Source organism: Stenotrophomonas maltophilia, from assembly GCF_039555535.1.
Lineage (GTDB): Bacteria > Pseudomonadota > Gammaproteobacteria > Xanthomonadales > Xanthomonadaceae > Stenotrophomonas > Stenotrophomonas maltophilia_Q.
Map to the genome: position 1 here is coordinate 171,625 of NZ_CP154630.1, position 56,759 is coordinate 228,383.

Sequence of the window (56,759 nt, forward strand, 5' to 3'; positions counted from 1 at the left end):
TGCTCGTGAAGGAAAGCGAGCGACACCCAAGATGAGGAAGTTGGAGGAGCGGGTGAGACTAGCGCGCGCAGAGGGTCGCAATCCTCTAGATGATCTCATCACCAACTACGCAAAGTGCGGGAACCGATCCAGTCGTCTCACTCACGCGCAATCAGAACTTGTACGCGGAGTCATTGGCTCACATTGGCTAAAGGGTAAGGTTGCGACGCTAGCCGATCTGTATCGTGAGCTAGCCCTGCAGTGCGAGTGCGCTGGCGTTCCTGTGCCTGGCCGGAAGGCGCTCGTCAGAAGAGTTCGATCCGTTTCAAGGGGGCAACGTGATCTTGCTGTCGGCGGTAAGCGAAACTATCAAGCAAATAGGCCGCGTTCCGACGCTCGGGTTAGATCAGGCCAAGCGCTTGCTGTGCACTCTGTCCTGCACATCGATGCAACCAAGGTTGACAACCGAGTCTTTACACAAGAAGACGAAGGGCAGCAAGACCACTGCCCGGTACTGTACTGCGGCCGTGACGAAGCGTCGTCTAAGGTTATGGCCCATGCCTTTGTCTTCGGTCCCGCTCGGCGCGAAGGGCCACTAATTTTGCTGAGGAACTATGTGCGCGAGCACGCGAAGCTTCCACACGCAATCGTGATCGATCGAGGCACTGATCTTAAGTCAGCCTTAGGTGATCTCTGTCGAACCTATGGCATCTCCATACTCACAGTGCCGACAGGCGCGAGTCGCTTCAACTCACAGTGTGAGACGGTTCAAGGGCTTATCAATTCCATGGTCAGCCACAAATTGATTGGGAGCACAAAGCCAGATAAAGCCGGTAGAAGTGTCGATGGAAAATTCAAAAGCAGATCGACCGCGCGCCTAGATTTCTCGACCGTAGAATCCGAAATTCACCACCTTCTGTACAGCCTGATGCCCGAGATGCCCGTGGATGGCTTCGCAGGTGCGCGAGAGCGATTTGAGAACAGTCAGTTGACTGCTCCAAACTCTGGAATACCAACGGTTGTAGACGATGACTTCCTATTTCAAACTTCAGTGAAATTGAAATCATGCTCTTATGAAAGAACAAGGGGGATCAGACACTGGAGGAGAAGCTACACGAACGCGGATCTCGCGTCGCGCGCGCATGAAGAGAAGATCCTCAGTGCTCGGCGTGATCCTGAGGATATTTCATTCGTTTGGATTCAGACCACGAAGAGACGCTACAAGGCATGGTGCTCGAAGGTCTCGGAGATTGGTCACTACTCCGAGCAGGATCGTCACTTCGAGGCAATGTGGGAGCAGTTCATCACGCCGGATGTTGAGAGCAAGAAGGAGGAGCTGCAGCGTAAGAACTATGAGAGGACGAGCATGGCCAACGCCAGGCAGCGAGCCAATGATATGGGGCTAGCAAGTGGAAAGGAAACGCAAGCCCCGCCAAATGCGAGTCGATCGAAGGTTCAAGCGAGATTGGTCGTCAACTTTGATGAGCTCCCCGATCTCATTGTGGAAGGGGATTCGCATGGACGCTAGCATCCTGCCCCATTTTCCAGCTGATGAGATGAGCTTCCCTTTCATACCACATCAGCGCTTTCTAACTACCCAGCACAGCCTACTGAAATCAGTTTCGAGAGCTCGGCCAGGAGACTTTGTTTGGTTGATAGCGCCCTCCTGGTCAGGAAAGAGCGAGTTGCGTCGGCAGCTGTTGCCTGAGCTCGGAGGAAATCCCCAACTTTGGCCAACAGGCCACTTGCCGCTGATCTCCGTAAGGGCAATCCTGAATCAGGGCGACAAGTTCAATCCGAAAGACTTCGCTTTGCGCCTACATCAGGAAATAACTGAGCCCGACACTAGCTGGACTAATGCTATGGAAACCGGTGGCGATCCTGACCAAACGCACGTGGCCGCAGAGCGGCGAGCCTCTTCAGTGTTCTGGCGTGAAGTGCGCGCGAGAACAGCGGAGAGAGACCTTCGTCTTTCGTTTGAGCGCATGTCTAGAATTCGCGGATTGAGGTACATCGTCATAGAGGAGGCTGCGAACATCTGCAGGGTTCCGAAGAGTCAGAGTTCACGCAACTACATGCTTGGCATCATGGCGCTTGTTGAAGAAATTGGTTGTGTGGCGATCATGATAGGAACCCATGAAGCGTCCACGCTCTATGAGGATTCCCAAGAGGTGTTCAATAGATCTGACGTTCTCTATATGCGTCCGTACGGTCTGAATGACAATGACGACCTGCGATCCTACGCCTCTCTGATCAAGGCGATCGGCAAGGGATTTCCACTTTCAAAAGGTAGCCTTCTCCAGGAAAACCTAGAGCTCATTGCTCTCAATGGAGGAGGAATTTTTGGCCCAACTCTGCGGTACTTGATGCGGGCGAATGAAGAGCGTTGTCGCAATGGTTCCAATACCATCGAGCTCGGGCATCTGCGAGCAGCGTCTGGAACCGAAAGGAACCACAGGCTGCTCTGGGGAGAGATAGACGCGTTCAATAGACTTGCCGATGGCAAGCGTTCTCTACGCCTAGCGGACTTCTTGACCATCAAGGGCTCATTGCCTAGCGAAGGCGATCTGTGAGGATGGAACCACCAAGATGGACGGTACTTCCACCTCTTGAGCTTCGTGATGCAGGTACTCCCTGGACAGAGTCGCTCAATGGATACGCAAATCGCTTGGCTAAGCTCAGCGGAATTTCGTGGTGCAAGCTGCTTCAGCTTATCGACACCCACTCGTCGGAGGTGCCGTCTAGATACATTGATCAGCGCAGACTCGATGGGCTCGGGCCTGTGTCAGTACGGCGTGCGCGTTCACTAGAGAAGCTGACTGGGCAGTCACTTGTCGGTGCTACTTTGTATGGACTCTCAGAGATCGTCTCCTCAAGGGCAGCGAGCTGGAGTCGACACGCCGCTTGGTGTCCGATTTGCATCGGAGCTAGCGATATGGACGAGAGCGCCACAGAGAGGCTGATTTGGAGCTTCGATGCTTATTCTCACTGCTCGCTGCACGACGCCAGGATTGAGAACAGCTGTTCCAATTGTGGACTCGGGAAGTTGAAGAGCATTGCATTGAGAAAGTGCCCATCCTGCGGAGATCGCCTAGACAGGCGCACACGCTTTGACTCGGCGAACCCGACTCAGCGCTGGATCAATCAGTGCATAGAGGAACTGATCTCTTGGTGCTCAAATCATCCAAATCAGAGGCTTGAACTCTCGAACTTGGAGGTGTTTATAGAGGCAGTCGGGGCTAGAGGCGAGCGGCGAAAGTTGGATTACCGACCTCCTGCACGCTTGCCTGCAAGCTATTCTGACTACAAGAGCTGGACTAGAGTGAATTGCTTCAGACTCTTTAGAAGGAATGATCCGAGTCGATTAGAGTTCAATGAGCTACTCAATCTATCGGCAAATCAGTGCGTTTCTGTCTTGGACATTCTTCTCCAGCCTATCGAATCTGCGTCCGAACTTCTGCCTGGAATTGGATCGAATCCGGAGCTCCCACTAGGACGCGGTCGAGTGGCAGATGAGCGAAGAGAGTTTGCTCGATTGATTGACGCTCTGCTTGGTGATGACCAGTGCGTCCTTCCATCCTTCCAGGTGCTTGCGCAGCTGAGCGGAAGACGAGGGTCGTTCAAGTCTGGCCTACCGCACCACCACGCTCACTATGCGGTCCGGCTAAGGCGGCAACAGATGATGATTCGCGGTGTTTCGCGAAGAACGATAAACAGAGCATTTCGTCTTGCATGTCAGTTGAAACTTTCGCTACAAGGACAGCTGCTGATATCCGAAGCCGTGGCAAAACGAATCCACATCGAGATGGATGTCGCATCGAACATCGTGCGATCCGCGGAACTTGCCTGTAGCCTTCTTCTCCCAGTCGGAGGGATGAAGGGCGTAGCTCGTATACCCAATCTATGAGCTGAAGCCTTCCTGGTGGTCTTAGAAGTCTCTTGGTCTTAGATGCCCCGTCTGCCTGACGAACACGAGTGCATTCCACGGTTGCGAGGTGTCAGCAATAGTGCCGAAGGGTGGCATAAGTGCTGTTTGCTACGTCGACGGATGCGCAGAGCATCAGAGCTGTCCAAGATCTTGGACGACCGATCGCCCTTGGCGCAGGTCGATTGCCAGCAGGCGACCACCTGCGACCTGCCGGCCAGCGGCGCTGTTTAACCATGCCGCTTGAATCCTGCCCGCCTCAATTACCGCATCCGCCGCAAAGCTGTCAGGCATGGCCCGCAAGGGCTCGCCGGGTGACGCCAGACCTCCGACCAAGGGTTGCACCACCGTTGCTGCGGTGCTGTTGGACTTGGCGTAGGCGGTGGCTATCATTCGTCCGGCGCGTGGGCACCACCCTCCAAGTACCAGTTCGGTGCCTAGGGTTTGCCTCGACAGGCCTGCTTCAAGGGCTGCCTTCTCGTACTCAGGCCAAAGCTGGTCGATCACCAATGTCAGTTCCTTGGCTAGCTGCTCCATTGTGAAGTCCGCCCGAAAGCTGGCCTGCAGCATAAGTGCGTAGATCCGAAGGAAAAATTGAGTGCTACCGCGGCAGGCAAGCACCACGTTGTGTTGTGGAATCAATAAGAACTTCGCGCCGGACGATTTGGCGCCGGTGAGTGCATCCTCGGCGAGAGTGTCAACTGCAACCAGCATCCGTTCAGGGCTAAGCAGGACGTTCAGGATACTCAAGTGCGCGCGCTCCACTGGCTTGCGGCAATATCATGCGGATTGTGACGATTGTCCATCTAGAAGCACATTGGAATGAATTTTGAGATTTCTGACTTAAAGGCTCGCTTAGAGGCGTGCGAGACAGATCTTGCGGCGCACCGTGGCTACTTGAAGGCCCTGGAGTACGGGGTGCGGACGCTAATCATCACGCATCCGGATCCAGACTTGTTATCGAGAGCCTGGGAGTCGATTCTTCCTGGGATCACTGAGGCTCACGGGCCGGAGGGCGGGTGGATTTTCAACGCGGCCTTCCAGCAGCTGCTCTCGGTGTTGACTCAGCAAATTGAGGCGCGGGGCGGCAAGGTCGGTGATTAGGGGAACAGGACCTCGATCTGAGGTGGCATTGCCTCCAAGCCCAGAGCAGGGCTTTCTGGACGATTCAGGGCGGGACTTGGGGAACTCAAGCACGAATGCTGGAGGGAACTGATGTGCAGCTTTGAGGGGAAGGGGGATTGGCGTGCGTATAAAGAAGGGCAGATGAGGAGAACTTCAAATGAGTGACGTAGATGAATGGCTGACAAGGGCCTCGGCTGCCACTCGGCCCTGCGGCAATGAGCAGGCCACTGATGTGCTAGTTCAGCGCTTGTCCCAAGAAGCTTCCCCTTCGCAATGGGCCGGTAAGCGAGAGTTCCGCCGGGCACTCGCATGCGCCGCGCTCGCGGCGGTGCTTACCTGCGGAGGAGTAGGCTCCGCCTTCTTTGTCACCCAGGCACCCTCGCGCCCGACATGGGTCGCGGCCCCAGCTTCCATGTCCCCATACGCTCTACTGGTGGAACGCTGATGGCAATCGGACCCCTCATGAGGCTGCCGCTGGCAACAATCGCTGGCGCCATCATTGGCGTCGTGTGCGCGCTGGCTATCGGCTGGACCTGGCACTCGCTCAATCCTGGGCACAGCGATCTCCATGAACGCCTTCACGCCGTGGTGCCTCTGGACGACTCGGAGAAGCAGATCCTCCAGGCCAAGGAACAGCTGTTCGCAACAAGGCGAGGTGAGATCGAAGCGCGCCTGCGGATTGCCAACCGCCAGCTGGCGGACGCCATCGCGGCTGACCCCAAATGGAACCCCCAGGTGGAACGTGCAAGTCGTGAGGTGGAGCGGGCTGCGGGCGATCTCCAGCGCATCACGCTCGAGCATGTGTTCGAGATGCGCGAGGGCTTGAAACCCGAGCACCGGCCGGCCTACGACAAGGCACTCCTTGAAGCACTTCGCACCGACTCTCCCTGAGCCACACAAACGTTGTGACCATCGAGGACGACAACAACTGGGCAGTTGAAGCTGCGGCAGGTAATGCTGAGGCCTTCGCTCGCCTGGTCCGCCGTCACTCGCCAGCAATCAAGCAGATGGTTCGAGGCATGGGCCTGCCCGAAACCGACGTCGATGATGTCGTGCAGGAGACATTCGTTGCCGCTTGGCGAGGCCTGTCAGAGTACGATCCGACGCGCTCGGTACTTCCCTGGCTGATGCGTATTGGAATCAACAAGGTTCGTGATACGCAACGGTTTCGACGCGTCCGCCATTTCCTGTTCCGGGCCAAGCCTTTGGATGACGAGGAAGGACGCGCCCTGCATTCCGAGCAGGCCGGGCCAGAGCAGGTTGCCGGCTCTCAGCTTGAGCTCGCAGAAGTAAGAAGGGTTCTCAACACGATCGACCCGAGCCTGCGTGAAGCCCTGGTTCTGACTGCCTTCGTCGGCCTTTCCCAGGTTGAAGCAGCTTCCGCCCTGGGTATCAGTCTCAAAACAATAGAGGGTCGCGTACTGAGAGCACGGGCCAAGCTGACAGATGCACTGAGCCGCGGGAAATAAATTTTCGCCGGATTCGAGGGGAAGGCCGCGCAGGCCGCGTAGTGCAGAAAGACGGCCGAGATTGCGGCCCCACTGCACCGGATCCTCATGAAACCATCATTGCTTGCCCTGACGGTGATGCTGGCCCTGACCAGTATCTCTGCGGCCTATGCCTCGGACGCCCCGAACTTCAGCGCGTTGCTCGAGCAGAGCAGGGCCCAATCCCCCTTCCTTCAGGAAAAGGGGTTCGACACAGCTGCCGCTGCGGGCGAAGCCCGCCAAGCGCGAGCGCTACGTAACCCCACCATTGATGCCCTCGCAGAGAATCTCAACGCTCCCCCCAGCAATGGCGCGAGCCAGCGGCAGACGACCTACACCATCAGCCAGCCACTCGAGATCTTTGGCCAACGTGGGGCTCGAATCCAGGCGGGAGAGAAAGGGCTGCAGGCGGCCGAAGCTCGCCAGCACCAGGCACAAGTCGAATTCGCCGCAGCCTTGGCTGTTGCCTACGCGTCTTCCGAGGCTGGGCTGATACGGCGCAACATTGCTGCCGAAGATGTTGATCGCGCCAGAGGCGACCTGAAGGCAGCTCAGGCGCTGGTTGACGCAGGAAAGGAGGCCAGCCTGCGCGTAGCACAAGCCCAGGCCGGCTTGAGCTCAGCAGAAGCGATTGCCGCCTCAAGAGAGGCAGAGGCGGCTGCAGCTCTCGAGCAACTGTCAGTACTGGCGGGAAGAGCTGAACCCTACTCAGGCACGTCCGAGTCACTCCTGGTGCGCGAGTGGGTTGCGCCCGCAATTGCGAACGTCGATTCGGCATCTGTCCTGTCTGCGAAGGCAGACGTCGATGCGAGCGATGCGGTTCTGCGCACTGAACGCTTCAAGCGGGCACCGGACCTTAACCTCACCGCAGGCCGTCGCAACTTCGCCGCCGGTGGGGACGCATTGGTCGTCGGCGTGTCTCTGAGCATCCCATTGTTTGACCGGAACAGCGGCGGGATCAGCGCGGCTCGAGCACGGAGCGACGCCGCCCGTGCTCGATTGGATGCAGCACGCCTCCAGAGCCAGGCGGACCGTGCGACTGCGCTTGCGCGTGTTGACGCCGCCAAGCGAGGACTGATCGCTGCCTCCAAGGGAGAGGAAGCAGCCACGGAAGCCTACCGAATGGCGCGCTTGGGATACGAGGCCGGTAGAACCCCACTGGTTGAGCTGCTGCTTAGCCGTCGCACGCTGACGGACGCGAGGCTGAGCGTGGTGGATGCACGACTCGCACGCGTTGCCGCCTACGCATCGCTCGCCGTGGCCAGCGGTCAGATTGCCTTTGGAGACATGTAGATGAAGAGAAGTATTCCGGCTGTTAACACCCTGACGATGATCGGCGTGGCTACCTTGGCGCTTGGCGCGGGATTTGGCATTGCACGCTTATCCGCCCCTTCAGAGACGGTGGTCGACCCCGCGAAAGACGAAGCCAGCGCCAGTGCGCCGGCGGAGGCGGAGGCAGCTCAGGAAGTCGCGATTCCCAAGGAGTATCTTGCCGCTGCGGGGATCTCGGTGGAGCCCGTCACTTCCGCTCAGGTAGCGGCGAATATCACCGCATCGGGTTCGGTCGTGGCAATCCCCGGTGGTGAGGCCGTCGTGGTGGCACGTGCGGCCGGTAACGTCACCGATGTCATCCGGCAGGTGGGCGACAAGGTGAAGAAGGGCGAAGTGCTGGCACGCGTAGCCAGCCCTGATGGGGCCCGTATTGCGGCTGACCTTCGTGTGGCCAGCGCCAGCCTCTCCCTCGCCGAAAAGAACGTCAAGCGCGATGAGTCGTTGCTCGCACAGGGCGTGCTGGCACGACAAGAGGCTGAGGCGAGTCGCGCCGCCTATCTCACAGCGCAAGCAGAAGCACAACGCGCTGCCCTGGTGGCACGCACCGCCAATGTGGATGGAGGAGGTAGCGTCAACGTCATCAGCCCTATCGATGGAACCATCAGCAGCTCGCAAGTGACTCTGGGCGCTTTCGTCGAGCCGCAGGCCTCCCTTTATAGGGTCACAGGTTCCAATGGCGTGGAGATTCAGGCCTCCGTTCGTGCGGGTGACACCGGTCGGATCAAGGCCGGCGACAGCGCGTCCATTACCCGCTCCGACGGAAGCGTCACCTCAGGAAAGGTCCGTTCAGTTGCTGCCGCCGTAGGTGGGCTGACAAGGGCTGCCACAGTCGTAATCACCCCGAGCGCAGAGGCGAACGGATTGGTTGTGGGTGACGGTGTGCAGGTCCGGCTGGTCACCGCTTCCGGATCGGGTGAGGGGCTGTCTGTCTCGGAAGAGGCGGTCCAGAACATCGACGGAAAAGACGTCCTCTTCGTCAGAACCAGTAAGGGGTTCACTGCACAGCCGGTCTTCATTGGCCTCCGTAGCGGTGGTATGGCGCAGATCCTTTCTGGCGTCACTGCGGGAACCCCGGTTGCTACCCGTAATGCGTTTCTGGTGAAAGCCGAGATGAAAAAGTCGGGCGGAGACGAGTAATGATCGAGCAAGTACTCACGGGTGCCGTACGGCACCGCTGGCTGGTTCTGTTCATCACACTGGTGATTGCGGTGATCGGCGGGTGGCAACTGAACCTGCTACCGATCGACGTGACTCCGGATATCACGAACAAGCAGGTCCAGATCAACACCGTCATCCCGACGCTGAGTCCAGTGGAGGTCGAGAAGCGCGTTACCTACCCGATCGAGACCGCGATGGCAGGACTTCGGGGCGTCGCGAACACCCGGTCGTTCTCGCGCAACGGCTTCAGCCAGGTCACGGTGATCTTCGATGAGAGCGCAGACCTCTACTTCATGCGCCAACAGGTCACCGAGCGTCTGACTCAGGCTCGGCCCCAGTTGCCGGAGGGTGCCGAACCACTGATGGGCCCGGTTTCGACCGGGTTGGGCGAAGTATTCCACTACAGCGTTGAATTCACCCACCCAGATGGCAAAGATGCCCCGCGAAATGATGGTAAGCCTGGCTGGCAAAGCGACGGTTCGTTCCTGACTGATCAAGGGGAACGGCTGACGGACAACATGGCACGTCTGGCCTACTTGCGCACAGTCCAGGACTGGATTGTGCGGCCTCAGCTGCGCACGACGCCAGGCGTAGCAGACGTCGACAGCCTCGGCGGCTACGTCAAGGAGTATGTCGTTGAGCCCAATGCGAGCAAGCTCGCGGAGTACGGGTTCTCCTATACCGACCTGGCCGACGCGTTGCAGGATGCCAATCTGTCGGTCGGAGCAGACTACATCCAGAGGTCGGGCGAGTCCTATCTGGTGCGCGCAGACGCCCGCATCCGCTCCGTGGACGAGATTGCCCGTGCCGTTGTGGGCAATCGCAACGGAGTTCCCGTAACGGTGGGTGACGTCGCACGTGTGGTCGTTGACGGTGAGCTCCGCCGCGGTGCTGCCAGCCGCAATGGATACGAGACTGTCGTCGGCAGTGCACTCATGCTGGTTGGCGCCAACAGCCGAACTGTGGCGGCGGCGGTGGGTGACAAGCTGCAGGAGATCGGCAAGACCATGCCGCCGGGCGTGACGATTGTTCCCACCTTGGACCGATCCCAGCTGGTTGTCGCAACGATCAAGACCGTCGCCAAGAACCTGGCCGAAGGCGCTCTTCTAGTCGTGGTCATCCTGTTTGCATTGCTCGGAAACTGGCGAGCTGCTGTCATTGCTGCATTGGTGATTCCGTTGTCCCTGCTGATCACCGCGATCGGCATGAACAAGCTCGGGATCTCTGGCAACCTGATGAGCCTGGGTGCGCTCGACTTTGGCCTGATCATCGACGGCGCGGTCATCATCGTCGAGAACGCACTGCGCCGCCTGGCAGAGCGACAGCATGCACTTGGGCGCCCGCTCAATCTATCGGAGCGCCTGCATGAAACGATCGCCTCGTCCAAGGAGATGGTCCGCCCGACCGTATATGGGCAGGCGGTCATCTTCCTGGTCTTCGTGCCCTGCCTGACCTTCCAGGGCGTCGAGGGGAAGATGTTCTCTCCGATGGTCATTACCCTGATGCTGGCGCTGGCCTCTGCATTCGTGCTCTCCCTCACTTTCGTTCCGGCGATGGTGGCGGTCATGCTCAAGGGCCACATTTCCGAGAAGGAAGTACGGGTGGTAGCTGCCACCAAGAGCCGCTATCAGCCGATGCTTCGCAGCGCAATCCGCCAACCCATGCCCTACCTGGCCGGTGGTCTTGGCGTCCTGGTGGCCGGCGTTGTGGCCTTTGGCTTTGTGGGTCGGGAGTTCATGCCCACATTGGATGAGCAGAATCTCAACCTGTCCTCCGTTCGCATCCCGTCCACATCGATCGAGCAGTCCGTCGCCATCGACCTTCCTCTTGAGAAGGCACTGATGACGTTGCCGGAGGTACAGACGGTGTACTCCAAGGCCGGTACCGCAAGCCTGGCCGCAGATCCCATGCCGCCCAATGCGTCCGACAACTACGTGATCCTCAAGCCCAAGGACCAATGGCCGGATGGAGTGAAGACCAAAGAGCAGGTGATCGAGAGGATTCGAGAGAAGACAGCCTTTCTTGTTGGTAACAACTATGACGCCACCCAGCCCATCGAGATGCGCTTCAATGAGCTGATCGGCGGCGTTCGTAGCGACGTTGCAGTCAAGATCTATGGCGAAGACCTGACGGCGCTTGCCGGCAGCGCTGACAAGATTGCGGCCGTCCTCAAGAAGATTCCGGGCGCATCGGATGTCCGTGTGGCGCAGACGGGAGGCTTCCCGACCTTTGACATGGCGTTCGACCGGGCCGCGATCGCCCGTTACGGACTCACCGTCAAGGAAGTGGCCGACACAGTGTCTGCTGCTCTGGCAGGTCGCATGGCGGGCCAGATCTTCGAAGGTGATCGGCGCTTCGACGTGGTGATTCGTCTGCCCCGTGTGGACCGCAGCGATCTCGATGTACTGGGAGCCGTTCCGGTTATGCTGCCGCCAGGCAGTCAGGAAGGCCGTCAGTCTGTTCCGCTTCGTGAATTGGTCAGTTTCCGCTTCACACAGGGTCTGAACGAAGTGAGCCGCGACAATGGCAAACGTCGAATCTATGTGGAAGCGAATGTGGTCGGGCGTGACCTGGGTAGCTTCGTTGACGACGCCAAGGCGGCTATTGCCCAGCAGGTGCAGTTGCCCACGGGTTCCTGGATCGAATGGGGCGGGCAGTTCCAGAATCTGCAGGCAGCAACGAAGCGACTGGCGATTATTGTGCCTCTCTGCTTCATTCTCATTGCAGCCGTCCTCTACATGGCGATTGGCAACGGTTTGCTGACAGGTACGGTACTGACTGCGGTGCCACTTGCTCTGGCCGGTGGATTCTTCGCATTGGCGTTGAGAGGAATCCCCTTCTCGATCTCAGCTGCTGTGGGCTTCATCGCGGTATCTGGTGTCGCGGTGCTCAACGGCCTGGTTCTGATCTCCGCGATCAAGAAACGCCTGCACGAGGGGCTTCCGCCAGATGAGGCGGTCGAACTGGGTGCAATGGAGCGCGTTAGACCGGTTCTTATGACCGCGCTGGTTGCCTCCCTGGGCTTCGTCCCGATGGCGATTGCAACAGGTACGGGCGCCGAAGTGCAGAAGCCACTGGCTACAGTGGTTATCGGGGGTCTTGCCACGGCAACCGTACTGACGCTGTTCGTGCTGCCTGCGCTGTGCGGGCTGGTACTCCGAAGAACTGCGCGCAGGAAGGCCGCGGGCATTGAAGACCCCTTGCCGGTACCCGAAGTCGATTGAGCGCAAGCCCCTTCCACGGCTTCACGTCCTGCCCTGCGGATCGGATTACGATCCGCAGGGCAGCGGCGCTTTCCACTGTTCCATCTAGAGGTGAGCCATGATCGAGGTCCTACGCTTTCCAACATTCAGGAACCTGTTCGCTGCGCAGGTTATCGCGCTGATCGGCACGGGCTTGGCTACCGTGGCGCTCTCTCTTTTGGCCTATGACTTGGCGGGGGCTGAGGCGGGCGCTGTGCTAGGTACGGCTCTGGCAATCAAGATGATTGTCTACGTGCTGTTGGCCCCTCTGTCCGGAGCGATCGTCCCGGCAAATCTACGCAAACCGGTGCTTATTGCCCTCGACCTGGTGCGGGCGGGCGCGGCGCTTTGTCTGCCGTTCGTCAACCAGATCTGGCAGGTGTACCTGCTCATTGCCTTGCTGCAGTCGGCCTCGGCGTGCTTCACCCCTCTGTTCCAGTCGACGATCCCGGAAATCCTGAAGGAGGAACGCGACTACACCCGAGCACTGTCCCTGTCGCGCCTGGCCTATGACCTGGAGAGCCTGCTGAGTCCCGCGTTGGCCGCTGCTCTGCTGACGCTGATCAGCTTCCACGGCCTGTTCGCTGGTACGTCCGTAGGCTTCGTGATATCCGCCATCTTGGTGTTCTCAACTGCATTCCCCTTCGTTGCTCCGTCCCTAAGAAAGGACGGTCCCTACGCCCGCGCGATTCGAGGAATGCGGATCTACCTGAAGACGCCCAGGCTGAAAGGGTTGCTTGCCCTTAATCTGTGTGCGGCCGCCGGCGGCGCCATGGTGTTCGTGAACACCGTCGTTGTGGTGCGCAACGTTCTCGGCGGAGCAGAGTCACAGGTGGCATGGGCGCTGGCAGCTTTCGGTGGCGGCTCGATGCTGACGGCGCTTGTCCTCCCCAAGGTTCTCGATCGGGTGGCTGACAGGCGCGTGATGCTCTCCTCAGCCCTTGCAATGTGCATCGTACTTGTGACCCTCGGGCTTACCTGGCTGCTCTCGCCCTCCTCCATAGGTTGGCCCATCGTGCTCGCCGGCTGGGCATTGTTGGGGATGAGCTATGCGGGGCTGGTGACTCCTGGCGGCAGACTGCTGCGGCGATCAGCGGAATCCACCGATCTGCCATTCCTGTTCGCAGCGCAGTTCTCTCTCTCCCACGTGTGTTGGCTGATTGCCTACCCTCTGGCTGGAGCCGTGGGTGCGAAGTTTGGAATGCCAGTGGCGATCATGGCACTGGCAGTAGTCGGCATCGCCGGATTCGTGTTCGCCTGGAGAATCTGGCCCGCCCATGACCCGGACGAGATCTCCCACGGTCACGACGATCTGGCTGCGGACCATCCCCACTGGGCGGAACACGCTTCTTCCAACGGCAAGCACTCACATCGGTATGTCATCGACGACGTGCACCCTCGTTGGCCTGGATGACGGAAACTTGAACAAGGGGCGCGAGAGGGCACTTTCACCGCTCGCGCCCGACGTTGTCATATCGACTTTGCCAGAACAAGCCTCTAGTCTTTGCCCGTGCGATCCCTTCGTCTACCAACCAGCGTGCTGTTGCGCAGCTGCATCTTCATGATGCTGGTGGCGAGTCTGTTCGTGCGACCCGTCCTGAATCATCTGGGTGAGCTGCACGGCTTGCAGCACATCGTGCAGGCTGCGGTGGAACATGGTCACCCCCATGTTGGGGTGAGTGATGCCGCAGACCGTGATCTTGAACACGCGGTTGGATTGCACAGCCTGTTGCACCAGGCCGATCTGACGGCTTCTGTAGGCATCTTGGCCAGCCTTGCTGGACCCGCTCGAGTTGATCTGAGCGATATCCATCCCTGGCACCAGCCAGCGGCAGAGCTTCAGCATCATCGCTCATCCCTGTTCAGGCCTCCTATCGCCTGAGACCCAGGCCTCGTGCTCGCACTGAGCAGAGGCTTGGCAGCGCCCGTCCAGTCAATCCTTACTGGACGTTCGTCGCTGCAAGAAATTATTCATTCGTTCCCCGCCCGGACCCCGCTTACGCGCAGTGATCCGTGTGACGTGCCGTGCGCGCCTTCTGCGCACTCGTAGCACGTTGCGCCGGTTCCCAGTGTCGTAGCGGATAGCTTTGGCGGAGGTCCGCTGACCGCATTCGTAGATCCTCATCATGATCCCCAGTTCTGAATCCGGGGCGCTCTCGCGCGTCCTTCTCCAACCCCCACTACGGTCGCACTGGCCGCGAACTCTACTCGCACTGCTTTCCCTGTTCATGCTGCTACTCACAGCTGACGGGGCGTTGGCTCACGCGATCGCCGAAGGCGACAAGGGCTACATCCAGGAAATATCTGGAGTAAATCTGATCGCATTCGCCTATCTGGGCGCAAAACACATGGCCACCGGCTATGACCACATCCTGTTCCTCCTGGGCGTGGTGTTCTTCCTGTACCGGATGAAGCATGTCGCGCTGTATGTGACGCTGTTCGCGATCGGGCACTCCACAACGATGCTGCTGGGTGTGCTGTTCAACGTGGGCATCAACAGCTACCTGATCGACGCGATCATTGGTCTGTCTGTGGTCTACAAGGCCCTGGACAATCTGGGCGCCTACCAGCGTTGGTTCGGCTTCCAGCCAAACACAAAGGTTGCGACGTTGATCTTCGGCCTGTTCCACGGCTTTGGTCTGTCAACCAAGATCATCGAGTACGACATCTCACCCGATGGTCTGTTGCCCAACCTGCTCGCGTTCAACGTCGGCGTGGAGATCGGCCAGATCCTCTCGCTTGGCGCGATTCTGATCGCAATGGGCTACTGGCGCCGCACGCCCAGCTTCTTCAAGCACGCCTACACCGCCAATGCCGCCATGCTCTGCGCCGGATTCATTCTGATCGGCATGCAGCTCACTGGCTACTTCGTTTCCTGACTTTCAAGAGAACTACATCATGTACAACAGTAAGCCCGCCGAAGGCGACCTCCCCACCAGCCGCCAGTTGGGACGCACCACCGCAATTGCCGCCGGCATCGCCATTGTCCTCCTGGTTGGAGTGGTGATGCCATCTGAGTACGGAATCGATCCCACTGGTGTTGGTCGGGTACTGGGCTTGAAGGAAATGGGGGAGATCAAGGAACAGCTTGCCGAGGAAGCGGCAGCTGACGCTGCGATGGACGCAAAGGCCGCCGAAGACGAGGCAGCCGCCCTGCTGACGCAGGTGTCCACGCAGAACCGTAAGACCGTTGAAGTTGCTCAGAAGCCTGCCGCGAGCAATGCGGCCACCGCTGCTGAATGGCGGGACGAAGAACAGGTTGTCCTGGCGCCGGGCCAAGGCACCGAGATCAAGCTCGTCATGAAGGCGGGCGAGCGCGCCAGCTACCAGTGGTCTGTTGAAGGCGGCGTCGTGAACTTCGACACCCACGGAGACGGCGGCGGTCGAGCGATCAGCTATGAGAAGGGTCGAGGGGAAGCCACCAAGCAGGGGGTGCTCCTGGCTGCCTTCGACGGCAACCACGGATGGTTCTGGCGCAACAGGGGCGAGGAGCCCGTAACGCTTCTGCTCCGCACCGGAGGGGAGTACGAGTTGATCAAGAAGATGTAAACCGCAGCGGTTAGCGGTGGCCGGGTGCGCTTAAGGCCCGGCCACCGCCCTATGTGCGGTATTTCCGATGGGCTGCGCCCAGTTTCGGCCCCCTCGACAACCCCAGCCAGCCCCGCTTAAGCTAACCCATATGCGTCTTTCCGCCCGCCACGGCCTTGCCCTCAGGATCAGCTTCTTTGCGCTGATGCTGTTGAGTGTCGTTGCGCGGCCGATGGTGATCCAGCTCAGCGAACTGCACGGATTGGAACATGACATCGCAGCAGCGGTGGATCATGGCCATTCACATGCCGGCGGTGCGGGCGACAATCTGGACCCGGATCACGCCACTGGCGCTCATGCGGTACTGCATCAGGCAGATGCGAGTTTCGCTGGAAGCCTGTTCACGCCCCACGTCTACCTGGCTTCACTACCGCTGGCCGGTGAAGTCCATGCTCTGCGACTTCTGAGGGTGCCTGCAGGGCACCCGGCGTCACCCTTCCGACCTCCGATCGTCTGACGACCCTAGCTGCGCTCTAGCAGCCTGAGCGCGCCTCCCGTGTAGCGGAAGGCGGCGCGTCGTTCTGACTTTCTTTCCGGAGGCTTCCGTGAAATTCCGTAGTGTGTGGGCGCTGGCTGTTGCCGGCGCCTGCGGTGTGGCCGTTCCTGGCTACGCCGCCGAAGTGCTGCGCCTGGAGGATGCGGTCGCCCGCGCTCTGGGCACTCACCCAAGGGTGCAGGCAGATGCCGCACAAATAGAGGCGACAAAGAACCGTGCGGCGCGAGAGGGCTTAGCAGCCCCGTTGGTGCTCGGCGGAGAACTGGAGAACGTGGCCGGTAGTGGCAGCGTGCGAGGTATGGACGCTGCCGAGGCAACGTTCCGGGTATCCAAGATTCTGGAACTGGGTGGCAAGCGGGCGGCCCGCCAAGCGCTTGGCGGCGCCGAGGTGGATGCAGCCCTGCGAGAGGCTGATGTGACCCGGGTGGCCATCGCCACACGCACCGCTGGTCGATTCATTGACGTGCTTGCGGCGCAGGAGCATGTCGAGCATGCGGAAGAGCGGATTCGTATGGCCCGCGCGCTTCAGCGAGAGGTGGCCCGCTGGGTCTCTGCGGCACGGAACCCGGATTCAGACCTGAGGGCCGCTGAAATTGCCCTGGCCGATGCAGAGCTCAAGCGTGATCAAGCAGTCCAGCGGTTGGAGGCCTCGCGCATGGCGCTTGCGTCTTCCTGGGGCTCTTTCACCGCTGACTTCGACACCGTCGCCGGCGATACAAACATCCTCCCTCCGCTGGATGACTACCAGACGCTGTCCGAACGCCTTCAGAACGCGCCACAGCAACGTGCCTTCGATGCCCAGTCCAGAATTCTTGCCGCGCGCCGCGATGTCGCCGTTTCCAGCGCGAAGCCTGACGTGAGTGTTGGATTTGGACTTCGCCGTCTTGAAGCAACGAAGGACAGTGGCTTGGTCATGTCGATCTCGGTTCCCTTGGGAACCCGGCGTCGATCAGCCTACTCGGTATCCGAAGTCGACTACGAACTGAGTGTGCTCAAGTCACGCCGTGAAGCACAAATGTTGGAGCTCAACCAGGAGCTGTTCGGAGTCTATCAACAGCTGCGCCAAGCGCAGTTGGAGGTCACCTCCGTTCGTGAGCGGCAGCTCCCCAAGGCGGAGCAGGCGATGAATCAGAGCCGTCGTGGCTTCGAGGAGGGTCGATTCTCCTATCTCGCATTGAGCCAGGCGCAGAAGACGCTGTTCGACCTTCGTGAGCGCGAAGTCGAGTCCGCCGCACTCTATCTCCGATTGCTGGTCGAGGCAGATCGCCTCACCGCCTCCGCCCAGGATATCCGCCCATGAATCGTTACGCCCTTCTTATGTTGCTTCCGCTGGCACTGGCCGCCTGTGGCGGTGAAAAGCCGGTTGAGAAAGAAGCCGCAGAATCCACCGCCGCGGCCGGCGACTACGAGCGCGGCCCCAACCGCGGTCGCATGCTCCGCGATGGTGATTTCGCACTTGAAGTCACCGTCTATGAAACCAACACGCCTCCTCAGTTCCGCCTCTACGCCTATCGAAATGACAAGCCGATCTCACCGAATGAGGTGAAGGCAACAATGCAGTTGAAGCGCCTCGACGGTGAGGTCAATGATTTCACTTTCACCGCCGAAAACGACTATCTCGTAGGGAACGGCGAGGTCGTGGAACCTCATTCTTTCGACGTGAAGGCAGACGCAGTGGTAGGAGGAAAGACACACACCTGGTCCTATCAGTCCTATGAAGGCCGTACCACCATCGAGCCAAGCGCTGCCAAGGATGCGGGTGTGGTGGTGGAAGAGGCTACCGCTGGCACTATCCGCGATACGGTCACGCTGATGGGGAACATCGCGGTCAACACTGGCCGCCAGGCCGCCGTCAAAGCACGATTCCCAGGTATTGTCCGCAGCGTGTCGGTCGAGATGGGCCAACGCGTTTCGGCAGGGCAGACGCTGGCGACGGTTGAAGGCAATGACAGCATGCGCACCTACGCGGTGATTGCTCCCTTCAGCGGCATCGTTCTTGCGCGCAACACCAGTGTTGGTGATGTGGCCGCCGACAACACACTGTTCGACGTTGCCGATCTGTCAGAGGTCTGGGTCGATCTACGAGCTCTGGGCACTAACGCCGAGCGTCTCGCTCCAGGTCAAGCAGTGCGGATCCGTTCCGCCACGGGTGCCTTGGAGACTGAAGGTAGGCTCCAAAGCCTGCTTCCGCTGGCAAGCAGCGGCCAAAGCGTGGTTGCGCGCGTGAGTATCCCCAATGGTGACGGCAAGTGGCGTCCAGGAATGGCTGTCTCGGCCGAGGTCATCATTGCCGAGACACCTGTTCCACTGGCCGTCAAAGAGTCAGGGCTCCAGCGATTTCGCGACTTTACCGTCGTATTTGCGCAGGTGGGCGATACCTATGAGGTGCGCATGCTTGAGCTTGGAAAGCGTGATGGCGAGTGGGCAGAGGTTCTTGGCGGACTGAAGCCCGGAACGCGGTACGTCGCCGAGCAGAGCTATCTGATCCGTGCAGACATCGAGAAGTCTGGCGCCAGCCACGACCACTAAGGATCCATCATGCTAGAGCGAATCATTCGCGCGTCCATCGCGCATAGATGGCTTGTGCTGCTTCTGGTCCTGGCGCTGTCAGGCTTGGGCATCTGGAACTACAGCAAGCTGCCAATCGACGCCGTCCCTGACATCACCAATGTCCAGGTCCAGATCAACACCGAAGCACCAGGCTACTCTCCACTGGAGGCAGAGCAGCGGGTAACGTTCCCCGTCGAGACAGCCTTGGCCGGCTTGGCCAAGCTGGAGTACACGCGGTCCATCTCGCGTTATGGTCTCTCCCAGGTCACCGTTGTATTCGAAGACGGTACCGACATCTACTTCGCGCGGCAGCAGGTGGCCGAGCGCTTGCAGCAAGCCGCATCCCAGCTCCCAACTGGGCTGAAGCCAACGCTGGGCCCGGTCGCCACCGGTCTCGGTGAGATCTTCATGTACACCGTGGAAGCCGAGAAGGGTGCTGAAGAGACCTGGACGCCGATGGCGCTTCGTACCCTCCAGGATTGGGTGGTACGCCCCCAGATGCGACATCTGAAAGGTGTGACAGAGGTCAACACCGTCGGTGGCTATGTGCGGCAGTTCCACATCACGCCTGACCCGCGCAAGCTTCAGGCGTACGAGCTGACCATGCAGGATGTGATGGAGGCCGTGGCGCGCAGCAATGCGAACGTGGGTGCCGGCTACATTGAAAAGAGTGGTGAACAGTACCTTGTACGCGTTCCTGGCCAAGTGGCGGACATGGACGGCCTGCGCAAGATCGTGGTCGCCAATCGCGAGGGGCTGCCGCTTCGCGTCGGTGACCTCGCAGACGTTCACGAGGGCACCGAACTTCGAACGGGGGCAGCGACCAAAGATGGCAAGGAAGTGGTACTTGGTACTGCATTCATGCTCATTGGTGAGAACAGCCGCGAAGTCGCTCAGCGAACCGCTGCCAAGCTGAAGGAGATCGACGAGACGCTTCCAGAAGGTGTCCGCGCGCATGCGGTCTATGACCGTACGGAGCTGGTCGACCGCACCATTGAAACCGTCAAGAAGAACCTGCTGGAAGGTGCCCTGCTGGTCATTGCGGTGCTGTTCCTTCTGCTCGGAAATCTTCGCGCCGCACTGATCACGGCCGCGGTCATTCCTTTGACCATGCTGCTGACCATCTCCGGCATGGTCCAGAACCGTGTCTCAGCAAATCTGATGAGCTTGGGTGCGCTGGACTTCGGTCTGATCGTCGACGGCGCGGTCATCATTGTTGAGAACTGTCTGCGCCGCTTCGGCGAGCGTCAGCACGCCCTGGGGCGTCTGTTGACCCGGGATGAGCGCTTTGCTTTGGCCGCCAGCGCCAGTGCCGAGGTGATCAAGCCCAGCTTGTTCGGCTTGTTCATCATTGCCGCCGTCTACATCCCGATCTTTGCGCTCTCCGGCGTGGAAGGAAAGATGTTCCACCCGATGGCCCTGACCGTCGTTATCGCGCTGACTGGTGCGATGGCATTGTCCCTCACGTTCGTTCCCGCTGCGGTTGCTCAGTTTGTCACGGGCAAGGTCTCGGAGAAGGAAACCAAGGCTATGCGGGGCGTGACCAAGCTGTATGGCCCGATGCTGGAACGGGCAGTCAGTGCTCGCAAACTGGTTGTGGGTGGTGCAGCCGTTCTCACCGTACTGGCGGGTCTTCTGGCCAGTCGCATGGGCACTGAGTTCATTCCGAATCTGGACGAAGGTGATATTGCGCTTCACGCGCTGCGCATTCCCGGCACTAGTCTGACGCAAGCCATCGGCATGCAGCGCCAGCTTGAAGCGACCATCAAGAAGTTCCCCGAGGTCGATGAGGTTGTCGCAAAGATCGGCACAGCAGAGGTAGCGACCGACCCCATGCCACCGTCGGTCGCAGACACCTTCATCATGCTCAAGGATCGCGACCAATGGCCTGATCCCCGCAAGCCAAAGGCGCAGCTCATTGCTGAGCTGGAGAAGGCTGTCCGAGCAATTCCCGGCAACAACTACGAGTTCACCCAGCCCGTGCAGATGCGCATGAACGAGCTGATTGCCGGTGTACGCGCCGAGGTGGCGGTGAAGTTGTACGGTGACGACCTGGATCAGCTGGCGCAGATCGGCAGCCAGATCGAGGACGCCGCAGGTTCCATCCCAGGCGCCGCAGACGTGAAGTTAGAGCAGATCAGTGGTCTGCCTCTTATGACCATCACGCCTGACCTGGATGCTTTGGCCCGCTATGGCGTTTCGATCGACGAGGTCCAGAAGACCATCTCTGTTGCGCTGGGCGGTGAGGCGGTCGGTCAGGTCTTTGAGGGTGATCGTCGCTTCGACATCGTCGTTCGTCTGCCCGAGAACCTGCGTCAGGACACCCGGACGCTCGCATCGCTACCGGTAGCCGTCGCCGTCGGGGCCAGTTCCGGCGAACAGAGAGCGTTCGTTCCGCTGGGGCAGCTGGCTAAAGTTGAAGTTGCGCCAGGCCCAAACCAGGTCAGTCGCGAGAACGGCAAGCGTCGCGTCGTCATCACCAGCAATGTACGTGGTCGCGACCTTGGTTCGTTCGTAGAGGAGCTGCGAGAGAAGGTTGGTCAGGAGGTGCAGTTGCCGGAAGGCTACTGGATTGAGTATGGCGGTACCTTCGAGCAGCTCATCTCTGCCAGCAAGCGGCTGTCCGTGGTCGTGCCGGTCGTCCTGGTGATGATCTTCGGCTTGCTCTTCATGGCGTTCGGCTCGGGCAAGGATGCTGCCATCGTGTTCAGCGGCGTTCCACTTGCGTTGACCGGTGGCGTGGTGGCTCTGTGGATGCGTGACATACCCCTGTCCATTTCTGCAGGCGTGGGGTTCATCGCGCTGTCGGGCGTCGCCGTGCTCAACGGCCTGGTCATGATCAGCTTCATCAAGAGCCTTAGGGAACAGGGCACTCCCCTGCACCAAGCGGTAACCGAAGGTGCACTGACCCGGCTGCGCCCCGTGCTGATGACGGCCCTGGTTGCCAGCCTGGGCTTCCTGCCAATGGCCCTAAACGTTGGGGCTGGCGCGGAAGTTCAGCGCCCGCTGGCGACGGTCGTTATCGGCGGAATCATCTCCTCCACGCTGCTGACCTTGCTGGTGTTGCCGGCGCTCTATCGCCTCATCCACCGCGAAGGGGATGAGCGGAAGGAGGACGCAGCGTGAACCCGTCCATCTCAACCCCTCCCAGGAACATGCAGTTGACCATTTCCAAACGAACCCAAGCGTGGCTCTACCTGCTTGCAGCCATCCTTCTGCCTTGCGTTGCTTGGGCGCATGGCGTCAGTGAAGGCGACCAGGCCTTCCTGGAAGACAGTACCGGCCTGCAGCTCATCGCGTTCACGTACCTCGGCGCCAAGCACATGGTGACTGGATACGACCACCTCCTGTTTCTGTTCGGGGTGATCTTCTTCCTGTACCGGATGCGTGATGTCAGCATCTACGTGACGTTGTTCGCGATCGGCCACAGCACCACCTTGCTGCTAGGTGTCCTGGGCGGATTGCATGTGAATGCGTACCTGGTCGACGCAATCATTGGCCTGTCGGTTGTCTACAAGGCGCTGGACAACATGGGCGCGTTCAAGCGCTGGTTTGGGGTACAGCCCAACACCAAAGCCGCCGTGCTGATCTTTGGCTTCTTCCATGGCTTTGGTCTAGCGACAAAGCTGCAGGATTTCTCGCTCTCACCTGACGGGCTTGTCCCAAACATACTCGCCTTCAACGTGGGGGTCGAGATCGGACAGCTGCTCGCGCTCGCAGGCATCTTGATCGTGATGGGCTTCTGGCGCCGCTTGCCGTCATTCCATCGACAGGCGTACAGCATCAACACCGCCCTTATGTGCGCCGGCTTCGTGCTTGTTGGCATGCAGCTCACCGGCTACTTCGTTTCCTGAATCTACAGAGGTACTCATGTCCATCACGCTTTCCAATCAGCTGCCCAGCACTCGCAAGCTGCTGAAATCCACCGCCCTGGCCGCTGCCGTTGCAGGGGTGATTCTGCTCACCACCGTGCTTCCCGCGGAGTACGGAATCGACCCTACGGGCGTAGGCAAGGTTCTGGGTCTGGACGCCCTAGCCTCCACTGACCAGGTAGAGGCAGTAGCTCCCCCAGTTCCGGCATCTGCTGGCAGCGCCGAAGCCGTCTCGGCGCTGTTCGAGAAGGCCAAGGTTGCCTTCGGGAGCAATGGCAAGCAGACCTTCGAACCCGCCGCTGTCTCTCTCGCCAGCACTCCTTTACGGCAGGACTCACTGACGATCGAGCTTGCCCCTGGTAAGGGCCAGGAGGTGAAGGCCCATATGGCTCAGGGCGCTGGGATGGTTTTCAGCTGGAAGGCCACGTCTGATGTTGCCGTGGACATGCACGGCGAGCGTCCCGACGTGAAGGGCCCCTGGACCAGCTACGCCGTTGAAGGCGCCCAGCGTCAGGCTGAGGGAACGTTCATTGCTCCCTTTGAAGGTACCCATGGGTGGTACTGGCAGAACCGCGGCAGCACCCCCGTGATCATCGAGGTGCAAATTACCGGCTACCAAGCCGACCTCTACCAGCCGTGATACCCGGCATAACGCCGAAATCAACCTAGGAGAAGCAACATGAAGAATCGTTTTGCCCTCATCAGCGTCCTTTTCGCTTCCATTGCAGCGTCCGCATCGGCCTTCGCACATGATCCGGCGCTTCATGCCGAGTCGGAAGTGAAGGAGGCGCCTAAGGCAAAGCCTGCTACGTGTGAACAGCTGGCTGACCGGACGAAGTTCAAGGTGGATCTTGCCGATCCTCAGACCAAGGCGCTGAAGGACAGGTGCGACGCTCAGGCGCAGTCTGCAGCCAAGAAGAAGTAGTAGGCTGCAAAGGATGGTCCGGATTGTGAGGGGCCGGACCATCCTTCCCCTTCTAACCTATATGCATACGTTGAGCTGACGCGTGGATTCAGGGCTGTGCAAGCTGACTCAATTCGGCAAAGAAGGTATGCATATCTTGGGGTACCTCTCCATAGGTTAGATTCCTGGCGACGTCTTCTCTGCTTACGCGGAATTTTTTAAGAACGGAGTTTCCGCTTATGAATATTTCTTTCCCATGCGCATCACGGATTGGTAGTGCGATATCGCTAGCTGTTGGATCAGCAGGGATAACAAGAGCGTGCTCGGCGAAGAAGGCGGTGACATCGCCTTGAGGTGATCCAGCTGCGCGAGCTATGGCGCTCGTGCAGAGGAGATGGTTCTCAATGTGCCTACGCCGCCATTTCATGGCTTTGAAATGGGGTTGTTTGGAAGTGAAAGACTTGTCGATAAGATCATTACCGACCGTCGCATGTGGCTCATCGTCGCGATCCCGAATGCTGATTGCCCGAAGGCCAGGAATCTCCGCCAACAGCTGGAGGTAGAGTTGCTGCCTCTCGCCGGCAGATCCCGTCCAGTACCAAGGGACAACGTTCTTGGGCCACGCAAAGTTTGCTTGTTTAGCGATTAGCTGGAGGAAGCGCCAATCGCTCTCGGCTTCCAAGATCAGCATACGTCTGTGCTCCATCAAGGAGTGCAGGGTAGGGGTCTGGATCGTCCCAATCCCGCCAAGAACCTTGACTTTGCCCACTTCCTCTTGGAGGTACTTTGCCTTTCTTTCTGCGACAGCCAGAATTTTCCCATGATCGTAAAAGCGAATCAGTTCAGGAGAGTGTGTGGCCATCAGTACTTGCTTGTTGCGGAGGCTTGCAACGTGCCCGAGGGACATAAGCAGTTCCCTCTGCAGGGTCGCGTTCAGATGTGCATCCGGCTCATCGAGAAGAACGACGTCGACATCGGGTGAGAGTGCGAGGGCGTACACGCTCAGCCATTGGAGGAAGCCACTTCCCTCCACCATAAGGTCTCTTGGAGTGTATTTGGGGTGTCGCTTGAACGTGTCACCCTTCAGTTCACCCTTGGCGCTCTCTACACGAAGGTAGCTGTGAAATCTCTCGTTGAAAGGAACGACCCTCAAATCAGTGGCAAAGATGGACTGCATCGTGCGTAGCAGGATCTCCCAAGGGTCGTTCGAGCGCAGCCATTTCAGCGAGGAATCCTTCAACTTTCTGCTGTTTCCACGCAGGCGTTCACGTTCCCTCCTGTTGTGTTCGTGCAGATCGAATAGGACGTTGCGAATGACTCCACCCGATAGGCCTTGGCCTATCAGACGTTCTCTCATGGCAGGAGTCAGTCTGCCTTCACGATCAGTGATGCCAGCGAATGGCGGTAGATATCCCACTCGCGGGACGTTGCCATCGATCGGCTCGCCCTTTGCGTTGACGATCTCAGCAGCTACCAGATTCGTTGAAGTGGTTCGCACAAAGAGACGATCATTGGCCTGTGACAGACCAATCTCCAAGTGCCGCTCCTGTTTATCGGGCAGGTCCCAATAGACGCCAATCTTCAGTGTATAGCCGTCGGGCTCGTCGTCCTTGCTAGTCTTCAGATTGGTCCAGAGATGGCTGAGCGATGGAATTTGCATCGGCGTGAAATCCGCAATACCCATGCCCAGGCCAGTTTTGTTCTTGGTTTGCAGCCAGCTGGATCGCCCTTTCTCGATCTCTAGCATAGTCTTGCAGAACTGCCAGATAGCGAGAGCTTGCAGAATCGAGGACTTGCCGGAGTTGTTTCCTCCAACAACAAGCGAAAGGCCTTGATCAATCTCTATCTCTGTGTCCCGAAACTGCTTAAAGCGATGTAGCGTGATCTTCTTTATATGCATGTATCCCCCCTAGAAATTTTTCATTTCCATTTGCGACGAAGTCAATGCTCAGCCGATTTCGTTCGGCGAATTCTCCGTACCCGCTACCGTAGCAGGAGGCGGAATGGAATTGGAGTGACCTAGGAGCTGGAGAGAAGATGCGCTCCCTTCAGTCTGACGGAGTAGGACAGCTGCGCAGCAGGGGTAGCTGGCTAGAATTGTGTCCAATGTTCCACCACGATTGCCAGATTCTAGTTGGCGGCGCTCTATCGGGCAGACGAAGAGAGATCCTTGCATGCTGCGCAGTGTTGAGGGCAGCACATTGATTGACTTGGTTGACGGATTCGTCTGCATCGCCGCCATCTCTCAAAAGCAATGGGCCGATGTGCTTGAGGTCGTTCGCAGAGCCAAACCAATTTCGATATCATCAGATAGTCAAGAAAATCACCTCAAACGGTGGCGAGGACATGAACGCAATTGATCGAGATATCCTGATCGTCGGCTTGTTTATCGCTTCTTTTGCCGTCTTCTTTGTCGGGTGGGCCTGCTGGCTCGCAGCGCGTCGGCGGCCTTGCCGGCGATCTGAGCGGAAGGTCTGAGTGAGCCTCAGGGCTATTCACGCCTAGATCTTCTTGGTCTCAGTGCCACTCGCCCAGGCTACTCGGGGCGTACCCCTAGTCGGTGCCCGAGAGTGTTCCCATAGTTGGGACGCCGATGTGTTCCCATAGTTGGTGTTCAAGTGCCCAACTATGGGCACGTGGCTAAGCGGTGCCATGCAGAGTTCCCTGAACGCCAGCCTTATTTATACACCAGTCAGTTCAATATTCAGGGTCGATTAGACCCCCTAACGGATAATTCACACCTGTCGACCGCCTCCTCTCTCTCCCCCTCCCGGGAGGCGGTCGACGAAACCAAAATAATTAAAGGTGTGTCCCGATGAACAAGAATTCGCTGCTCGCCCTGGGTCTTCTGGCTGCTCTGCCGTTCGCTGCATCGGCGACCGATGGCCTGTCGTACAACTACGTTGAAGGCGGCTACGTGAACACCGATGCCAAGGGCGGCGACGCCGATGGCTGGAAGGTGAAGGGTTCCGTGGCGGTGCACCCGAACTTCCACATCTTCGGCGACTACAGCGCGCAGGAGACCGACAAGTTCAAGAATGACGTCGACCAGTGGCGCCTGGGTGTCGGCTACAACTACGGCATCGCACCGAACACCGACCTGGTGGCCCGTGTTGCGTACCAGAAGTACGACGAAAAGCGTGGCCTGGACTTCAACGGCTACTCCACCGAAGTGGGCGTGCGCACCGCGTTCAACCCGTACGTGGAAGGCTACGTGATGGCCGGCTACGAAGATTTCAGCAAGAAGCACGGCTACAACCCGGACGGCGAGTTCTACGGCCGCGTGGGCGCCACCGCCAAGTTCAACCAGAACTGGGGCTTGAGTGGCGAAGTGAAGCTGGCCAAGGCCGGCGACCGCGAGTGGTTCGTGGGCCCGCGCTTCACCTGGTAACAAACGCCTGTCGTTAGTGCGTGTTGTTCTGGCGTGTGACTCTCTCTCTCTCTCCCACACGCCAACCGAAGCCCGGCCTCGCGCCGGGCTTCACTTTTATGGGCCCTGTGGCGCCACAATGCGGCATGGGCGACCCTTCCCCCCTCGCAGGTACTGGCACGGCCTACCAGGAGCATCCGGCGCCTGCGCCGCTGCGCGGCCACTTTGGTCAGCTGTGGCAGAGCCAGCTTCCTGCCGATGCCGATGGGCACATCACCGTACTGCCCGATGGTTGCGTGGATATCCTCTGGCGCGACGGTGCGTTGTTCGTGGTCGGCCCGGATCGCGTGGCCGCGCACCCGGCGCTGGCACCCGGTGCGCAGGTGCTGGGGGCACGCTTCCGTCCCGGCCAGGCATTGGCCGCGCTGGGCCTGCCCTTGGCCGAGATCATCGGCCAGGCCGTGCCACTGGCCGATCTGAAGGGCGCGTGGGCGAGCAAGGCGGCGGCCTCCATTGGTGACACCGCGCCTGCACAGCGCCTGCAGCGGATGGCGCACTGCCTGCAACAGCATATGGGTGCGTCCGCGCTCGATACCCCGGCGCAGCGGGCACATGTCCTGTTCCAGGCGCTCGCCATTGGTGACGCCACGCTGGATGCGCTGGCGGCACGCCTGAGCCTGAGTCCGCGCAGCCTGCGGCGCTTCAGCCAGTCGCAGTTCGGCTACGGCGCCAAGACGCTGGAGCGGATCCTGCGCCTGCAACGTTTTCTTCGCCACAGCCGTGCGCTGCCGCAGCACTCGCTGGCGATGCTGGCCGCCGAGGCCGGCTATGCCGACCAGGCCCATCTCAGCCGCGAGGCACGTGAGCTTGCCAGCATGACAGCACGCGAGCTGCGCCTGGAATGGGGCCAATGATGGCCGTTTCGTTCAAGACCGCGATGCCACGTTGATTGAAGCTGGGGCTCCCACCACGGAGCCACGCCATGAGCCACGTCGCACCTCACGATGCCGAACGCCGCATCGACAACATCGAATTCAACGTCGCCGACATCGCCCGCAGCAAACGCTTCTACGGCGAGGTGTTCGGTTGGCACTTCACCGACTACGGGCCGGCCTACACCGAGTTCGACGATGGCCGCCTGAAAGGCGGCTTCGTGGCCGACGCGCCGGTGCGTGCCCACGGCGGGCCGCTGGTGATCCTCTACTGCGCGGACCTAGCCGATGCACAGCAGCGTGTGACTGCCGCTGGGGGCGAGGTGGTGCAGGCGGTGTTCGCGTTTCCTGGTGGCCGCCGCTTCCAGTTCCGCGATCTGGATGGCTACGAGTTGGCGGTCTGGAGTGATGTGGATTGAGGTCTTCGTACCTTCGCTGGTGGACGGAACGAGAACCGCTCCGTCCCCGGTCAGGTGGTTCCGCTATGATCGCCCGCACATCGCCACGCGATGCGCCCGCCTCAAGCCAGCAGGAACCGCCGTGAACTCCCAGCCCGCACCGATCACCGCCCTCAACCACACGCTCGACAACGAGCCGCAGCAGATCACTGCGCCACTGACCCATTCGGCGGCGTTCCTGGTGCTGAAGGTGAAGGACGACGAAGCGTCGATCGCCAAGGCACGCGAGGTGCTGGCCAGCACCGACGACCTGATCAAGAACACCGCCATCCGCGAGATCGAGCGCACCTTCACCTGCAACGTGGCCATCGGCCACCGCGTATGGCAATCGCTGGTCGGCACCACGCCACCGCGCGAGCTCAAGCCCTTCCGCGAGATCAAGGGCGCGACCCATACCGCTGTTTCCACGCCGGGTGACCTGCTGTATCACATCCGCGCACGCACCATGGACCTGATCGTGGCGTTCGAGCGCAACCTGCTGATGGCCTTCGGCGATGCGGTGGAAGCGGTCGATGACGTAGCCGGTTTCCGCTATTTCGATGGCCGCGACCTGCTCGATTTCGTCGACGGCACCGCCAATCCGGAAGGGCTGTCGTTGCCGGAAGCCACGATCGTGGGTGACGAAGACCCGGAGCATGCCGGCGGCAGTTACGTGGTGGTGCAGAAGTACCTGCACAACCTCGATGCGTGGCGCGCTCAGAAGACCGAGGCGCAGGAAGCGATCATCGGCCGCACCAAGCACGACAACATCGAGTTGGATGACGCACCGGCGGATGCGCAGAAGTCGCACAAGACCTTGTGCACCATTGAAGACGCCGACGGCGAGCACGAGATCCTGCGCGACAACATGCCGTTCGCCAACCCGGGCCGTGGCGAGTACGGCACCTACTTCATCGGTTACACGCGCCGCCTGTGGGTGATCGAGAAGATGCTCGAGCGCATGTTCATCGGCAATCCCGCGCCGCTGCACGACCGCATCCTCGACTTCTCCACCGCCACTACCGGCGTGACCTTCTTTGCGCCTTCTCGCAAGGTGTTGGCCGACCTTGGCGACTGATCGCGCCGGGCCATCACGGCCCGCCATCTGCCTGTCATCTATGGCGCCGACCATGGCGCGCTGGATGGGAGTGCAGGAGGCTGGCGATGGTCAGGACTGGGAACGGGACCGGCGCGCGGCGCTGGTGGCGGCCGCTGGCCGCGTTGTTCGGCGCGTTGGCACTGGGGAGTGCCAGCGTTTCCGCGCAGGAGGCCCCTGCGCACTGGATGGCCTATGCCGCCGCCGTGGGGGGCCAGCTGCAGCAGCGCCTGCAGCAGGAGCAGGACCCGCAGGCGCAGCGCGTGGTGGAGTGGTTGCGTGCACACCCGGATACACCCACGCCGCTGCCGGTGAGCCTGTGGATTGCGGCGGACGGCCGCATCTCGAAGCTGGAGTTCGACAGCCTGGGTGATGCCCAGGTCGACGCAGACCTGCGCGCGACGCTGCAGGCCGCGCCGTTGCAGGCAGCCCCGCCGGCGGACATGCGCCAGCCGCTGCGGCTGGGCCTGCTGCTTACCCAGTAGATCCACGCCATGCGTGAATGTGCTGGGTAGATGCCGACCTTGGTCGGCACGCACGCGCCAACCAAGGTTGGCGACTACCGGTGCCCAGCCCGGCCATCCGCATCAACGAACCGGCGCCACCTGCGGTTCGCGTGCGGCCGCGCTCCATGCACGCAGGCCGAACACGGCCAGGCCCAGGAAGAACACGTACAGCGCGGCAGTCACGTGCAGCGACTTGAACAGGTACGCGCCCACGTAGACCACGTCCACCCCGATCCACACCCACCAGCAGGCCACGTGGCGTCGCGCCTGCCACCACTGGCCAACCAGGCTCAGTGCGGTCAGCATCGCGTCCAGCCACGGCAGCGCGGCGTCGGTGAAGGTGTGCATGCCGGCTCCCAGCGCCACGCCACCACACAGGCCGATGGCCAGGTCGCGCAGCAGCTTGCCGCGCGCCAGCGGCACGATGCGGATGCTGCCCTCATCGACGGCATGCTGCCGCCAGTTGAGCCAGCCGTAGACCAGGAAGCCACCGAAGGCGACCTGCAGCAGGGTGTCCGAGTACAGCTTGGCCTCGGCGAACACCAGCCCGTACAGCGTCACCGACAGCAGGCCCACCGGCCACGCCGCCAGCCGGCGCCGGGCCATCAGCCAGACACCGAGGATGCTGCAAAGGGCGGCGGTCCACTCGAGCATCACGCCGCTCACAGCGCGAACGTCACCGACAGGCGGGCCTGTCGAGGCGCGCCGGGGAACAGGTAGTAGTCACCGCCGCTGCTGCCGGTATCACGCCAGTAGAAGCGGTTGAACACGTTGTCCACCGACAGGTTCCAGGTTACTGCACGGTCGTGCAGGCGATGCTGGAAACGCAGGCCGGCATCGAACACCGAGTAGTCCGGTGCACGCACGCCGCCGTCGGCGCGGGCCACGTTGGCACCGGCATAGCGCCAGCCACCGGTCACGTCCAGACCCTGCACGAAGGGCAGCGCATAGGCCAGGTGCACACTGGCCCGAACCTTCGGTACGTTCACCAGCTGATGGCCTTCATAGGTGGGCGTGCCGGTATCGCGAGCACGCGCCTGCAGCAGGCTTGCACTGGCCACGATCTGCAATGCGTCCGTCAGCTGGCCGTCGGCGGTCAGCTCCAGGCCGGTGTGGGTCTGGGTGCCTTCCTCGACGAAGGTGTAGCCCACGTCGCTGTTGTCGGGCTTGGCGTACTGGTACGGCTGCGAAATTCGGAACACCGCCGCGCCCAGGGTCAGCGCCTCGACCGGCACGTACTTCACGCCCACTTCCAGCTGCCGCGACTGCACCGACGGCAGGAAGGTGTCGGCATTGCTGGTCCAGAACGGCGCTTCCTGGCCCAACGAAATGCCACGCACGTAGCTGGCGTAGGCGTTGAGCTGGTCGGTGGCCTTCCATACCACGGCGGTCTGTGGCAGGAAGCGCGACAGGCGGCTGTGGCGCTGCGGGGTGCCGCGCTTGTCGTAGGCGCGCTCGTCCAGGCGCACGAAGCGGCCACCGGCCAGCCACTGCCAGTCATCACCGAAGCTCATCCGGTCCAGCGCGAAGAACGCGGTCTGGCGGCTGTCCAGGCGGCGTGCGGACGGGCCTGGCATCTTCGGCGACGGCTCGAACACTGGCACCGGCGTTTCGTGGATGTTGCTGGTGCCGACGTACTCGTTGACGCTGGGGCGCTTGTCCACGGTGCGGCGGAAGTAGTCGGCGCCGACGGTCAGCTGGTGGCCGACGCTGCCGGTCTCGAAGCGACCGCGCAGCTCGGCACGGGCCTGCTGGTTGCGTCGGGTGTCGTCCGGGCTGCGGTAGTCGTAGATGTCGTAGTCGCCGTTGGGTGCGAAGTAGTTGCCTGGCACGCTGCCATCGGCGCATTGCACGGCGTAGTAGCAGCCGTAGGCGAAGGCGACGTTGTCGTCGATCACCGAGCGGCTGTGGCCGACCGAGACGCGCGACTGCCAGGCGTCGTTGAAATCGTAGGTGTGCAGGGCGGTGATGTTGGTGCTGGCGATATCCACCGGGCGCTGCCACGGCTGGTAGCCGAGCAGGTGCTCGCGGTCGACGCCGCGCGGCAGGTCGCGTGCGCCCAGCAGCTGGTAGCCGGACACCGAACGCTGCGAGCTGGTCTGGTAGTTGGCATCCACTTCCAGCTTGCCGCGCTCGCCGATCAGCCAGTCGGCCGCCAGCGAGTAGAAGTTGCGACGGCCATCGGCGTGCTCGACATAGGAATTGCTGGAGTCCCAGGCGGCATTCAGGCGAAGACCGAAACGCGGGGTGATCCAGTGGCCGACATCGACGGCGACGTAGCGCGAGCCTTCCGAATCGGTACCGAGCGTGGCGGTGCGCACTTCGGCCGGGCGCTTGCCGATGTAGTTGATGATGCCGCCGGGCGCCATCACGCCTGCGGCCAGGCCGGCTTCACCCTTGAGGATCTCCACCGACTGCACGTTCTCCAGCGCCAGGCGCTGTTCGCCGGCGATGGACAGTCCGTTGAAGCGGTAGCCGGTGGCGGGGTCCAGTGCGAAGCCACGGATGGCGACGTTCTGGTAGTAACCCACCGGCGCATACGCATCACCCAGCGAGGCATCGTTGCTGGCCAGCTCGGACAGCGAACGCACCTGGCGGCGATCGAGGTAGTCGCGCTCAAGCACGTTCACCGACGCCGGCGTGTCCTTCCAGCTGCCGCCACCGAAGGCATTCACGCGCGAAGTATCGGTCTTCGGTCTGCCGGCCTGCACGCGCACCGCTGCCAGTTCGGTCGGCGAGCGTTCGGCGCCGGTGGCAGCCGCATCGGGGGACGCATCGGCCTCGCTGGCGTGCAATGGCAGCGCGGCGCAGAGGGCGAGGGAAAGCAGGGTGGGGCGCAGGCAGCTGTTCATTCGGTTCGTCTTCGGACAACAAGGGAGACGAAGCGACGGCGCGCAGGTGCACCGGCCCATGACGGGGGTGTGGCTGCGGCTCAAAGCTCCCTACGCCGGTGCAAACCGGATCAGGTTCCAAGGGACTCTCTCAGCCTGGCAGATCCAGGCACCCCCGCTTCAGGTGGCCATTTCACTACAAATAGTACGGATTTGCGAGCCGGCGCCCTTCAGGCTGCCGCGTGCAGGGCCTGCAGCAGTGCCTGTCCCGGCGCGCTGTGGAACCATGCCGGGTGCCCCAGCATGAAGGGCTGCCACGCCACGTCCGCGTTCGCGGTGGAGCCGGTGATGCCTTCGAAGTACTCCACTTCGGACAGTGCGAAGTCGAAATGGACCATCGGCAGCAGGTCGGCCAGCAGGTGCACGCGTGCCGCAGACAGCGGCAGTACCTGGCGGTAGCCGTCGAGCAGGGCCAGCGCGATATCGATGCGCATCGCCTCCATGCCGCGCTCGAGTTCCAGCCACGCCACCGCGTTGCGCTCGATCGCGGTGGCGAGGTCGAACAGCGCGCTGGTGGGCGAGGCCAGGCCGAAATCCAGCACGGTGCTGACCTGCCCGTCGCGCCACAGCAGGTTGGACACATGCCAGTCGTTGTGCGCCCACAGCCGCGGCTCGTCGCGCAGGCGCGCGGCCAGGCCGGCGTGCCACGGCAGCACGTCGCGCTGCAGCTGCGCCTCCCATGGGATGCGTGCGAGGTAACGTGCCAGGCCGGGGCGTTCGTGCAACCCTGACTTGATTGCCGCGATCGGATCGTCGGCGCGGATCAGATCGTCGCGCGCGACCAGCAGGTGGGTACTGCGTTGGGGCGCGTGGTAGCGGGCGGCGGCGCGGTGCAGCGTGGCCAGCATGCGGCCCGCCTCGCGTGCCTGCGCGACATCGGTCAGCAGCGACCACGACACGGCGTCGCGGTAGACGTCTTCGCCCACGCCGACGGCATGCAGTTCAAAGGTCCATTCGCCGTGTTCAACGGCCGTGCGGCCATCGGTCGCCGCCAGCACCTGCACCACCGGTACGCCCCCTGCGGCGAGACGGGCGATGAAGCGATGTTCTTCTTCCAGGCAGGCCGCGCTGCGCACGCTGTGGTGATGGCGCTTGACGAACACCGCGCCGTCCACGCCGTCGACGATGGCGGCGGCCGACAGTGGTCGCGGGCTGTGCCAGCGGGCCTGGCTGTGCTCGCCCAGCTGCGGGTAGCGCGCACCCAGCCACGCGATGTCCGCGGCGCTGATGGGTGGCCAGTCGGCAGCGACCTCGTCGTTGTTGAGGCCCTGCACGCGGTGGGAGGAAGACGTCATGCCGCAGCCCGAGTGGGAAAAATCACATCCAAGGCTGCGCATTCAACGCCATGACCACGGCCAACGCAAACGGGCGGGTCATCGACCCGCCCGTCCGTGCATCACCTGCGATGATGCCGCCGCGCCGCTTACCAGCCGCGATGGCGGCCGCGGTCGTGGTAGTAGCGGTTGTCGTAGTAGCGCTCGCGCTGCCAGCGATGGTCGTCACCACGGTCGTAATAGCCGCTGCGGTAATAGCCACGATCGTAGCGGCGGTCGTAGCGGTTGTCGTAATAGCGATTGTCGTAATAGCGACGGTCGCGGCGGTCGGAGGTGGTCAGGTTGCCGATCGCGCCGCCGGCCACGGCACCACCGACGGTGGCCGCAGGATCGCCGTTGGAGAGCAGGTTGCCGGCCACGCCACCGACCACGGCGCCGACCAGGGTGCGCTTGTCCTTCCTCGACATCGCGCTGGCATCGCTGACCACGGCGACACCGGCAACCAGTGCCAGCGCCATCGCCAGACCACGGAAGCTGAGTGTGGAAGTACTGAGCATGTTCGTTCTCCTGTGAGGTGCATGCCACGCTGGGCAGGGAGGGCGCGGGGCGCCCCGGCTGCCGTGGTGTCCACGCTGGCGTTCCAACATTGCCGGAACATTGCCTGGTCCACCGGTCGGCTTGCGCATTCATCTAGCGGCAGGCGGCATGAAGCAAGGCTGAAAGCGGCTGCGGCCGCTCAGCTGGCAGAAAGGGAAAGGGCCACGCGGACGTGGCCCTCCCTTCTCTCCCAAGGCGCTGCGGGCTTAGACGCCCATCGCCTTCTGTGCCTGCCGGGCCTGCTCCTGCTGGGCATCCTGCTGCTGGTGCAGCACGTTCGGCGCGCCCTGCACGGCACCGCTGCTGAGCGCCAGGCTCTGCTCGCTGGCGGCACGGGTATCCACCGCCACGCGGCTGGCGGCGGGGTCACCGATCGTGCCCTGCACGGCAAACAGGCGCTCACCGTTCGGGCTCGGCACCACCGTGTCGATGCGCTGCAGGCCGGCGGCATGCGCCTCCTTGGTCAGGGCCGCAGCGGCGCTTTCCAGCGCATGGCGATCCTTGAAGGTGCCTGCCGGCATCAGTTCCAGACCCTTGCTGGCCTGGATGAACAATGGATTGCGCGGGTGCCGCTCGTCGTTCAGCAACGGCCGTTCGCGGGCTTCCTTGATGGCCTCCAGCGTCTTCACCCCGACAATGCCGTCGGCCACCAGGCCGTTGTCCTTCTGCAGCTGGCGCACCGCCGCGTCGGTGTTGCGGCCGAAGCGGCCATCCTCGACCAGCGGCTTGCCGTCGGCACCGACGTAGCCGAGGTGGCCCAGCTGCTCCTGCACCTTGCGCACGCCCTCGCTGTGCGCGCCCTGCTTGTACAGTTCGGCGTGCGGCGTGGCAGCGGCCTTGTGCTCGGCGGCAGGCTTGCCCTGGGTCTGCTCATGCGACTGGGTGCGGTTTTCCAGCAGGTCGCGCGCCTTGGACAGCGGATCGGAGGCGTACAGCTTCCAGTTCGGGTGCTCCTTCACCTGCTTGAGGTAGTCCTCCACCGGCATGGTGTGCACGCCCTTGCTGCCGGTGGACTGGCTGATCAGCAGCTTGTCGGTGTTGGGGTCGCGCACCACCATCACGATGTGGTCGATGCCGTTCCAATGCTCGTGACGGGTCCTGGCCGTATCCAGGCCGATGATCATGCCTTCCTTCAGCGCATCGGGCTTCAGGATCGCGTCGCGGTCAAGCAGCACGCCGGACTGGTCGAATGCCTTGCGCACGATGCCGCCGGAGCCCAGGTTGCCCAGGTCGATGCGATCGGCCTTGCTGAACACCGCATGCCCGGCCTTCTGGTTGATCTCGTCCATGGTGCGGTTCTGCAGCGTGCCGACCCAGCCGGAACAGTCGATGTAGCCCTGCTCCACGTTCTTGCCGGTCTTGCCCGGTACGTACAGCGCGTGGCCCGGGATGTTGATGGCGTACTTGACGTGATCGTACTTCACGCCGGCCTCGTAGGCCGCCTGCAGTTCGATGCCCGGCTTCGGCGCGGCAGCAGCCGTTGCGGTCGCCGCCAGCGTGGCAGCACCGGCCGCCACGGCGGCGCTGGCCGCTGCCGGGGTCTGGGCCTGGCCCTGGCCCGACGCCACCGTCTGCGGCGCGATGTTCTTTTCCGGAATGCTGATCGCCGCGTACTTGTGGATGTAGTAGCTGGAGAAGGTGCGCGCCAGGTCGCCATCGTTCATGCCGCGCATCTCGGCCAGGGTGTGGCCGGTGAGCGCTTTGGCATCGGAGCCGATCTGGTTGAGCACGTTGCGGCGCATGTTGATCTCTTCACCATGGCCGTTGCGCACCACGCCGAAGGTTCCGGTGGCGATTGCGGTCTGCACCGAGCCATAGCCGGCGCTGCCCTGCTGGTGGGCCAGGTACAGGTCCAGCCCGGTCGGCGTACTGCCACCGGACAGGTACGGGTGGCCAGTGCGTTCGTTGCGGCGTGCCATCGAGTCCAGGTTGTCCTGGTACATCTGTGCGGCCGCTTCGGTGTTGCGGGTCGGGTCGAACTCGTGGCCGGTCAGGTGATACTGGCGCGCGGAGCCGGGCACGAACTGGAACAGGCCCTTGGCGCCGGACGAGGTGTTGTGGGCGCGCTCGTTGAACGTGCCGCCGGTCTCGATGTGCGCAAAGCGCATGAAATCATCGACGGGAATGCCCTTGTGCCGGGCGACCTGCTCGACGATGTCCAGGACTTCCTTTCTGCTGTAGTCATGCTGTGCCATGACGTCTTCCTCGGGGTTGATGGAGCGGCGCGTGCCGCGAATCGCCAACCGGACTCATCCATGAGTCAAGAACATGTCGGTCAACAGGTAACCCGCGTGTGCGGGTGGCAATCAGGGCGCGACGTACTGCTGGGTCGCGCTGTCGAAGGTGTAGTGCACGGCGTCGCCGGCAGCCAGCGCACGGGTCTTGCCCGGGGCGTCGATGGTGGTGCCCTTGAAGGTCACGGTCAGTCGCGGCAGGCCATTGCCGTCGGCAGCGAACGCCAGCTCGCCATCGCTGTCGGTGCAGGGCATCACGTTGCCCTCGTCGCAGGCGGCACTGTTGTCCTCGCCGGTGCGCACCGAGCCGACATAGCGCCAGACCTTGCTGTCCACGTCGTCTTCGCTGCGCTTGGGGTTGAACAGCAGCAGCGCGTAGCCGGTGCTGCTGATGCCACGGTCGAAGCTGCTGGTTGGCACCGCCAGCAGCAGGCGGCCGTCGGCGGTGCGGTGTTCAAGCGGCTTGCGCCGTGTATCGACGTCGTCGGCCTTGTCGTAGGCGCCCAGTGCGCCGATGGTCCATTCCTGGCCACGGAACTTCCAGGGCTTGTTCGCATCGCTGCCGGCCAGCACGAAGGTGGCCTCGGCGAGGTTGGCGCGGTCATCCGGGCCGGCCGGTGACTGCTCGCCCGGCTTGCCGTAGTGCTCGCGGGTATCCCAGGAGAAACCCGTGTAATACGTGGTGCCGTCGAGGGTGAAAGTGTGGCCGAACCAGAAGGTCGCCACGCTGCCGTTCTGTACCTCGTAGGAGGTCGCGCCATCACCGTCCACCTGGTAGGTGAAGTACATCACGGTCGGCGCGTCGGGCGGGGTGACGGCGGTGTCGGGAGAGGTGTTCTGCATCGGGGCAACATCCTGTCGGGGCGCATCGGCAGCCTGCACGGGGGCACCAGGCTGGGAGGACGAGGGGGCCGGATCGGCGGCGCTGCAGGCGGCAGCGGAAAGAGAGACGAGCAGGCACGCCGCGAATGCGCGCAGGGGCCGCAACGGCAGGGTCCAACGTAGCTCGGGGGGGTGATGCATGCGCCTCTCCATGGTCAGCGTTGCCGGGCCAGACGGCCGGCAGGAAACCGCACCCCATCCACCAGGGACGGGAGCGAGGACATGAGCCGGTCGATTCCTTCGACCTCGCATTGAAAACCCATGCCGGATCATCTTGGCACAGAATGGCGGCCGGTCAAAGAGGGCGGTGACAGAGGCCCCTACAGTGTGATCTGGTTCTCAGATCTTGCCGTCGCGCAGGTAGTCGAACAGTTCGGCGTCGCCCTTCAGGCCCAGCTTGAGCATGGCGTCGCCCTTCTGCCGGCTGATGGTGCTGACGCTCTTGTGCAGCTGCAGCGAGATTTCCTTCACCGTCATGCCGGTGCCGAGCAGCCGCAGCACTTCCACTTCGCGCGGTGACAGGGGCTTGCCATCACCCTCGCGCATGCGCCAGCTGCCCGCAGCCTCGACCCGCTCACGCTGGCTGCGGCTGATGTAGGGCTGGCCCCGGTAGACCGCCTGGATGGCCTGCGGCAGTTCGTCCATCGACGAGCTCTTGTCGACCAGACCGAGCACACCGCTGTCGAGCACCATGCGCAGGATCGCCAGGTTGTTGGAGACGCTGAGCATCAGCACCGGCAGGTCGGGGTAGCGGCGGCGGATCATGCCGATCATGGCGAAGCCGTCTGCCTGTGGGCTGCCCGGCATGGAGTAGTCGGTCACCAGCAGGTCGCAGGGTTGGCTTCCGAGCAGGGCCATCAGCGCCTGCGCGCTGTCGGCCTCGCCGACCACGCGGCCGACCCCGCTCGACTCGATGACGGCGCGGGTACCGATACGGACCACCGGGTGGTCGTCTGCGATGATGATGCGCAAGCTCATGCTCTAGTATGGCCACCGGGCAAGCCGGACCGCGACCATCGCGGCCCTGTCAGGATTCTAGGAGATCGACGCCGATGCGTAGCTGGGCTGTTCGCGGGCTGGTCCTGCTGCTGGCCGTGCTGGTGCTGCCCGTGGCGCTGGCACAGGCGGTGCCTGGGCTGTTGCCGCTCAGCTCCATGCAGCGCGAGTACCTCGCCGCCCATCCAAGCATCGTCGTGGGCCAGTATGACAGCGGCTGGCCACCGTTCGAGTCCCTCCGTGATGGCCAGCAGGTTGGCCTGGGGCCGGATTATCTGTCGCTTCTTGCCCATCATCTGGGTGTGAAGGTCGAAGCCCGTCGTTACCCCGATTGGACATCCGTGCTGGATGCGGCGTGCCGTGGCGAGATCGATGTGGTCATGAACGTCGCTCTGAGCGCCGACCGTACCCGCTGCATGGTCTACACCGCGGCCTATGGCGAGTCGCCGCTGGCCCTGGTGGGGCGACCGGGCGATCTGCGCGCTTCCGATACCCCCGATCTGGATGGCCTGCGGGTGGTGATCGAACAGGATTTCCTGACCGGTCCGCAGGTGCGCGCGCGTTTCCCGCGCGCGCGGCAGCTTGTCGCAAACAGCTCGCTTGCGGCATTGCTGATGGTCAGAGACGACAAAGCTGACGTCTATATCGGCAACGCCTATGTCGCCAACGAGCTGATCGCGCGTGAGCGTCTGCAGGGCGTGGTGCTGCTGAGGCCCAGTGATCTGCCTCCCGAGCGGCTGCATTTCGGGGTTCCCAACGGCAAGCAGCCGTTGGCCGAAGCGCTGGACGTCGCCCTGGCCGCGACCAGCCAGGCCCAGCGCGACGCGTTGGCGCGGCGCTGGCTGCCGCCGCCGCAGTGGTCGGCCTCGGCACAGCTGGCCCTGAGCCAGGCCGAGCAGCGGGTGCTGGAGACGCCGTTGAAGGTCGGTTTTGCACCGAACGCTGCGCCGCTGTCGTTCGCCGATGAGAAGGGCAGGCCCAGTGGCCTGGCCAGCGAATACCTGCAGCGGCTGACGCAGGCCGGTGCCAATCTGCAGCCGCAGAACAGCCATGACTGGTTCGAGGTACGCGAGAAGGCGCGCCGTGGCGAGGTGCAGGCCGTGATGGGCATTCCGGCCGATTCGCGCTACCTGGGCCCGGAGTGGGTGTTCAGCCAGCCCTTCATCAGCGTGCCCAACGTGATCGTCAGCCGCCACGACGGGGCGGCGTTGCTGGGCCTGTCGGACCTGCAGGGCAAGCGCGTGCTGCTTTCCGATCCCGAGCGCGTGCGTGGCTACGTGCTGCAGCAGGCGCCACAGGCCAGGATCATCGCCGCGCGCAGTGCGGAGCAGGCGCTGCAGCGACTTATCGATGGCGAGGCCGACGCCTACGTCGGCAATCTGGCCGTGGTTGATCATCTGCTGCGCGACCGCTTCCCGGGCCGCCTGCAGGTGGCTGCGCCGGCGGGCTTCAACGACCAGCTGGTGCTGGCGGTGGAGCGCCGCCATGCCGCCCTGGCCACAACCTTCGACCGGCTGTTGATGCAGATGACTCCACGCGAGCGCGAGGCGCTGCGCGGTGACTGGTTGGCGGTCGAGTACCGCAACGGCATCAACTGGAGCGGTGCGCTGCGCTGGGGCGTACCACTGCTGCTGGTGCTGCTGACCGCGCTGCTGGTCCATGGCATCGGCTACTGGCGCCTGCGCCGTGAAGTGGCCGGGCGGCGCCACCTGGAGCAGCGTCTGGCCGAAGTGACCGACAACCTGCCTGCCGTGGTCTACCAGGCCCGTCGCGAGGTTGATGGCACGCTCAGCTTCCCGTTCATTGCCGGCGACCTGCAGGCCCTGTTCGGGATCACCCGGCAGCAGGCCGAGCAGGACGCCAGGATGCTGCTGGAACGTGTTGAAGAGGACGATCGCGCGCGCATCCTGCAGGCCGTCGAACAGGCCGCGCACCAGTTCGCACCGCTCGTGCTGGAATTCCGCCTGCGTGGCGACGGCGCAGGCCCGCGCTGGGTGCGTACCCAGGCGCAACCCTATGCCGCCGAGGCCGGAGTGGTGACCTGGAGTGGCTACTGGGTGGATGCCAGCGAGGCCCGTGCGCAGGCCGATGCCCTGACCGCAGCCAAGGCCGAGGCCGAGCAGGCGGCCGAGGCGAAATCCCGTTTCCTTGCCACCATGAGCCATGAGATCCGCACGCCGATGAGTGGCGTGCTGGGCATGCTGGAAGTGCTGGCGCACTCACCGCTGGATGCAGAGCAGAAGCGCATCCTTGGCGTGATCGAGGACTCGGCACAGATGCTCCGGCAGATCCTTGACGACATCCTCGACTACTCGCGGCTGGAGGCCAACGCATTGCGGCTGGAGCCGGTACCACAACCGCTGAGGCCGTTGCTGGAAAGCGTGTGCCGCCTGCTCTCCGCACAGGCCAGCGCGCGCGGCCTGGCGTTGCAGGTACAGATCGATCCGCAATTGGCAGCGGCCCATGAAGTGGATGGCGTTCGTCTGCGCCAGATCGTGTTCAATCTTCTCAGCAATGCCATCAAGTTCACCCCGAGCGGCGAAGTGCGGCTGCAGGTGGAGGTGATGGGCCCGACCTCCGAAGATGGCCGCCAACCGCTCCGCCTGAGCGTCACCGACACCGGCATGGGCATCGCGCCCGAACAGGTGCAGCACCTGTTCGCGCCGTTCACCCAGGCCGGCGCCTACATCCAGCGCGACCATGGTGGTACCGGCCTAGGTCTGAGCATCTGCCATCGCCTGGTGCAGATGATGGAGGGCGAGCTGGAGCTGCACAGTACCCTCGGCGAAGGTACCTGCGCCGAGGTACGGCTATCGCTGGTGGAAGCGGGCATTGCCGATGCTGAAGCGCTGGCTGCCGAACAGGAACAGGCTGCCCTGCTGCCGTCGGCTCTGCGCCAGGCGCGCGTGCTGGTGATCGAGGATCATCCGACCAACCAGGCGATGATGGCCTGGCGGCTGCAGCAGCTGGGCGTGCCGCACGTGCTGGTCGGTGATGGCCAGCAGGGGCTGGATCGCCTGGCATCGGAGCACTTTGATCTGGTCATTACCGATTGCCGTATGCCGGTACTGGATGGTTTCGCCTTCACCCGGCTTCTGCGCGAGCGCGAGGGACGCACCGGGCAACCCCGGCTGGCCGTGCTGGCGCTGACCGCCAGCGTGCTGGACGACGATGCGCGTCGTTGCCGTGAAGCCGGCATGGATGAGGTGCTGGCCAAGCCATTGTCATTGGCGACGCTGCGCGCGGCCCTGTTGCGCTGGTTGCCGCAGGCGCAGGGTCAACGGTTCGAGGAGGCGGTGCTGGAGTCCGCCACCGACGGCGTGATGCTGCCTGACCTGGCCACGCTGCGACAGCGCTTCGGTTCACAGGCCGTGGCCGAGCAGTTGCGCGACAGCCTGCTGCAGGCCAGTGAAGGTGACCTGGCCGCTGTGCAGCGCGCGCTGGAGGCCGGCGACCGTGAGGCTGCCGCGCTGCACCTGCATCGTCAGGCGGGTGGATTGGGTGCGGTGGGGGCGACGGCACTGGCCGGGCAGGCCAATGCACTGGTCGAGCGCCTGCAGGACGCGGCCGAGACCGATCCGGTGCCGTTGTTCGCCGCAGTGGCGGCATTCGTGGCGCGGCTGCAACAGCAGTTGCAGCGGCTGGCTCACTGAGCCGACTGCTGCTGCAGGTAGGCGATCACAAGCGCACGGCGTTCGGCGCTGGGGAAGGCGTTGTACATGCGTGTGCCCGGTACAACATGGGTGGGTGACTGCAGGAACGCATCCAGGGTCTGTGCGGACCAGGTGATGTCGGCGCGGCGCATGCCGTCGGAATAGCCGTAGTCGGGCAGGCTGCCGGCGCGACGGCCGATCACGCCGTGCAGGTTCGGGCCGAAGCGGTGGATGCCGCCAGGCTGCACGGTGTGGCAGCCGGCACACAACTCGAACGCGCGTTGCATGGCCTGCTGGTGCGCCTGTTCCGGCGTGGGGGGCGCTGCAGGCGGGCGCTGGCAGGCCGTGGCGACCAGGGCCACGGCAACAGCGATGAGCGGGAGTGATGCACGCATGGGCGGGCAGGATAGCGGTGCGCGGCAAGCGATGGACTGCGACGCTCGGTCGCAGCCCGTGGCGATCACATGCCCGAGTAGTTCGGGCCGCCGCCGCCCTGCGGGGTCACCCACACGATGTTCTGGGTGGGGTCCTTGATGTCGCAGGTCTTGCAGTGCACGCAGTTCTGCGCGTTGATCTGCAGCCGCGCGTTGTCGGCTTCGCCAACGAACTCGTACACGCCGGCCGGGCAGTAGCGCGCTTCCGGGCCGGCGTACTCGGCCAGGTTCACCTTCACCGGAATGCTCGGATCCTTCAGCGTCAGATGGCTGGGCTGGTTCTCGTCGTGGTTGGTGCTGCTCAGGAACACCGAACTGAGGCGATCGAAGGTCAGCACGCCATCGGGCTTGGGGTAGGCGATGCGGGTGTGCTTGGACGCAGGTTCCAGGCAGGCGTGGTCCGGCTGGGTACGGTGCAGGGTCCACGGCGGGTTGCGCACGCCCAGCTTGGGCAGCAGCCACTGCTCCACGCCGGTCATCAGCGTGGCCACGGTCTGGCCCTTCTTGAACCACTGCTTGAAGTTCTTGGCCTGCTGCAGTTCGGTGAACAGCCAGCTGGCTTCGAACGCCTTCGGATAGGCGCTCAGTTCATCGTGCTGGCGGTCAGCAGCCAGCGCGTCGAACGCGGCGTCGGCGCACAGCATGCCGGTCTTGATCGCCGCGTGGCTGCCCTTGATGCGGCTGGCGTTGAGGTAGCCGGCCTCGCAGCCGACCAGTGCGCCACCCGGGAACACCGTCTTCGGCAACGACAGCAGGCCACCGGCGGTGATCGCGCGTGCGCCGTAGCCGATGCGGGTGCCGCCTTCCAGGTGCTTGCGGATGTCCGGGTGGGTCTTGAAGCGCTGGAATTCCTCGAACGGGCTCAGCCACGGGTTTTTGTAGTCCAGGCCGACCACGTAGCCGATGGCGACCTTGCCGCCGTCGGCGTGGTACAGGAACGCGCCGCCGTAGGTGTCGCTGTCCAGCGGCCAGCCGGCGGCATGCACCACCAGGCCCGGCTCATGCTTGGCCGGGTCGATCTGCCACAGTTCCTTGATGCCGATGCCGTAGGCCTGCGGGTCCTTGCCTTCGTCCAGTTTGTAGCGTGCGATCAGCTGGCGGCCCAGGTGGCCGCGCGCGCCTTCGGCGAAGATCGTGTACTTCGCCTGCAGGGCCATGCCGCGCTCGAACGCCGGGCCGATGCTGCCGTCCTTCTCGATGCCCATGTCGCCGGTGGCCACGCCGATCACTTCACCGTTGTCGCCATAGAGCACTTCGGCGGCGGCGAAGCCCGGGAAGATGGCCACTTCCAGCGCCTCGGCCTGCTGCGCCAGCCAGCGCGTCACTTCGCCCAGGCTGATGATGTAGTTGCCTTCGTTGTGGAAGCACTCCGGCAGCAGCGCGTTGGGCGTGCCGCGCGAACCGGTTTCGCTGAGGAACAGGAATTCGTCGCGGGTGACCTTCTGCTTCAGCGGTGCGCCGCGCTCGGCCCAGTCCGGGAACAGTTCGGTCAGCGCGCGCGGGTCCATCACCGCACCGGACAGCACGTGAGCGCCTGGTTCGGATCCCTTTTCCAGCACGCACACCGACAGCTCGCGGCCGGCTTCGATCGCGCGCTGGCGCAGGCGGATCGCGGTGGCCAGGCCGGCGGGGCCGGCACCGACGATCACCACGTCGAATTCCATTACTTCACGCGGGGGCAGGGCGTTGGCTTCAGCGCTCATCGATTGCATGACTCGTGGGTAGGGCCGGCATCGGGGCCACCGGCGGTGCCTGGGAATCGCGCGTGCGGCCACGGGCGAAACGGTTGTTTGAATGTGTCAGGGTACCGGGACGCGCCGGATCCAGCTAGATCGCCGATGTTCACACCCGGATTGCTGCAATGCAGCGTAGGGCCGCAGCTCTGGTGGATGCCGACCTTGGTCGGCACGCTCTGCCCGGATGACCGACAATGGCCGGGTCCTGACTGCGTGTGAGTGCCATGGCTTTGCATCCGTACGATCTGTTCGATGTCCGTTCCCTGCTCAACGAGGAAGAGCGCGCCGTACAGGAGAGCGTCGCCCGCTTCACCAACGAGCGGGTGCTGCCGATCATCGGCGATGCCTTTGACCAGGCACGTTTCCCCGACGAACTGGTGCCGGAGATCGCCTCGTTGGGCCTGCTCGGTGCGACCCTGCCGGCCGAGTACGGCGGCGGTGGCCTCGGTGCGGTCAGCTACGGCCTGATCTGCCAGGAACTGGAGCGCGGTGACTCGGGCCTGCGCAGCTTCGTGTCGGTGCAGAGCTCGCTGTGCATGTACCCGATCTACGCCTACGGCAGCGAAGAACAGCGCCTGCAATGGCTGCCGGCGATGGCCCGCGGCGAACTGATCGGCTGTTTCGGCCTGACCGAGGCGCACGGCGGTTCCGACCCGGCCAGCATGAAGACCCGCGCGGTGCGCGACGGCAGCGACTGGCGCATCAGCGGCAGCAAGATGTGGATCACCAGCGGCCCGGTGGCCGACCTGGCCATCGTCTGGGCACAGACCGAGGACGGCATCCAGGGCTTCGTGCTGGAAAAAGGCATGGCCGGTTTCACCACGCAGGAAATCAAGCACAAGATGAGCCTGCGCGCGTCGCTGACCGGCGCGCTGTTCTTCGACGACGTGCGCGTGCCCGACAGCCACCGCCTGCCGAACGTAAAAGGCCTGAAGGGCCCGCTGGGCTGCCTGACCCAGGCCCGTTACGGCATCAGCTGGGGCCCGATCGGTGCCGCCATCGCCTGCCTGGATGAGGCGCTGGGCTACGCCAAGGAGCGCGTGCTGTTCGGCCGCCCATTGGCGGCCACGCAGAGCGCGCAGATCAAGCTGGCCGAGATGGCCCGCCGCATCACCACCGCGCAGCTGCTGGCACTGCAGCTGGGCCGCCTGAAGGAAGCTGGCCAGCTGCAGCCGCAGCAGGTCAGCCTGGCCAAGTGGAACAACTGCCGCATGGCCATTGATATCGCCCGCGAGTGCCGCGACCTGCTGGGCGGGGCCGGCATCACCACCGAACACGTGGCGATCCGGCATGCGCTGAACCTGGAATCGGTGATCACCTATGAAGGCACCGAGACCGTGCACCAGCTGGTGATCGGGCGTGAGTTGACCGGCATCAACGCGTTTTGACGCTATCCGGTTTCCGGACGCGATACGGGGGAGCCGAGCGCGGGCTCGGCTCTAAAGGAGCGTACGTGTAGAGCCGAGCCCATGCTCGGCTGCTTTCTTTCACGCCCCGCCGGCAAACCCGTGCTGGCGCCAGGCCTCGTACATCACCACGGCAACGGTATTGGATAGATTGAGGCTGCGGTTGTCCGGCCGCATCGGCAGGCGCAGGCGGCGGCCATCAGGCAGGGCGTCGAGCACGTCCTGCGGCAGGCCGCGGCTTTCCGGGCCGAACAGGAACGCATCACCGTCTTCGAACGCCACGCTGTCATAGCGGACGCTGGCACGCGTACTCAGGGCGAACAACCGCTTCGGTGCGATTCGCGCCAGCGCTGTGTCCAGGTCGGGGTGCACCTGCAGGCGCGAATACTCGTGGTAGTCCAGGCCGGCGCGCTTGAGCTGCTTGTCTTCCAGTGCGAAGCCGAGTGGCTCGACCAGGTGCAGCTGCGCGCCGGTGTTGGCACAGAGCCGGATCACGTTGCCCGTGTTGGGCGGGATTTCCGGTTGGAACAGGATCACGTGGAACTGGGGCGCGGCATTCATCGGCGCAGTGTACCTGCGACGGCCGCCGCCTTTACGGCGCACGCCCTGCGCGAGGCAGGGCGGCACCGCTTACGGGCGCAGCAGGACCTGGGCGGTTTCGGTTGCCAGGGCCTGCAGGTCGGCAGCGCTCGGACGCACCTGCAGGGCCGGCAGGTTGACGATCACCTGGTTGGCGACGCTGGTGGCGGCGGCGGCCAGGGTGGCGGCGTAGCGCTGGGCTTCCAGTTCGGCGGCCAGGGCGACGCGCTGTTCCAGGCTCGGGCGCACTTCCACCGAGGCCAGGGTGGTGATCGGCATCGCGGCGGCGACCGGGGCGGCGACGTAGCCGCTGCGCTCGGCCAGCTGGTCGGCGCTCGGGCGCACTTCCACGGTGGCCAGGGTCGGGATGCCGCTGGCCTGTTCCCAGGCCTGCTGGGCCAGCTGGTCGGCGGCCGGGCGGACCTGCACGGTAGACAGGGTCTTGATGGATTCGGAGGCCTGCACCGACGAAACAACCGCGGTGCCGGCGATCAGGGCGATGGCGATGGCAATGGTCTTGGCGTTCATGACGGGGCCTGTTTAGTGTTGGTGATCGGTGGTGTGGTAGTAAAGTAGTACACCAATTCTGGGCTTGCAAGGAAAATTTTAGATTTCCCGCATTTGTTCAGTCTTCAGTCAGCTTTTGTCTGAAGCCCTTCCTGGCGCAGGAACTACCAAGCAATCCTCGTGCCAACTTTTAGTTGTTGATTTACAAGGGTTTTTTTTGGATAGAAAGGTGTCCGGTGGGCGGACACCTGTCCATTCGATGCACCGCGGACACTGTCCGGACGCCTGCTGCGGGCGCATGTGACTTCCCACGCCGGCCTGGGACGGCTGCCCGGATGGCGAATCGGGGCAAACACCCCCAGTGACTGGCGACCGATTCCTGCCATTGCGTGCGCACGCTAGGATCGGGGTTCACCTATGTGACCAAGGATCCGGATATGTCTCTCGCCCTTCGCCCGCGCGCTGCGCTGCTGGCCGTCGCCCTCAGCACCGCCCTGGGCACGCTTGTGCCTTCCCATGCGTTGGCGGCAAAGCCGGCCGCACCGGCCAGGGTCGATATCCCGTATGAGCAGTTCACCCTGCCCAACGGCCTGCGCGTGATCGTGCATACCGATCGCAAGGCGCCGATCGTCGCGGTCAACGTCTGGTATCACGTCGGCAGCAAGGACGAACCGGCCGGCCGCACCGGCTTCGCGCACCTGTTCGAACACCTGATGTTCCAGGGCAGCGAAAACCACAGCGGCGAATTCTTCGAGCCGTTCAAGCAGGTGGGTGCCACCAACCAGAACGGCACCACCAATACCGACCGCACCAATTACTTCGAGAACGTGCCGACCACCGCGCTGGACATGGCGCTGTGGATGGAATCGGACCGCATGGGCCACCTGGTCGGCGCGATCGACCAGGCGGCGCTGGACGAGCAGCGCGGCGTGGTGCAGAACGAGAAGCGCCAGGGCGAAAACCAGCCCTACGGGCAGGCCTGGGACCAGCTCAACAAGGCGATGTACCCGGTGGGCCACCCGTACCACCACGGCGTGATCGGTTCGATGAACGATCTGAACGCCGCGTCGCTGGATGACGTGAAAACCTGGTTCCGCACCTGGTACGGCCCGAACAATGCGGTGCTGGTGCTGGCCGGTGACATCGACCTGGCCACCGCCAAGGAAAAGGTCGGCAAGTACTTCGGCAGCATTCCGGCCGGCCCGACCATGGCGCAGCCGGCGGTGAACGTGGCCAAGCGCACTGCCGATACCCGCGAGACGATGACCGACAAGGTGCCGCAGGCGCGCATCTACCGCGCCTGGAACGTGCCGCAGGTCGGCACCACCGAGGTCGATCAGCTGCAGCTGTTCGCGCAGGTGCTGGGCGGTGCCAAGTCCTCGCGCCTGAGCCAGCGCCTGCAGCACCAGGACAAGCTGGTGGACAGCATCGCGTCGGGCCTGTCGACCTCGCAGCTGGGTTCGAACTTCGTGATCATGGCGACGGTCAAGCAGGGCCAGGACCCGGCCAAGGTCGAGAAGATCATCGACGAGGAACTGGACCGGCTGATCAAGCAGGGCCCGACCGCGGCCGAGCTGGAGCGCGCCAAGACCGGTGCCCGCGCCGGTTTCATCCGCGGCATTGAGCGCATCGGTGGTTTCGGCGGCAAGGCCGACGCACTGGCCGAGTGCGCGGTGTTCACCGGCGACCCGGGCTGCTTCCGCACCTCGCTGGCCAACATCGAGAAGGCCAGTGCCGCTGATCTGAGCCGGCTCGGCGCGCAGTGGCTGGACAAGGGCAGCCACACCCTGGTGATCGCACCGGGTGAACGTGTGGCACTGAAGGAAGACCCGAGCCAGGCGCCGAAGCCGTTCAATGTGCCTGCAGTGGACCCGAAGTACAGCACCCTGCCGGAGCAGGTCGACCGCAAGGCCGGCGTACCGCAGACCCGCGAGTTCCCGCAGTTGAAGTTCCCGGCGCTGCAGCGCGCCACGCTGAAGAACGGCACGCAGGTGATCCTGGCCGAGCGCCATGAGATTCCGGTGGTGCAGTTCAGCTACCAGTTCCCGGGCGGCTTCAGTGCCGACCAGGGCCGCAAGCCGGGCACCGCCAACTTCACCATGAGCCTGATGACCGAGGGTGCGGGCAAGCTCGGTTCGTTGGCCTTTGCCGATGCCGCCGACGCGCTGGGCGCGAGCCTGGACGCCTCGGCCGGCCTGGATTCGATGAGCGTGGACCTGTCGGCGCTGAAGGAAAACCTGGCGCCGTCGCTGGCGCTGTACCGCGACCTGCTGCGCGAGCCGCGCTTCGAACAGGGCGAGATCGACCGGGTCAAGGCGAGCTGGATCGCCGGCATCCAGCAGGAGAAGGTCAACCCGGGTGCGGTGGCGATGCGCGTGCTGCCGCCGCTGCTGTACGGCAAGGGCCACCCGTATGCCATTCCGTTCACCGGCAGCGGTGACGAAGCGGCGATCAACGGCCTGACCCGCGAAGACCTGGTCGACTTCCACCATGACTGGCTGCGCCCGCAGAACGGCACCCTGATCGTGGTCGGTGACACCACCCTGGCCGAGATCGTGCCGCTGCTGGACAAGCAGCTGGGCGACTGGAAGGCCAGTGGCGACGCTCCGCAGGTGAAGGCGGCCACCGACGTCGCGCTGCCGAAGGGTCCGCGCGTGTTCCTGATCGATCAGCCGGGCGCGGTGCAGGCCAACCTGTTCGCCGGCCAGGTGGTGGCGCCCTCCAGCGCTGCCAGCTCGACCCGCTTCGACATCGCCAACGGCGTGATCGGCGGCGACTTCACCTCGCGCCTGAACATGAACCTGCGTGAAGACAAGCACTGGTCGTACGGTGCACGCAGCAGCGCGGTCAACTCGGTGGGCCAGCGTCCGTGGATGGCCAGCGCGCCGGTGCAGATCGACAAGACCGGGCCGGCGATGGCGGAAATGCGCAAGGAAATCGCCGCGTTTGCCGATGGCAGCAAGCCGGCCACCGCCGACGAGGTGAACCGCATCCGCAACATCCAGACCCTGAGCCTGCCGGGTGCTTACGAGACCGCCAGCGCGGTGGCATCGACCATCGGCTCGATCGTGCAATTCAAGCGCCCGGACGATTACGTGCTGCGTCGCAAGGCCGAGATCGAAGCGATGACCCCGGCGCAGGTGCAGCAGGCCGCCGCCGAGATCAAGCCGCAGGCGCTGACCTGGGTGGTGGTGGGTGACCTCAAGCAGACCGAAGCGGCCGTGCGCGCGCTGAACCTGGGCGAGGTGACCGTGATCGATGCCGAAGGCAACCCGGTCAAGAAATAAGGGACGTGCCTGCCCGCCACGGCGGGCAGGTCTCCCGTGGTAGCGCCGGGCCATGCCCGGCGGCCTTCCAGCGGCCAGCCATGCCGAGCTGTGCGCTCGCCGGGCATGGCCCGGCGCTACCTGGGCTCCGCCCCGGCTACCCCCGATTCAGGCTGTTCAGGCAGAATCCCCCCATACCCTTCCAGGATCTGCCCATGCGCGTTCTGCTGCTTTCCTCCCTGCTGCTCACCGTCACCGCCTGTACCTGGGTGCCGATCGAACCGGCCGGCAAGGCGACCCGCGTGCTGCCGGCAGGCCCGGTTCCGGCCGGCTGCATTGCCAAGGGCGAGGTGGTGGTGACCGTGAAGAGCAAGGTCGGTTTCTACAACCGCAACCCGCTGCGCGTGCAGGAAGAGCTGGAAACCTTGGCCCGCAACGAGGCTCCGAGTGCCGGCGCCAATGCCGTGCAGGCCGCCGCGGCCCCCGCCGATGGCAGCCAGCGCTTTGCTGCGTTCCAGTGCCCGCCGCGCTGAACGCTTCACCATACGGGCAAGGCTGAATTCGTAAAGATGCGGTGAAGGCCCCGGGGGTTATAGAATAGCGCCCCCTTTTGCCTGAGCCTTGGCGCTAACCTCGATGCTCTTCAAGAATGTCTCGATCGCCGGCCTGGCACACGTCGACGCGCCGCACACGCTGACGACCAAGGAAATCAACGAGCGGCTGCAGCCGACGTTGGACCGCCTGGGTATCCGCACCGACGTGCTCGGCGACATCGCCGGCATCCACGCCCGCCGCCTGTGGGATAACGGCGTGCTGGCGTCCGACGCTGCCACCATGGCGGGCCGCAAGGCGCTGGAAGACGCAGGCATCAATGCGACGCAGGTCGGCCTGCTGGTCAATACCTCGGTCAGCCGCGACTACCTGGAACCGTCCACCGCTTCCATCGTGTCGGGCAACCTCGGCGTCAGCGACGAGTGCATGACCTTCGACGTCGCCAATGCCTGCCTGGCCTTCATCAACGGCATGGATATCGCCGCGCGCATGATCGAGCGCGGTGATATCGACTACGCGTTGGTGGTGGACGGTGAGACCGCCAACCTGGTGTACGAGAAGACCCTGGAGCGCATGACCGCCCCGGACGTCACCGCCGACGACTTCCGCAACGAACTGGCCGCGCTGACCACCGGTTCGGGTGCCGCGGCGATGGTGATGGCGCGCTCGGAGCTGGTGCCGGACGCGCCGCGCTACAAGGGCGGCGTGACCCGTTCGGCCACCGAGTGGAACCAGCTGTGCCTGGGCAACCTGGACCGCATGGTCACCGACACCCGCCTGTTGCTGATCGAAGGCATCAAGCTGGCGCAGAAGACCTTCAGCGCCGCCAAGATCGCCCTGGGCTGGGCCGTGGAAGAGCTGGACCAGTTCGTGATCCACCAGGTCAGCCAGCCGCACACCGCCGCGTTCATCAAGAACTTCGGCATCGACCCGAAGAAGGTCATGACCATCTTCGGCGAGCACGGCAACATCGGCCCGGCCTCGGTGCCGATCGTGCTGAGCAAGCTCAAGCAGCTGGGCAAGCTGAAGAAGGGCGATCGCATCGCGCTTCTGGGCATCGGCTCGGGCCTGAACTGTTCGATGGCTGAAGTGGTCTGGTAAGCAGCCCGCTGCCTGACTCCCTGTAGAGCCGAGCCCACGCTCGGCTCACGCGCACAGCGCGGTTCTTCCGCGGCCTGACCGGAGAGCCGCCGAGCATGGCTCGGCGCTACACCGCGCCGCGATTCTTCCAAGGTGCTCCGCATGCGCGATCTTCCCGGTTACCCCGCCCACCCGCAGCGCTTCGAGGTCCGCCCCGGCCTGTCGATGAACTATCTCGACGAAGGCCCGCGCGACGGCGAGGTGGTGGTGATGGTGCACGGCAACCCGTCGTGGAGCTATTACTGGCGCACGCTGGTGGCAGGCCTGTCGGACACGTACCGCTGCATCGTGCCGGACCACATCGGCATGGGCCTGTCGGACAAGCCGGACGACAGCCGCTACGAGTACACGCTGCAGTCGCGTGTGGACGATCTTGATGCGCTGCTCAAGCACCTGGGCATCACCGGCCCGGTGACCCTGGCCGTGCACGACTGGGGCGGCATGATCGGCTTCGGATGGGCGCTGTCGCACCACGAGCAGGTGAAGCGCCTGGTGGTGCTCAACACCGCTGCCTTCCCGATGCCGGCGGCGAAGAAGATGCCGTGGCAGATCGCGCTGGGGCGCCACTGGAAGATCGGCGAGTGGATCATCCGCACCTTCAACGCCTTCTCGTCCGGTGCCTCGTGGCTGGGCGTGGAGCGGAAGATGCCGGCCGATGTGCGCCGCGCCTATGTGTCGCCGTACAACAGCTACGCCAACCGCATCAGCACCATCCGCTTCATGCAGGACATCCCGCTGTCGCCGGCCGACAAGGCGTGGTCGCTGCTGGAGCGTGCCGGCAAGGCGCTGCCGTCGTTCGCCGACCGCCCGGCCTTCCTCGGCTGGGGCCTGCGCGACTTCGTGTTCGACCATCATTTCCTGAAGGGCTTCCAGGCCGCGCTGCCGCGGGCCCAGGTGCATGCCTTCGAGGATGCCGGGCATTACGTGCTGGAAGACAAGCACGAGGTGCTGGTGCCGGAGATCCGCGCGTTCCTGGACAAGAACCCGCTGTAACCGGATGCGGGGTCGGATCCCTCTCGCAGAGAGGGCTCTGACCCCATCTGAGACGGAACCCTTCGGTAGCGCCGGGCCATGCCCGGCGTTGTCGTACATGGGGTCAGAGCCGTTTCCGTGCCGGAAACGGATCCGACCCCGCCGGTCACGCGGCGACCGGCGCCTGCGGCGGCGAAGACGGGCTGTTGCCGTTGTCGTCCGGATGGTCGTCGTCATTGTCCGCGTCATCGCGCCAGCGCCAGTCGGCCAGCGTCAACGGATCCAGGCCGTAGGCAATGCGCGCCTTGTCGCACTGCGGGCTGGCCTTGCCGTACTCCCACGATGCATCCACCTCGCGGCACACGCTGGGCCGGTTGGGGTGGATGGTGCAGCGTGAATACACGCCGATCTGCGCATCCAGCGCCACGCAGCGCACTGGCTTGGAATGGGTGCCGCGCATGCACAGGCGATGCGGGTCGAGCACCTCGGTCAGCTGGTGCGGTACGCCGCCGGGGGTGACCTCGTCCGATTCCATCCAGTGGAAGGCCACGCGGTACTGGGTGCAGCAGGCGCCGCAGGTCATGCAGGGATGTTGCATGGGCAAGCCGCCTCGGGCGGCAGTCGGAATCAGTAACGAGGGTGCGGATTTTCCACGAAGTGGGCCGCCGCGCAAGAAATTCCGTAAGCGGCGACAATGAACGGATGAACCGACCCTGCAATATTGCCGCCCGCTTGCCTGAACTGGCGCGTGAACGGCCCGACCAGATCGCCATCCGCTGCCCTGGCCGCCGTGGCGCCGGCAACGGCATGGCCGCTTACGACGTGACCCTGGACTACCGACAGCTGGACGCCCGCAGCGACGCCATGGCCGCTGGCCTGACCGGTTACGGGATCGGCCGTGGGGTGCGCACGGTGGTGATGGTGCGGCCGTCGCCAGAGTTCTTCCTGCTGATGTTTGCCCTGTTCAAGCTGGGCGCGGTGCCGGTGCTGGTCGACCCGGGCATCGACAAGCGCGCGCTGAAGCAGTGCCTGGACGAGGCGCAGCCAGAGGCCTTCATCGGCATTCCGCTGGCGCATGTGGCGCGGCTGGTGCTGCGCTGGGCACCGTCGGCGACCCGCCTGGTGACCGTCGGCCGCCGCCTCGGCTGGGGCGGGACCACGCTGGCCGCGCTGGAGCGCGCAGGTGCCAGCGGTGGGCCGATGCTGGCCGCCACTGACGGCGAGGACATGGCCGCGATCCTGTTCACCAGCGGCTCCACCGGCGTGCCCAAGGGCGTGGTCTACCGCCATCGCCACTTCGTCGGCCAGATCCAGCTGCTGGGCAGCGCCTTCGGCATGGAAGCGGGCGGGGTGGACCTGCCGACCTTCCCGCCGTTCGCCCTGTTCGATCCTGCGCTGGGCCTGACCTCGGTCATCCCGGACATGGACCCTACCCGGCCGGCGCAGGCCGACCCGGCGCGCCTGCACGACGCCATCCAGCGTTTCGGGGTGACCCAGCTGTTCGGCTCGCCGGCGCTGATGCGGGTGCTGGCGAAGCATGGTCAGCCGCTGCCGACGGTGACCCGGGTGACCTCGGCGGGTGCGCCGGTGCCGCCGGACGTGGTCGCCACCATCCGTAGCCTGCTGCCGGCCGACGCGCAGTTCTGGACGCCGTATGGCGCCACCGAGTGCCTGCCGGTGGCCGTGGTCGAAGGCCGTGAGCTGGAGCGTACGCGCGCCGCCACCGAGACCGGTGCCGGTACCTGCGTGGGCAATGTGGTTGAACCAAATGAAGTGCGCATCATCGCCATCGACGACGCGCCGCTGCCGGACTGGTCGCAGGCGCGCGTGTTGTCCACCGGCGAGGTGGGCGAGATCACCGTGGCCGGGCCGACCGCCACCGACAGTTACTTCAACCGCCCGCAGGCGACGGCGGCAGCGAAGATCCGCGAGACGCTGGCCGATGGCAGCACGCGCGTGGTCCATCGCATGGGTGACGTCGGTTACTTCGATGCGCAGGGCCGCCTGTGGTTCTGCGGACGCAAGACGCAGCGCGTGGAGACAGCGCGCGGACCGCTGTACACCGAACAGGTCGAGCCGGTGTTCAACACCGTCGCAGGCGTGGCGCGCACCGCGCTGGTCGGCGTCGGCGTGGCCGGTGCGCAGGTGCCGGTGCTGTGCGTGGAACTGCTGCGCGGCCAGTCCGACAGCCCGGCGCTTCAGGAAGCGCTGCGCGCGCAGGCCGCTGCACGGGTGCCCGAGGCCGGCCTGCAGCACTTCCTGGTGCATCCATCATTCCCCGTCGATATCCGTCACAACGCCAAGATCGGCCGCGAGAAGCTCGCCGTCTGGGCCAGCGCCGAACTGGAGAAGCGCGCATGAAGATCCTGGTCACCGGTGGTGGTGGTTTCCTTGGCCAGGCGCTGTGCCGCGGTCTGGTCGAGCGTGGCCACCAGGTGCTGGCGTTCAACCGCAGCCATTACCCGGAACTGCAGGCGATGGGCGTGGGCCAGATCCGTGGCGACCTGGCCGATGCGCAGGCGGTGCTGCACGCGGTGGCCGGCGTCGACGCGGTATTCCACAACGGTGCCAAGGCCGGCGCCTGGGGCAGCTATGACAGCTACCACCAGGCCAACGTGGTCGGCACCGACAATGTGATCGCCGCCTGCCGTGCGCATGGCATCAGCCGGCTGGTCTATACCTCCACGCCCAGCGTGACGCACCGTGCCACCCACCCGGTGGAAGGCCTCGGCGCCGACGAAGTGCCGTACGGCGAGGACTTCCAGGCCCCGTATGCGGCGACCAAGGCGATTGCCGAACAGCGCGTGCTGGCCGCCAATGACGCCGTGCTGGCCACGGTGGCGCTGCGCCCGCGCCTGATCTGGGGCCCGGGTGACCAGCAGCTGGTGCCACGCCTGGCCGAACGTGCACGGCAGGGCCGGCTGCGCCTGGTGGGCGATGGCAACAACAAGGTCGATACCACCTACATCGACAACGCCGCGCTCGCGCACTTCCTCGCTTTCGAGGCATTGGCGCCGGGTGCCGCGTGTGCGGGCAAGGCCTACTTCATTTCCAACGGCGAACCGCTGCCGATGCGCGAGCTGGTCAACAAGTTGCTGGCCGCTGTTGGTGCACCGACGGTGGACAAGGCGATCAGCTTCAAGACCGCTTATCGCATTGGCGCCATCTGCGAGCGCCTGTGGCCGCTGCTGCGCCTGCGCGGCGAACCGCCGTTGACCCGCTTCCTGGCCGAGCAGCTGTGCACGCCGCACTGGTACAGCATGGAACCGGCGCGCCGCGACTTCGGCTACGTGCCGCAGGTCAGCATCGAGGAAGGGCTGCGCAGGCTGAAGGCTTCATCTGCCGCATAGATCGCCATCACTGGTTGCACACCGCCAGATCGGGAGGATGGACCTACGCCATCCAACGGCCCGGACATCTGCGAGGAGCGCCATGCTGCATTACGCCGTCATATTTTTCGTCATCGCCATCATCGCCGCCGTGCTCGGCTTCTCCGGCATCGCTGGTGCTGCCAGCAACATCGCCTGGATCCTGTTCGTGATCTTCCTGGTGCTGGCGGTGATCTCGATGTTCCGCAAGCGCGGATAGCAGACCGCAGGGCAGGATCGGCCGCTGGCCGGCACTGTTCTTTCCGGTGGGTG

At 63.5% G+C, this 56,759-nt stretch carries 50 protein-coding genes and 1 riboswitch (1 of these 51 running past the window's edge); of the genes, 35 read left to right on the plus strand and 15 right to left on the minus strand.

The genetic code is table 11. The annotated features are described in order from the left end of the window. The 3 genes in view from AASM09_RS00695 to AASM09_RS22170 are tightly spaced (at most 2 nt apart) and all read left to right on the plus strand, a layout consistent with a single transcriptional unit that may run on beyond the window. Positions 1-1,507 carry the 3' portion of a hypothetical protein gene (locus AASM09_RS00695; RefSeq protein ID WP_130768356.1) on the plus strand. Its footprint begins 884 nt before the window's first position, so the window shows 1,507 of its 2,391 coding nt (coding positions 885-2,391); the start codon falls outside the window, past its left edge; its stop codon occupies positions 1,505-1,507. Further along, a complete protein-coding gene (locus AASM09_RS00700; RefSeq protein ID WP_158229108.1) occupies positions 1,497-2,552 on the plus strand; it encodes a hypothetical protein in 1,056 nt (351 codons plus the stop codon). The genes AASM09_RS00695 and AASM09_RS00700 overlap by 11 nt, the downstream gene beginning before the upstream one ends. 2 nt (positions 2,553-2,554) lie before the next feature. Next, entirely contained in the window at positions 2,555-3,886 is a 1,332-nt protein-coding gene (locus AASM09_RS22170) for a TniQ family protein (protein WP_080355046.1), read from the plus strand. A 153-nt stretch (positions 3,887-4,039) separates the two neighbouring features. On the opposite strand, the gene AASM09_RS00705 is transcribed toward AASM09_RS22170, so the two are convergent. Continuing rightward, complete coding sequence (locus tag AASM09_RS00705; RefSeq protein ID WP_033836041.1) at positions 4,040-4,654, minus strand: hypothetical protein; 615 nt, start codon at positions 4,652-4,654, stop codon at positions 4,040-4,042. A 72-nt stretch (positions 4,655-4,726) separates the two neighbouring features. On the opposite strand from AASM09_RS00705, the gene AASM09_RS00710 reads away from it, so the two are divergent. The 8 genes from AASM09_RS00710 (at position 4,727) to AASM09_RS00740 (ending at position 13,662) form a co-directional block, all read left to right on the plus strand. Further along, positions 4,727-5,008 carry a hypothetical protein gene (locus AASM09_RS00710; protein WP_049429828.1) on the plus strand — a complete coding sequence of 94 codons (282 nt, stop codon included), beginning with the start codon at positions 4,727-4,729 and terminating at the stop codon, positions 5,006-5,008. A gap of 178 nt (positions 5,009-5,186) precedes the next feature. Beyond that, positions 5,187-5,474 carry a CnrY/NccY family anti-sigma factor gene (locus tag AASM09_RS22175; RefSeq protein WP_130768358.1) on the plus strand — a complete coding sequence of 96 codons (288 nt, stop codon included), beginning with the start codon at positions 5,187-5,189 and terminating at the stop codon, positions 5,472-5,474. Between the two features lie 17 nt (positions 5,475-5,491). Further along, entirely contained in the window at positions 5,492-5,920 is a 429-nt protein-coding gene (locus AASM09_RS00715) for a periplasmic heavy metal sensor (RefSeq protein WP_087948687.1), read from the plus strand. Between the two features lie 14 nt (positions 5,921-5,934). After that, complete coding sequence (locus AASM09_RS00720; RefSeq protein ID WP_049429827.1) at positions 5,935-6,498, plus strand: RNA polymerase sigma factor; 564 nt, start codon at positions 5,935-5,937, stop codon at positions 6,496-6,498. Positions 6,499-6,585: 87 nt separating this feature from the next. Then, positions 6,586-7,809 (plus strand): TolC family protein, encoded by a 1,224-nt coding sequence (locus AASM09_RS00725; RefSeq protein ID WP_033836037.1) that lies wholly within the window; start codon positions 6,586-6,588, stop codon positions 7,807-7,809. After that, positions 7,810-8,985 (plus strand): efflux RND transporter periplasmic adaptor subunit, encoded by a 1,176-nt coding sequence (locus AASM09_RS00730; protein ID WP_049429825.1) that lies wholly within the window; start codon positions 7,810-7,812, stop codon positions 8,983-8,985. Continuing rightward, positions 8,985-12,230 (plus strand): CusA/CzcA family heavy metal efflux RND transporter, encoded by a 3,246-nt coding sequence (locus AASM09_RS00735; protein ID WP_049429824.1) that lies wholly within the window; start codon positions 8,985-8,987, stop codon positions 12,228-12,230. The genes AASM09_RS00730 and AASM09_RS00735 overlap by 1 nt, the downstream gene beginning before the upstream one ends. Before the next feature lie 97 nt (positions 12,231-12,327). Next, complete coding sequence (locus AASM09_RS00740) at positions 12,328-13,662, plus strand: MFS transporter (protein WP_033836038.1); 1,335 nt, start codon at positions 12,328-12,330, stop codon at positions 13,660-13,662. A gap of 111 nt (positions 13,663-13,773) precedes the next feature. Here the strand turns inward: AASM09_RS00740 and AASM09_RS00745 are convergent, their stop codons facing one another. Next, positions 13,774-14,097, minus strand: coding sequence for a hypothetical protein (locus AASM09_RS00745; protein WP_008264507.1), 324 nt, complete (start codon positions 14,095-14,097; stop codon positions 13,774-13,776). Positions 14,098-14,476: 379 nt separating this feature from the next. Between AASM09_RS00745 and AASM09_RS00750 the strand changes: the two genes are divergently transcribed. The 9 genes from AASM09_RS00750 to AASM09_RS00790 all read left to right on the plus strand — a co-directional run bounded on the left by AASM09_RS00750 (position 14,477) and on the right by AASM09_RS00790 (position 23,679). After that, positions 14,477-15,127, plus strand: coding sequence for a HupE/UreJ family protein (locus AASM09_RS00750; protein ID WP_223224807.1), 651 nt, complete (start codon positions 14,477-14,479; stop codon positions 15,125-15,127). 19 nt (positions 15,128-15,146) lie between these two features. Beyond that, on the plus strand, positions 15,147-15,797 hold the full coding sequence (locus AASM09_RS00755) for a hypothetical protein (RefSeq protein WP_049429823.1): 651 nt from the start codon (positions 15,147-15,149) through the stop codon (positions 15,795-15,797). Positions 15,798-15,927: 130 nt separating this feature from the next. Then, the gene (locus tag AASM09_RS00760) at positions 15,928-16,293 is read left to right on the plus strand and encodes a hypothetical protein (protein WP_075075811.1); all 366 of its coding nucleotides are present in this window, start codon (positions 15,928-15,930) and stop codon (positions 16,291-16,293) included. Between the two features lie 88 nt (positions 16,294-16,381). Continuing rightward, positions 16,382-17,632 (plus strand): TolC family protein, encoded by a 1,251-nt coding sequence (locus tag AASM09_RS00765; RefSeq protein WP_107378919.1) that lies wholly within the window; start codon positions 16,382-16,384, stop codon positions 17,630-17,632. Then, entirely contained in the window at positions 17,629-18,861 is a 1,233-nt protein-coding gene (locus tag AASM09_RS00770; RefSeq protein WP_049429822.1) for an efflux RND transporter periplasmic adaptor subunit, read from the plus strand. The genes AASM09_RS00765 and AASM09_RS00770 overlap by 4 nt, the downstream gene beginning before the upstream one ends. A 9-nt stretch (positions 18,862-18,870) precedes the next feature. Then, positions 18,871-22,008: an efflux RND transporter permease subunit gene (locus tag AASM09_RS00775; RefSeq protein ID WP_049429821.1), complete on the plus strand. Its 3,138-nt coding sequence runs from the start codon at positions 18,871-18,873 to the stop codon at positions 22,006-22,008. Between the two features lie 29 nt (positions 22,009-22,037). After that, entirely contained in the window at positions 22,038-22,736 is a 699-nt protein-coding gene (locus AASM09_RS00780; RefSeq protein WP_049429820.1) for a HupE/UreJ family protein, read from the plus strand. A gap of 16 nt (positions 22,737-22,752) precedes the next feature. Continuing rightward, entirely contained in the window at positions 22,753-23,394 is a 642-nt protein-coding gene (locus AASM09_RS00785) for a hypothetical protein (protein ID WP_033835097.1), read from the plus strand. Between the two features lie 39 nt (positions 23,395-23,433). Next, entirely contained in the window at positions 23,434-23,679 is a 246-nt protein-coding gene (locus tag AASM09_RS00790) for a hypothetical protein (RefSeq protein ID WP_008267212.1), read from the plus strand. Positions 23,680-23,767: 88 nt separating this feature from the next. On the opposite strand, the gene AASM09_RS00795 is transcribed toward AASM09_RS00790, so the two are convergent. After that, positions 23,768-25,558, minus strand: coding sequence for an ATP-dependent nuclease (locus tag AASM09_RS00795; RefSeq protein ID WP_014645525.1), 1,791 nt, complete (start codon positions 25,556-25,558; stop codon positions 23,768-23,770). Positions 25,559-25,832: 274 nt separating this feature from the next. Here AASM09_RS00795 and AASM09_RS00800 point away from each other — a divergent pair, with 274 nt between their 5' ends. The 6 genes from AASM09_RS00800 (at position 25,833) to AASM09_RS00825 (ending at position 29,978) form a co-directional block, all read left to right on the plus strand. Then, on the plus strand, positions 25,833-26,018 hold the full coding sequence (locus AASM09_RS00800; protein WP_130768359.1) for a hypothetical protein: 186 nt from the start codon (positions 25,833-25,835) through the stop codon (positions 26,016-26,018). Positions 26,019-26,473: 455 nt separating this feature from the next. Further along, positions 26,474-27,049, plus strand: coding sequence for an Ax21 family protein (locus AASM09_RS00805; protein WP_004153562.1), 576 nt, complete (start codon positions 26,474-26,476; stop codon positions 27,047-27,049). A gap of 125 nt (positions 27,050-27,174) precedes the next feature. Next, positions 27,175-27,942 carry a helix-turn-helix transcriptional regulator gene (locus tag AASM09_RS00810; protein WP_049429819.1) on the plus strand — a complete coding sequence of 256 codons (768 nt, stop codon included), beginning with the start codon at positions 27,175-27,177 and terminating at the stop codon, positions 27,940-27,942. Positions 27,943-28,010: 68 nt separating this feature from the next. Next, the gene (locus AASM09_RS00815; RefSeq protein ID WP_010487140.1) at positions 28,011-28,379 is read left to right on the plus strand and encodes a VOC family protein; all 369 of its coding nucleotides are present in this window, start codon (positions 28,011-28,013) and stop codon (positions 28,377-28,379) included. A 121-nt stretch (positions 28,380-28,500) separates the two neighbouring features. Beyond that, positions 28,501-29,475, plus strand: coding sequence for a Dyp-type peroxidase (locus AASM09_RS00820; RefSeq protein WP_049429818.1), 975 nt, complete (start codon positions 28,501-28,503; stop codon positions 29,473-29,475). Positions 29,476-29,561: 86 nt separating this feature from the next. Next, complete coding sequence (locus AASM09_RS00825) at positions 29,562-29,978, plus strand: hypothetical protein (RefSeq protein WP_370671978.1); 417 nt, start codon at positions 29,562-29,564, stop codon at positions 29,976-29,978. A gap of 102 nt (positions 29,979-30,080) precedes the next feature. Here AASM09_RS00825 and pnuC read toward each other — a convergent pair whose 3' ends face one another. From pnuC to AASM09_RS00860, 7 genes are all read right to left on the minus strand, one after another. Further along, entirely contained in the window at positions 30,081-30,653 is a 573-nt protein-coding gene (pnuC, locus tag AASM09_RS00830) for a nicotinamide riboside transporter PnuC (RefSeq protein WP_049429817.1), read from the minus strand. An 8-nt stretch (positions 30,654-30,661) separates the two neighbouring features. Further along, a complete protein-coding gene (locus tag AASM09_RS00835; protein WP_049429816.1) occupies positions 30,662-32,851 on the minus strand; it encodes a TonB-dependent siderophore receptor in 2,190 nt (729 codons plus the stop codon). 70 nt (positions 32,852-32,921) lie between these two features. Next, a riboswitch (TPP riboswitch) is annotated at positions 32,922-33,017 on the minus strand. A gap of 43 nt (positions 33,018-33,060) precedes the next feature. Further along, on the minus strand, positions 33,061-34,185 hold the full coding sequence (locus AASM09_RS00840) for a phosphotransferase enzyme family protein (RefSeq protein ID WP_049429815.1): 1,125 nt from the start codon (positions 34,183-34,185) through the stop codon (positions 33,061-33,063). A 128-nt stretch (positions 34,186-34,313) separates the two neighbouring features. Further along, positions 34,314-34,721, minus strand: coding sequence for a glycine zipper 2TM domain-containing protein (locus AASM09_RS00845; protein ID WP_049429814.1), 408 nt, complete (start codon positions 34,719-34,721; stop codon positions 34,314-34,316). A gap of 246 nt (positions 34,722-34,967) precedes the next feature. Next, positions 34,968-36,956 (minus strand): peptidoglycan-binding protein, encoded by a 1,989-nt coding sequence (locus tag AASM09_RS00850; RefSeq protein ID WP_049429872.1) that lies wholly within the window; start codon positions 36,954-36,956, stop codon positions 34,968-34,970. Positions 36,957-37,067: 111 nt separating this feature from the next. Next, the gene (locus AASM09_RS00855) at positions 37,068-37,838 is read right to left on the minus strand and encodes a hypothetical protein (protein WP_049429813.1); all 771 of its coding nucleotides are present in this window, start codon (positions 37,836-37,838) and stop codon (positions 37,068-37,070) included. Positions 37,839-38,216: 378 nt separating this feature from the next. Continuing rightward, positions 38,217-38,855: a response regulator transcription factor gene (locus AASM09_RS00860; protein ID WP_343368702.1), complete on the minus strand. Its 639-nt coding sequence runs from the start codon at positions 38,853-38,855 to the stop codon at positions 38,217-38,219. Positions 38,856-38,929: 74 nt separating this feature from the next. On the opposite strand from AASM09_RS00860, the gene AASM09_RS00865 reads away from it, so the two are divergent. Then, complete coding sequence (locus tag AASM09_RS00865) at positions 38,930-42,526, plus strand: ATP-binding protein (protein WP_049429812.1); 3,597 nt, start codon at positions 38,930-38,932, stop codon at positions 42,524-42,526. Here the strand turns inward: AASM09_RS00865 and AASM09_RS00870 are convergent. After that, on the minus strand, positions 42,520-42,921 hold the full coding sequence (locus AASM09_RS00870; RefSeq protein WP_049429811.1) for a c-type cytochrome: 402 nt from the start codon (positions 42,919-42,921) through the stop codon (positions 42,520-42,522). The genes AASM09_RS00865 and AASM09_RS00870 overlap by 7 nt on opposite strands. A gap of 65 nt (positions 42,922-42,986) precedes the next feature. Beyond that, complete coding sequence (locus tag AASM09_RS00875) at positions 42,987-44,663, minus strand: electron transfer flavoprotein-ubiquinone oxidoreductase (protein WP_049429810.1); 1,677 nt, start codon at positions 44,661-44,663, stop codon at positions 42,987-42,989. A 257-nt stretch (positions 44,664-44,920) separates the two neighbouring features. Between AASM09_RS00875 and AASM09_RS00880 the strand changes: the two genes are divergently transcribed. After that, positions 44,921-46,084 carry an acyl-CoA dehydrogenase family protein gene (locus tag AASM09_RS00880; RefSeq protein ID WP_049429871.1) on the plus strand — a complete coding sequence of 388 codons (1,164 nt, stop codon included), beginning with the start codon at positions 44,921-44,923 and terminating at the stop codon, positions 46,082-46,084. A 99-nt stretch (positions 46,085-46,183) separates the two neighbouring features. On the opposite strand, the gene AASM09_RS00885 is transcribed toward AASM09_RS00880, so the two are convergent. Beyond that, complete coding sequence (locus tag AASM09_RS00885; RefSeq protein ID WP_005407625.1) at positions 46,184-46,663, minus strand: tRNA (cytidine(34)-2'-O)-methyltransferase; 480 nt, start codon at positions 46,661-46,663, stop codon at positions 46,184-46,186. A gap of 69 nt (positions 46,664-46,732) precedes the next feature. Beyond that, positions 46,733-47,209, minus strand: a complete 477-nt coding sequence (locus AASM09_RS00890) for a hypothetical protein (protein WP_005407626.1) — start codon at positions 47,207-47,209, stop codon at positions 46,733-46,735. A gap of 416 nt (positions 47,210-47,625) precedes the next feature. Between AASM09_RS00890 and AASM09_RS00895 the strand changes: the two genes are divergently transcribed. From AASM09_RS00895 to AASM09_RS00910, 4 genes are all read left to right on the plus strand, one after another. Continuing rightward, complete coding sequence (locus AASM09_RS00895; RefSeq protein ID WP_049429809.1) at positions 47,626-50,475, plus strand: M16 family metallopeptidase; 2,850 nt, start codon at positions 47,626-47,628, stop codon at positions 50,473-50,475. Positions 50,476-50,669: 194 nt separating this feature from the next. Next, entirely contained in the window at positions 50,670-50,987 is a 318-nt protein-coding gene (locus AASM09_RS00900; protein ID WP_005407628.1) for a DUF4156 domain-containing protein, read from the plus strand. Between the two features lie 103 nt (positions 50,988-51,090). Beyond that, entirely contained in the window at positions 51,091-52,107 is a 1,017-nt protein-coding gene (locus tag AASM09_RS00905) for a 3-oxoacyl-ACP synthase III (RefSeq protein ID WP_049429808.1), read from the plus strand. Between the two features lie 141 nt (positions 52,108-52,248). After that, complete coding sequence (locus AASM09_RS00910; protein ID WP_049429807.1) at positions 52,249-53,139, plus strand: alpha/beta fold hydrolase; 891 nt, start codon at positions 52,249-52,251, stop codon at positions 53,137-53,139. Between the two features lie 145 nt (positions 53,140-53,284). On the opposite strand, the gene AASM09_RS00915 is transcribed toward AASM09_RS00910, so the two are convergent. After that, on the minus strand, positions 53,285-53,716 hold the full coding sequence (locus AASM09_RS00915; RefSeq protein ID WP_029380125.1) for a YkgJ family cysteine cluster protein: 432 nt from the start codon (positions 53,714-53,716) through the stop codon (positions 53,285-53,287). 104 nt (positions 53,717-53,820) lie between these two features. Here AASM09_RS00915 and oleC point away from each other — a divergent pair, with 104 nt between their 5' ends. From oleC to AASM09_RS00930, 3 genes are all read left to right on the plus strand, one after another. Then, positions 53,821-55,479 carry an olefin beta-lactone synthetase gene (gene oleC, locus AASM09_RS00920; protein ID WP_049429806.1) on the plus strand — a complete coding sequence of 553 codons (1,659 nt, stop codon included), beginning with the start codon at positions 53,821-53,823 and terminating at the stop codon, positions 55,477-55,479. Beyond that, a complete protein-coding gene (oleD, locus tag AASM09_RS00925; RefSeq protein ID WP_049429805.1) occupies positions 55,476-56,468 on the plus strand; it encodes a 2-alkyl-3-oxoalkanoate reductase in 993 nt (330 codons plus the stop codon). Before oleC ends, oleD begins: the two co-directional genes overlap by 4 nt. An 82-nt stretch (positions 56,469-56,550) precedes the next feature. Further along, the gene (locus AASM09_RS00930; protein ID WP_049429804.1) at positions 56,551-56,706 is read left to right on the plus strand and encodes a DUF1328 domain-containing protein; all 156 of its coding nucleotides are present in this window, start codon (positions 56,551-56,553) and stop codon (positions 56,704-56,706) included. Positions 56,707-56,759: the final 53 nt, after the last annotated feature.

Coding starts and splice junctions, on each gene's coding strand:
- AASM09_RS00700 (WP_158229108.1), top strand. CDS start 1,497: ATGGACGCTAGCATCCTGCCCCATTTTCCAGCTGATGAGATGAGCTTC.
- AASM09_RS22170 (WP_080355046.1), top strand. CDS start 2,555: ATGGAACCACCAAGATGGACGGTACTTCCACCTCTTGAGCTTCGTGAT.
- AASM09_RS00710 (WP_049429828.1), top strand. CDS start 4,727: ATGAATTTTGAGATTTCTGACTTAAAGGCTCGCTTAGAGGCGTGCGAG.
- AASM09_RS22175 (WP_130768358.1), top strand. CDS start 5,187: ATGAGTGACGTAGATGAATGGCTGACAAGGGCCTCGGCTGCCACTCGG.
- AASM09_RS00715 (WP_087948687.1), top strand. CDS start 5,492: ATGAGGCTGCCGCTGGCAACAATCGCTGGCGCCATCATTGGCGTCGTG.
- AASM09_RS00725 (WP_033836037.1), top strand. CDS start 6,586: ATGAAACCATCATTGCTTGCCCTGACGGTGATGCTGGCCCTGACCAGT.
- AASM09_RS00730 (WP_049429825.1), top strand. CDS start 7,810: ATGAAGAGAAGTATTCCGGCTGTTAACACCCTGACGATGATCGGCGTG.
- AASM09_RS00735 (WP_049429824.1), top strand. CDS start 8,985: ATGATCGAGCAAGTACTCACGGGTGCCGTACGGCACCGCTGGCTGGTT.
- AASM09_RS00740 (WP_033836038.1), top strand. CDS start 12,328: ATGATCGAGGTCCTACGCTTTCCAACATTCAGGAACCTGTTCGCTGCG.
- AASM09_RS00745 (WP_008264507.1), bottom strand. CDS start 14,097: ATGATGCTGAAGCTCTGCCGCTGGCTGGTGCCAGGGATGGATATCGCT.
- AASM09_RS00750 (WP_223224807.1), top strand. CDS start 14,477: ATGCTGCTACTCACAGCTGACGGGGCGTTGGCTCACGCGATCGCCGAA.
- AASM09_RS00755 (WP_049429823.1), top strand. CDS start 15,147: ATGTACAACAGTAAGCCCGCCGAAGGCGACCTCCCCACCAGCCGCCAG.
- AASM09_RS00760 (WP_075075811.1), top strand. CDS start 15,928: ATGCGTCTTTCCGCCCGCCACGGCCTTGCCCTCAGGATCAGCTTCTTT.
- AASM09_RS00770 (WP_049429822.1), top strand. CDS start 17,629: ATGAATCGTTACGCCCTTCTTATGTTGCTTCCGCTGGCACTGGCCGCC.
- AASM09_RS00775 (WP_049429821.1), top strand. CDS start 18,871: ATGCTAGAGCGAATCATTCGCGCGTCCATCGCGCATAGATGGCTTGTG.
- AASM09_RS00780 (WP_049429820.1), top strand. CDS start 22,038: ATGCAGTTGACCATTTCCAAACGAACCCAAGCGTGGCTCTACCTGCTT.
- AASM09_RS00785 (WP_033835097.1), top strand. CDS start 22,753: ATGTCCATCACGCTTTCCAATCAGCTGCCCAGCACTCGCAAGCTGCTG.
- AASM09_RS00790 (WP_008267212.1), top strand. CDS start 23,434: ATGAAGAATCGTTTTGCCCTCATCAGCGTCCTTTTCGCTTCCATTGCA.
- AASM09_RS00795 (WP_014645525.1), bottom strand. CDS start 25,558: ATGCATATAAAGAAGATCACGCTACATCGCTTTAAGCAGTTTCGGGAC.
- AASM09_RS00800 (WP_130768359.1), top strand. CDS start 25,833: ATGCTGCGCAGTGTTGAGGGCAGCACATTGATTGACTTGGTTGACGGA.
- AASM09_RS00805 (WP_004153562.1), top strand. CDS start 26,474: ATGAACAAGAATTCGCTGCTCGCCCTGGGTCTTCTGGCTGCTCTGCCG.
- AASM09_RS00810 (WP_049429819.1), top strand. CDS start 27,175: ATGGGCGACCCTTCCCCCCTCGCAGGTACTGGCACGGCCTACCAGGAG.
- AASM09_RS00815 (WP_010487140.1), top strand. CDS start 28,011: ATGAGCCACGTCGCACCTCACGATGCCGAACGCCGCATCGACAACATC.
- AASM09_RS00825 (WP_370671978.1), top strand. CDS start 29,562: ATGGTCAGGACTGGGAACGGGACCGGCGCGCGGCGCTGGTGGCGGCCG.
- pnuC (WP_049429817.1), bottom strand. CDS start 30,653: ATGCTCGAGTGGACCGCCGCCCTTTGCAGCATCCTCGGTGTCTGGCTG.
- AASM09_RS00835 (WP_049429816.1), bottom strand. CDS start 32,851: ATGAACAGCTGCCTGCGCCCCACCCTGCTTTCCCTCGCCCTCTGCGCC.
- AASM09_RS00840 (WP_049429815.1), bottom strand. CDS start 34,185: ATGACGTCTTCCTCCCACCGCGTGCAGGGCCTCAACAACGACGAGGTC.
- AASM09_RS00845 (WP_049429814.1), bottom strand. CDS start 34,721: ATGCTCAGTACTTCCACACTCAGCTTCCGTGGTCTGGCGATGGCGCTG.
- AASM09_RS00850 (WP_049429872.1), bottom strand. CDS start 36,956: ATGGCACAGCATGACTACAGCAGAAAGGAAGTCCTGGACATCGTCGAG.
- AASM09_RS00855 (WP_049429813.1), bottom strand. CDS start 37,838: ATGCAGAACACCTCTCCCGACACCGCCGTCACCCCGCCCGACGCGCCG.
- AASM09_RS00860 (WP_343368702.1), bottom strand. CDS start 38,855: ATGAGCTTGCGCATCATCATCGCAGACGACCACCCGGTGGTCCGTATC.
- AASM09_RS00865 (WP_049429812.1), top strand. CDS start 38,930: ATGCGTAGCTGGGCTGTTCGCGGGCTGGTCCTGCTGCTGGCCGTGCTG.
- AASM09_RS00870 (WP_049429811.1), bottom strand. CDS start 42,921: ATGCGTGCATCACTCCCGCTCATCGCTGTTGCCGTGGCCCTGGTCGCC.
- AASM09_RS00875 (WP_049429810.1), bottom strand. CDS start 44,663: ATGAGCGCTGAAGCCAACGCCCTGCCCCCGCGTGAAGTAATGGAATTC.
- AASM09_RS00880 (WP_049429871.1), top strand. CDS start 44,921: ATGGCTTTGCATCCGTACGATCTGTTCGATGTCCGTTCCCTGCTCAAC.
- AASM09_RS00885 (WP_005407625.1), bottom strand. CDS start 46,663: ATGAATGCCGCGCCCCAGTTCCACGTGATCCTGTTCCAACCGGAAATC.
- AASM09_RS00890 (WP_005407626.1), bottom strand. CDS start 47,209: ATGAACGCCAAGACCATTGCCATCGCCATCGCCCTGATCGCCGGCACC.
- AASM09_RS00895 (WP_049429809.1), top strand. CDS start 47,626: ATGTCTCTCGCCCTTCGCCCGCGCGCTGCGCTGCTGGCCGTCGCCCTC.
- AASM09_RS00900 (WP_005407628.1), top strand. CDS start 50,670: ATGCGCGTTCTGCTGCTTTCCTCCCTGCTGCTCACCGTCACCGCCTGT.
- AASM09_RS00905 (WP_049429808.1), top strand. CDS start 51,091: ATGCTCTTCAAGAATGTCTCGATCGCCGGCCTGGCACACGTCGACGCG.
- AASM09_RS00910 (WP_049429807.1), top strand. CDS start 52,249: ATGCGCGATCTTCCCGGTTACCCCGCCCACCCGCAGCGCTTCGAGGTC.
- AASM09_RS00915 (WP_029380125.1), bottom strand. CDS start 53,716: ATGCAACATCCCTGCATGACCTGCGGCGCCTGCTGCACCCAGTACCGC.
- oleC (WP_049429806.1), top strand. CDS start 53,821: ATGAACCGACCCTGCAATATTGCCGCCCGCTTGCCTGAACTGGCGCGT.
- oleD (WP_049429805.1), top strand. CDS start 55,476: ATGAAGATCCTGGTCACCGGTGGTGGTGGTTTCCTTGGCCAGGCGCTG.
- AASM09_RS00930 (WP_049429804.1), top strand. CDS start 56,551: ATGCTGCATTACGCCGTCATATTTTTCGTCATCGCCATCATCGCCGCC.